55 protein-coding genes (2 of these 55 only partly in view) are annotated in these 56,926 nt (G+C 59.0%); 26 read left to right on the top strand and 29 right to left on the bottom strand.

The features are described from left to right. Both PP263_RS18345 and PP263_RS18340 read left to right on the top strand, forming a co-directional pair. A protein-coding gene (locus PP263_RS18345) for an IS66 family transposase (protein ID WP_308365341.1) crosses the window boundary here: on the top strand, positions 1 to 787 show its final stretch. Its footprint begins 827 nt before the window's first position; the window shows 787 of its 1,614 coding nt (coding positions 828–1,614); its start codon lies beyond the left edge, outside the window; its stop codon occupies positions 785 to 787. Between the two features lie 136 nt (positions 788 to 923). Then, positions 924 to 1,142, top strand: a complete 219-nt coding sequence (locus PP263_RS18340; protein WP_308365340.1) for a hypothetical protein — start codon at positions 924 to 926, stop codon at positions 1,140 to 1,142. 757 nt (positions 1,143 to 1,899) lie between these two features. Here PP263_RS18340 and PP263_RS18335 read toward each other — a convergent pair. The 8 genes from PP263_RS18335 to PP263_RS18300 all read right to left on the bottom strand — a co-directional run bounded on the left by PP263_RS18335 (position 1,900) and on the right by PP263_RS18300 (position 7,650). Beyond that, positions 1,900 to 2,400, bottom strand: a complete 501-nt coding sequence (locus PP263_RS18335; protein ID WP_308365339.1) for a hypothetical protein — start codon at positions 2,398 to 2,400, stop codon at positions 1,900 to 1,902. Between the two features lie 360 nt (positions 2,401 to 2,760). Next, entirely contained in the window at positions 2,761 to 3,387 is a 627-nt protein-coding gene (locus PP263_RS18330; RefSeq protein WP_308365337.1) for a hypothetical protein, read from the bottom strand. A gap of 108 nt (positions 3,388 to 3,495) precedes the next feature. Continuing rightward, complete coding sequence (locus PP263_RS18325; RefSeq protein ID WP_308365336.1) at positions 3,496 to 3,711, bottom strand: hypothetical protein; 216 nt, start codon at positions 3,709 to 3,711, stop codon at positions 3,496 to 3,498. Between the two features lie 360 nt (positions 3,712 to 4,071). Beyond that, positions 4,072 to 4,581 carry a hypothetical protein gene (locus tag PP263_RS18320; RefSeq protein WP_308365335.1) on the bottom strand — a complete coding sequence of 170 codons (510 nt, stop codon included), beginning with the start codon at positions 4,579 to 4,581 and terminating at the stop codon, positions 4,072 to 4,074. Positions 4,582 to 5,088: 507 nt separating this feature from the next. Beyond that, on the bottom strand, positions 5,089 to 5,430 hold the full coding sequence (locus tag PP263_RS18315; protein ID WP_308365334.1) for a phosphotyrosine protein phosphatase: 342 nt from the start codon (positions 5,428 to 5,430) through the stop codon (positions 5,089 to 5,091). Between the two features lie 118 nt (positions 5,431 to 5,548). Continuing rightward, a complete protein-coding gene (locus PP263_RS18310; RefSeq protein ID WP_308365333.1) occupies positions 5,549 to 5,833 on the bottom strand; it encodes a hypothetical protein in 285 nt (94 codons plus the stop codon). 290 nt (positions 5,834 to 6,123) lie between these two features. Beyond that, a complete protein-coding gene (locus PP263_RS18305) occupies positions 6,124 to 6,510 on the bottom strand; it encodes a hypothetical protein (RefSeq protein WP_308365332.1) in 387 nt (128 codons plus the stop codon). Between the two features lie 330 nt (positions 6,511 to 6,840). Further along, positions 6,841 to 7,650 carry a DUF1080 domain-containing protein gene (locus tag PP263_RS18300; protein WP_308365331.1) on the bottom strand — a complete coding sequence of 270 codons (810 nt, stop codon included), beginning with the start codon at positions 7,648 to 7,650 and terminating at the stop codon, positions 6,841 to 6,843. Positions 7,651 to 7,823: 173 nt separating this feature from the next. Here PP263_RS18300 and PP263_RS18295 point away from each other — a divergent pair, with 173 nt between their 5' ends. Continuing rightward, positions 7,824 to 9,428: an ABC-F family ATPase gene (locus tag PP263_RS18295; RefSeq protein WP_308365329.1), complete on the top strand. Its 1,605-nt coding sequence runs from the start codon at positions 7,824 to 7,826 to the stop codon at positions 9,426 to 9,428. Between the two features lie 561 nt (positions 9,429 to 9,989). Here the strand turns inward: PP263_RS18295 and PP263_RS18290 are convergent. After that, positions 9,990 to 11,660 carry a M28 family peptidase gene (locus PP263_RS18290; RefSeq protein ID WP_308365327.1) on the bottom strand — a complete coding sequence of 557 codons (1,671 nt, stop codon included), beginning with the start codon at positions 11,658 to 11,660 and terminating at the stop codon, positions 9,990 to 9,992. Positions 11,661 to 12,222: 562 nt separating this feature from the next. On the opposite strand from PP263_RS18290, the gene PP263_RS18285 reads away from it, so the two are divergent. From PP263_RS18285 to PP263_RS18270, 4 genes are all read left to right on the top strand, one after another. Continuing rightward, positions 12,223 to 13,065, top strand: a complete 843-nt coding sequence (locus tag PP263_RS18285; protein WP_308365326.1) for a formate/nitrite transporter family protein — start codon at positions 12,223 to 12,225, stop codon at positions 13,063 to 13,065. 5 nt (positions 13,066 to 13,070) lie between these two features. After that, positions 13,071 to 14,852: a bifunctional protein-serine/threonine kinase/phosphatase gene (locus PP263_RS18280; RefSeq protein WP_308365325.1), complete on the top strand. Its 1,782-nt coding sequence runs from the start codon at positions 13,071 to 13,073 to the stop codon at positions 14,850 to 14,852. A gap of 20 nt (positions 14,853 to 14,872) precedes the next feature. Beyond that, complete coding sequence (gene cynS / locus PP263_RS18275) at positions 14,873 to 15,322, top strand: cyanase (RefSeq protein ID WP_308365324.1); 450 nt, start codon at positions 14,873 to 14,875, stop codon at positions 15,320 to 15,322. A 138-nt stretch (positions 15,323 to 15,460) separates the two neighbouring features. Then, positions 15,461 to 15,883, top strand: a complete 423-nt coding sequence (locus PP263_RS18270; RefSeq protein ID WP_308365323.1) for a DoxX-like family protein — start codon at positions 15,461 to 15,463, stop codon at positions 15,881 to 15,883. Positions 15,884 to 16,097: 214 nt separating this feature from the next. Here the strand turns inward: PP263_RS18270 and PP263_RS18265 are convergent, their stop codons facing one another. Beyond that, positions 16,098 to 17,630 carry a hypothetical protein gene (locus tag PP263_RS18265; protein ID WP_308365322.1) on the bottom strand — a complete coding sequence of 511 codons (1,533 nt, stop codon included), beginning with the start codon at positions 17,628 to 17,630 and terminating at the stop codon, positions 16,098 to 16,100. 309 nt (positions 17,631 to 17,939) lie between these two features. On the opposite strand from PP263_RS18265, the gene PP263_RS18260 reads away from it, so the two are divergent. Together PP263_RS18260 and PP263_RS18255 are read left to right on the top strand one after the other, a co-directional pair. Further along, positions 17,940 to 19,490 (top strand): alpha/beta fold hydrolase, encoded by a 1,551-nt coding sequence (locus PP263_RS18260; RefSeq protein WP_308365320.1) that lies wholly within the window; start codon positions 17,940 to 17,942, stop codon positions 19,488 to 19,490. Between the two features lie 238 nt (positions 19,491 to 19,728). Beyond that, entirely contained in the window at positions 19,729 to 22,404 is a 2,676-nt protein-coding gene (locus tag PP263_RS18255) for a M1 family metallopeptidase (RefSeq protein ID WP_308365318.1), read from the top strand. Positions 22,405 to 22,584: 180 nt separating this feature from the next. On the opposite strand, the gene PP263_RS18250 is transcribed toward PP263_RS18255, so the two are convergent. The 3 genes from PP263_RS18250 to PP263_RS18240 all read right to left on the bottom strand — a co-directional run bounded on the left by PP263_RS18250 (position 22,585) and on the right by PP263_RS18240 (position 26,317). Then, the gene (locus PP263_RS18250; RefSeq protein WP_308365315.1) at positions 22,585 to 23,184 is read right to left on the bottom strand and encodes an HdeD family acid-resistance protein; all 600 of its coding nucleotides are present in this window, start codon (positions 23,182 to 23,184) and stop codon (positions 22,585 to 22,587) included. Between the two features lie 172 nt (positions 23,185 to 23,356). Then, positions 23,357 to 24,670: an aminotransferase class III-fold pyridoxal phosphate-dependent enzyme gene (locus tag PP263_RS18245; protein ID WP_308365313.1), complete on the bottom strand. Its 1,314-nt coding sequence runs from the start codon at positions 24,668 to 24,670 to the stop codon at positions 23,357 to 23,359. A gap of 201 nt (positions 24,671 to 24,871) precedes the next feature. Beyond that, positions 24,872 to 26,317, bottom strand: coding sequence for an NAD-dependent succinate-semialdehyde dehydrogenase (locus PP263_RS18240; protein ID WP_308365311.1), 1,446 nt, complete (start codon positions 26,315 to 26,317; stop codon positions 24,872 to 24,874). A 266-nt stretch (positions 26,318 to 26,583) separates the two neighbouring features. On the opposite strand from PP263_RS18240, the gene PP263_RS18235 reads away from it, so the two are divergent. After that, a complete protein-coding gene (locus PP263_RS18235) occupies positions 26,584 to 27,504 on the top strand; it encodes a LysR family transcriptional regulator (RefSeq protein WP_308365309.1) in 921 nt (306 codons plus the stop codon). 313 nt (positions 27,505 to 27,817) lie between these two features. Here PP263_RS18235 and PP263_RS18230 read toward each other — a convergent pair whose 3' ends face one another. Next, complete coding sequence (locus PP263_RS18230; RefSeq protein ID WP_308365307.1) at positions 27,818 to 28,768, bottom strand: IS5 family transposase; 951 nt, start codon at positions 28,766 to 28,768, stop codon at positions 27,818 to 27,820. Positions 28,769 to 28,911: 143 nt separating this feature from the next. On the opposite strand from PP263_RS18230, the gene PP263_RS18225 reads away from it, so the two are divergent. From PP263_RS18225 to PP263_RS18215, 3 genes are read left to right on the top strand one after another with little or no spacing between them, the layout of a single operon-like run. Then, the gene (locus tag PP263_RS18225; RefSeq protein ID WP_308365306.1) at positions 28,912 to 29,190 is read left to right on the top strand and encodes a hypothetical protein; all 279 of its coding nucleotides are present in this window, start codon (positions 28,912 to 28,914) and stop codon (positions 29,188 to 29,190) included. Positions 29,191 to 29,204: 14 nt separating this feature from the next. Continuing rightward, a complete protein-coding gene (locus tag PP263_RS18220) occupies positions 29,205 to 29,780 on the top strand; it encodes an NADPH-dependent FMN reductase (RefSeq protein WP_308365304.1) in 576 nt (191 codons plus the stop codon). Continuing rightward, entirely contained in the window at positions 29,762 to 30,481 is a 720-nt protein-coding gene (locus PP263_RS18215) for a glycine-rich domain-containing protein-like (RefSeq protein WP_308365302.1), read from the top strand. Before PP263_RS18220 ends, PP263_RS18215 begins: the two co-directional genes overlap by 19 nt. Positions 30,482 to 30,515: 34 nt before the next feature. Here the strand turns inward: PP263_RS18215 and PP263_RS18210 are convergent, their stop codons facing one another. After that, a complete protein-coding gene (locus tag PP263_RS18210; RefSeq protein WP_308365301.1) occupies positions 30,516 to 31,172 on the bottom strand; it encodes an RES family NAD+ phosphorylase in 657 nt (218 codons plus the stop codon). After that, the gene (locus PP263_RS18205; protein WP_308365300.1) at positions 31,172 to 31,738 is read right to left on the bottom strand and encodes a hypothetical protein; all 567 of its coding nucleotides are present in this window, start codon (positions 31,736 to 31,738) and stop codon (positions 31,172 to 31,174) included. Before PP263_RS18205 ends, PP263_RS18210 begins: the two co-directional genes overlap by 1 nt. A gap of 208 nt (positions 31,739 to 31,946) precedes the next feature. Here PP263_RS18205 and PP263_RS18200 point away from each other — a divergent pair, with 208 nt between their 5' ends. From PP263_RS18200 to PP263_RS18185, 4 genes are read left to right on the top strand one after another with little or no spacing between them, the layout of a single operon-like run. Beyond that, complete coding sequence (locus PP263_RS18200) at positions 31,947 to 32,816, top strand: putative selenate ABC transporter substrate-binding protein (RefSeq protein WP_308365299.1); 870 nt, start codon at positions 31,947 to 31,949, stop codon at positions 32,814 to 32,816. Continuing rightward, a complete protein-coding gene (locus PP263_RS18195) occupies positions 32,816 to 33,493 on the top strand; it encodes an ATP-binding cassette domain-containing protein (protein ID WP_308365298.1) in 678 nt (225 codons plus the stop codon). Before PP263_RS18200 ends, PP263_RS18195 begins: the two co-directional genes overlap by 1 nt. Then, positions 33,493 to 35,013, top strand: a complete 1,521-nt coding sequence (locus PP263_RS18190; RefSeq protein WP_308368632.1) for an ABC transporter permease — start codon at positions 33,493 to 33,495, stop codon at positions 35,011 to 35,013. Before PP263_RS18195 ends, PP263_RS18190 begins: the two co-directional genes overlap by 1 nt. After that, entirely contained in the window at positions 35,010 to 35,342 is a 333-nt protein-coding gene (locus PP263_RS18185) for a cupin domain-containing protein (protein WP_308365297.1), read from the top strand. The genes PP263_RS18190 and PP263_RS18185 overlap by 4 nt, the downstream gene beginning before the upstream one ends. A 196-nt stretch (positions 35,343 to 35,538) precedes the next feature. On the opposite strand, the gene PP263_RS18180 is transcribed toward PP263_RS18185, so the two are convergent. Beyond that, complete coding sequence (locus PP263_RS18180) at positions 35,539 to 36,315, bottom strand: NAD(P)H-dependent oxidoreductase (RefSeq protein ID WP_308365296.1); 777 nt, start codon at positions 36,313 to 36,315, stop codon at positions 35,539 to 35,541. Between the two features lie 89 nt (positions 36,316 to 36,404). Here PP263_RS18180 and PP263_RS18175 point away from each other — a divergent pair, with 89 nt between their 5' ends. The 4 genes from PP263_RS18175 (at position 36,405) to PP263_RS18160 (ending at position 41,202) form a co-directional block, all read left to right on the top strand. Further along, the gene (locus PP263_RS18175) at positions 36,405 to 37,298 is read left to right on the top strand and encodes a LysR family transcriptional regulator (protein WP_308365295.1); all 894 of its coding nucleotides are present in this window, start codon (positions 36,405 to 36,407) and stop codon (positions 37,296 to 37,298) included. A 79-nt stretch (positions 37,299 to 37,377) separates the two neighbouring features. Next, positions 37,378 to 37,773, top strand: a complete 396-nt coding sequence (locus PP263_RS18170) for a hypothetical protein (protein ID WP_308365294.1) — start codon at positions 37,378 to 37,380, stop codon at positions 37,771 to 37,773. 1 nt (position 37,774) lies between these two features. Further along, positions 37,775 to 40,396 carry a DUF4132 domain-containing protein gene (locus tag PP263_RS18165; RefSeq protein WP_308365292.1) on the top strand — a complete coding sequence of 874 codons (2,622 nt, stop codon included), beginning with the start codon at positions 37,775 to 37,777 and terminating at the stop codon, positions 40,394 to 40,396. 209 nt (positions 40,397 to 40,605) lie between these two features. Next, on the top strand, positions 40,606 to 41,202 hold the full coding sequence (locus PP263_RS18160; protein ID WP_308365289.1) for a lipase: 597 nt from the start codon (positions 40,606 to 40,608) through the stop codon (positions 41,200 to 41,202). Positions 41,203 to 41,376: 174 nt separating this feature from the next. Here the strand turns inward: PP263_RS18160 and PP263_RS18155 are convergent, their stop codons facing one another. The 9 genes from PP263_RS18155 to PP263_RS18115 all read right to left on the bottom strand — a co-directional run bounded on the left by PP263_RS18155 (position 41,377) and on the right by PP263_RS18115 (position 47,775). Further along, entirely contained in the window at positions 41,377 to 42,138 is a 762-nt protein-coding gene (locus PP263_RS18155; protein WP_308365288.1) for a TerC family protein, read from the bottom strand. Between the two features lie 110 nt (positions 42,139 to 42,248). Continuing rightward, positions 42,249 to 42,641, bottom strand: a complete 393-nt coding sequence (locus tag PP263_RS18150; protein WP_308365287.1) for an STAS/SEC14 domain-containing protein — start codon at positions 42,639 to 42,641, stop codon at positions 42,249 to 42,251. 117 nt (positions 42,642 to 42,758) lie between these two features. Then, positions 42,759 to 43,070: a hypothetical protein gene (locus tag PP263_RS18145; RefSeq protein WP_308365286.1), complete on the bottom strand. Its 312-nt coding sequence runs from the start codon at positions 43,068 to 43,070 to the stop codon at positions 42,759 to 42,761. A 124-nt stretch (positions 43,071 to 43,194) separates the two neighbouring features. Next, positions 43,195 to 43,593 (bottom strand): VOC family protein, encoded by a 399-nt coding sequence (locus PP263_RS18140; protein WP_308365285.1) that lies wholly within the window; start codon positions 43,591 to 43,593, stop codon positions 43,195 to 43,197. A gap of 11 nt (positions 43,594 to 43,604) precedes the next feature. Further along, complete coding sequence (locus PP263_RS18135) at positions 43,605 to 43,907, bottom strand: DUF2007 domain-containing protein (protein ID WP_308365284.1); 303 nt, start codon at positions 43,905 to 43,907, stop codon at positions 43,605 to 43,607. 99 nt (positions 43,908 to 44,006) lie between these two features. Continuing rightward, complete coding sequence (locus tag PP263_RS18130) at positions 44,007 to 44,369, bottom strand: hypothetical protein (protein ID WP_308365282.1); 363 nt, start codon at positions 44,367 to 44,369, stop codon at positions 44,007 to 44,009. Positions 44,370 to 44,563: 194 nt separating this feature from the next. Next, positions 44,564 to 46,069, bottom strand: coding sequence for an aldehyde dehydrogenase (locus tag PP263_RS18125; protein WP_308365281.1), 1,506 nt, complete (start codon positions 46,067 to 46,069; stop codon positions 44,564 to 44,566). Between the two features lie 292 nt (positions 46,070 to 46,361). Further along, on the bottom strand, positions 46,362 to 46,895 hold the full coding sequence (locus tag PP263_RS18120; protein ID WP_308365279.1) for an asparaginase domain-containing protein: 534 nt from the start codon (positions 46,893 to 46,895) through the stop codon (positions 46,362 to 46,364). Between the two features lie 214 nt (positions 46,896 to 47,109). Next, positions 47,110 to 47,775 (bottom strand): fumarylacetoacetate hydrolase family protein, encoded by a 666-nt coding sequence (locus PP263_RS18115; RefSeq protein ID WP_374693726.1) that lies wholly within the window; start codon positions 47,773 to 47,775, stop codon positions 47,110 to 47,112. Positions 47,776 to 48,177: 402 nt separating this feature from the next. Between PP263_RS18115 and serA the strand changes: the two genes are divergently transcribed. Both serA and rarD read left to right on the top strand, forming a co-directional pair. Next, a complete protein-coding gene (gene serA, locus PP263_RS18110; RefSeq protein WP_308365274.1) occupies positions 48,178 to 49,422 on the top strand; it encodes a phosphoglycerate dehydrogenase in 1,245 nt (414 codons plus the stop codon). Positions 49,423 to 49,601: 179 nt separating this feature from the next. Further along, positions 49,602 to 50,510: an EamA family transporter RarD gene (gene rarD / locus PP263_RS18105; protein WP_308365272.1), complete on the top strand. Its 909-nt coding sequence runs from the start codon at positions 49,602 to 49,604 to the stop codon at positions 50,508 to 50,510. Positions 50,511 to 50,590: 80 nt separating this feature from the next. Here rarD and PP263_RS18100 read toward each other — a convergent pair whose 3' ends face one another. The 3 genes from PP263_RS18100 to PP263_RS18090 all read right to left on the bottom strand — a co-directional run bounded on the left by PP263_RS18100 (position 50,591) and on the right by PP263_RS18090 (position 54,127). Beyond that, positions 50,591 to 51,574, bottom strand: a complete 984-nt coding sequence (locus PP263_RS18100; protein WP_308365271.1) for an alpha/beta hydrolase — start codon at positions 51,572 to 51,574, stop codon at positions 50,591 to 50,593. A 177-nt stretch (positions 51,575 to 51,751) separates the two neighbouring features. Further along, positions 51,752 to 52,816, bottom strand: a complete 1,065-nt coding sequence (fba, locus tag PP263_RS18095) for a class II fructose-bisphosphate aldolase (protein ID WP_308365270.1) — start codon at positions 52,814 to 52,816, stop codon at positions 51,752 to 51,754. A gap of 147 nt (positions 52,817 to 52,963) precedes the next feature. Then, positions 52,964 to 54,127, bottom strand: a complete 1,164-nt coding sequence (locus tag PP263_RS18090) for a phosphoglycerate kinase (protein ID WP_308365269.1) — start codon at positions 54,125 to 54,127, stop codon at positions 52,964 to 52,966. 188 nt (positions 54,128 to 54,315) lie between these two features. Here PP263_RS18090 and PP263_RS18085 point away from each other — a divergent pair, with 188 nt between their 5' ends. The 3 genes from PP263_RS18085 to PP263_RS18075 all read left to right on the top strand — a co-directional run. After that, the gene (locus tag PP263_RS18085) at positions 54,316 to 55,095 is read left to right on the top strand and encodes an alpha/beta hydrolase (RefSeq protein WP_308365268.1); all 780 of its coding nucleotides are present in this window, start codon (positions 54,316 to 54,318) and stop codon (positions 55,093 to 55,095) included. Next, positions 55,092 to 55,289, top strand: a complete 198-nt coding sequence (locus tag PP263_RS18080; RefSeq protein ID WP_308365266.1) for a CPXCG motif-containing cysteine-rich protein — start codon at positions 55,092 to 55,094, stop codon at positions 55,287 to 55,289. Before PP263_RS18085 ends, PP263_RS18080 begins: the two co-directional genes overlap by 4 nt. A gap of 188 nt (positions 55,290 to 55,477) precedes the next feature. Continuing rightward, positions 55,478 to 56,926, top strand: the 5' portion of a protein-coding gene (locus PP263_RS18075) for a pitrilysin family protein (RefSeq protein WP_308365264.1). The gene runs 1,383 nt beyond the window's last position; only the first 1,449 of its 2,832 coding nucleotides appear in the window; the start codon lies at positions 55,478 to 55,480; its stop codon lies off the right edge, out of view.

The following is a 56,926-nucleotide window of genomic DNA, read 5'->3' as shown; positions in this document are numbered from 1 at the left end:
CTTCTGGCCTCTGTACGGGGAACGCGACGAAGTGGCCTTTACCTTCAGCGCCAGCCGCGGGCGCGCGCATATCGAGAAAATCCTCAAAACGGACTTTACCGGCACGCTGCTGAGTGACGGCTACACCGCCTATGCGCGCTTTGTCGAAGAGAATACCGGCATCACCCACGCCCAATGCTGGGTGCACAGCCGTCGCTATTTTATCGATGCAGAACAGCAAGAACCGCAGGCAGTTCGTTACGCCCTGGACCACATTGCCCGTCTGTACAAGATTGAAGAGGAAATTGCCAAGGCAGGCTTCACTGGCGACAAGAAGCGTAGCTACCGGCTCGCCCACAGCAAACCGGTAGTGGATCAGTTCTTCCAGTGGTGTCAGGCCCAAATACAGCGCACAGACCTGATTCCCTCCGACCCGCTCACCAGAGCACTCGGCTATGTGATCCAGAGAGAGCAAAAGCTCAGAGTGTTCCAGGAGGACCCGGATTTACCCCTGGACACCAATCACCTGGAGCGCGCCCTGCGTCCGATTCCAATGGGCAGGAAGAACTGGATGTTCTGCTGGACCGAGCTAGGCGCGGAGCATGTGGGCATCATCCAGAGCCTGATTACCACCTGCAAGCTGCACGATATCAATCCGTACACGTATCTCACGGATGTGCTCCTTCGAGTTGGCCAGCATCCGGCCAGAGAAGTTGCAGATCTGACACCGCGAATGTGGAAGGAAAAGTTTGCAAGCAATCCCTTGCGATCAGACATCTACCGCTGGGGCAATGACGTCTTAGAATGAGCGGTTACGGCTGGGTGAGGTGGGCGCCCTCGTCGCGCCTCTTCTCACCCTGCAGTTGAAACCCCGACTGGGTATAGCTCCCGAGGAGCTTCGCCCCATCAGCCGCATCGGCCAATTTCACGGTCCGGTGCTGGTAATGGCTGGCACGGAAGATAAGCACACGCCCATCGAGGAAGCGGAGCGTCTCTTCGCCGCAGCCAAGGAGCCGAAGGAGTTCTGGGCGGTGCCAGGCGCGGCGCATGTTGATCTGCAGCGGTTTGAGCCTGTGGTTTATCGCCGAAAGCTGCTTGATTTTCTCGCAAAGCACTTGGGGACGCCTCAGCTTGCGAAACGCGATTTTTTGGATGAAATATAACCAGGAGGGCCGGAGTTTTTCTTCAGCCTAAACGCTGCAATCAGACCAAGTTTGTGTGCTTTTTGGGCCAAAATGGGAGTGCTTCGACTGTGCAAAAAATGTGCAAAGTTGGTCGCCCGCTGCATTACAGGTTAACGACTCAACTTTGGCTCGATACATTTTTCAAGTGCTTCTGTAGTAGATTGTTCTTTTTATTTATGTCTTTAATAAGTTCAGGGAAGACAAGCAGTCTACAGTTTATATGGCCAAGTATACCCTTGGGCAATAACTCAATTGTATGTTTGACTACACATCCCTTCTCATTTGGGCGAAAGATTACAGATTGCCGGATTTCCCTAAACGGAAAAAATCTCATTGAATCTAGCGGCAAATTATCTTTATTTGAACAGGAAGAACCATATACAACTTTACTGCCCTTAGAGAGTTCCTCAATTGGTATATAGATAGGGGCCATCAAAGGTATGGGATTGGATACCTCAATACCAGATAATTTGTTTTCAGAAAGGTGAAAGAAAAGTCCCTGCCACTCTTCTGGATCCGTCCATTTCTCGCAATCCTTATAGAACACTAAGTGCTCGAAAGCTTCATTGGTATCTACAGGTAAATGTGTTGTTATTGTCCGAGAAATCATATTGTAAATATACTCTGTTATTTATCTATGACCAGCGCTAACGCACCTAGCAGGCGCAGGTTTGTAGTTGAGCCGAAGGCGCAACGGAAAGCCTGTCGTCCTGCCTGGGCAGGCTATAATGAGCTGCTACCTCCAGAGCGCCAAATACTTCTTGCGAAGCTCTTCTCTCTCCCGCTTGGACATATTTGAAATTGCCAAGCCTTTGGAGCATCTATTTTCAATCAGATACTCTTGCCAGCTTGGAGGAGAACCAGGCAACCTTTCTTCAGGTTGTGGAAGCCTAAAGTTGATCAGCTTGACTGTAAAATAGCTGAATTTTTGCTCTCCGCGCATTATTTTAAATGACTGCCAAAAATGCATATGCCCAAATAAAACGGAAGTCATTAACAAGAGTGAAACGAGCGGAACAACGCGAACACTCTTTGCCGCTACGCCGATCACAAGCTCAATAATTGACCAGGCAGTAAGGAGTAAAAATACTGTTGTATACGCCCAAAATGGATTGAAGTGCTCCGGGCGATGATCCCATACATCTTCAAAACTCCAGCACTCAAATGGAAGGACAGTCATAAAAATATGGAATCTAAAAAGTATTAGAACTGTCGTAATAGACAGAACTAAAATCATGACTCGCCATCCGCATGATTCCAGGTATCTCACTTTATTCTGGCTTAACGAGACTGTAGAAAAACTCTGGCCTTTCGTCCTGGTTATATCTCGCACAAAAAATCGCGCTCCTACGTGAATTCTGGACCTGTTTTGTATGGCGAAAAGTAGCTCAGAGCACTCTCCGCACGAAAAATTTGCCACTTCAAAAAGTGCTCGAGTTTTTCTACAGCCTGAACGCCGCCAGCAGCGGCGGCCGTAGCGTTTTCTGCACGAAGCGCATTGCGTAGGCCGTCCGGCGGAGGCGCGCAGCGCCGGAGCATACTGACTGGCCTTGTATGGTCCAATTCCCCTAAACCTCAGTAATAGTATATATAGCTTTTATTCGGAAAATGAGAATTTCCCCCAGGTCGACTTATCGTTAGATACTGCTTTTTCGGGATAAAAGAATTCTGAATTCCTGTTGCCTTCGTGATTAATGGCGCTTACACCAAACATCATATTCCAAGTGTTACCCGGAAATTTCTTGCGTGACGCCTGGACTTGCCTGTGTGTTCCTTTAGCCCATATAGGACCCTTTCTATTTTCGGGATCTTCAAGCCCAGAAAAGGGTACCCAGAATCCGGCATAATCTTTGAGTATCCACTTGCCGGATGCACGTTCCCATCCTTTGTCTGTGAGTACACTTTCCCCCATTTGGGCGGAGAGATGAAATTTGTGGAGATGGCCTGTTTCTGCATGTTCTATGTAAAGGTCTAAGACTGTGATATCTTCTGCTTTACCTTTGGCGCATATGTAGAAGTAGTCCTTATCGTGCATTAGATAAATGGATGCCTGCGCTGGCAACTCGATCTTTGTTGCTGCTTCCCATTCATCATTGCCACAACGGCCGTCCAATAATGCTACTTTGTTGGTTGGGTTAATAGCAATGGTTTCGGAAGCATTGGCTTCAGTGGCTACGAATGATAGGTAGGCGCTCAATAACAGCAGTTTTGTCATATTTTGCATGGGATTTCTCGTGTTGTTTCGGGTTTAGGCTCTTATAACAGTACACTTCAATTTAAAACTATTTTTGATGGACGTTTCGCCTCCCATACGACAGATCCACAGTGACATTTACCATTTATTGATTTTTCCATCATTCCTCCTTGGAAGCCTAACGAGGCTGTAGAAAAACTCCGGCAGCGGCTCAATATTCTCGAGCACTTGAATATCAGCCTGCCTCACAGCGAGCTTCGTAGCTAAGACAAATATCGCTTCGAAAATCTGTGATGCGGCAACAACTGTGCCGACGAGACGAAAGAGATCTGCATCGTGATCGTAGGTAGTCACTAGTGCCACCCAATGTTACGCACACCAATTCGAGCTGCGAGCATCCGGCAGCCGAAGGCTGCGTAGTACCGCACCTTGTTAAGCAATTTCCTATCCTGAACTTTCATTTCATTTTCTAGTAAGTCGTATAACATTAGGAAATTTTTCTGAAGCCCACTCGTGGCATAGATCATCCAAGAATTGCGTTAGTTCAGCATCAGCTATTTCTGGAGGTATAAAAATGCCAGCATTTCTACGTTTACCTTCTGACCCTACATAGAAGGTTGACCAGTCTTTGCCCCTTCTTTCTATCAACACTTCTCGGCCAAAGATACTGTACTTATACGACTCCATGTATCTTCCCTTTGCTTAACAGTTTTATTAACTTCTTTCTTTTGCACAGGAGTGTCCTACGTTGAATACTTCCTGAGCAGATTCTATCCAGGGTACGGTAAATTGTGTACTAGAACTCCCATTGAGCTCAAAATATCCCGCATCAATATTATTTATGCGCAGCTTCATCCAATCTCCGTCTAAAACTGCAACTTCTGGATCTGGTATAGGTTCAACCCCGGCTATACGCGCTACTGAGCTAACTGTTGAATTCTTCAGTTTATCAATAGCGACCCTAATGCCATCACAATTATCAATATTTAATTTATAAAAGTTTGGTTTTGACTCGTCTTCATAGTGATGATCGTACAAGTACAGCGTATTCTGACTTATTGAAAATTGATGCTCAGGCTCTGCCGAAAACCATACAGCCTGCTCATAGAACATTTCACCTGCATAGAATTTTTCTCCATAGTGACGTTCAAGTGGAGAAGCCTCTCTATAAATGCTTGAGCACCCTGCCAAAACGGTAATGCAAAATAGAACCAAATGTTTCATGAAGTTAACACTGATTTCAGGGACAAATTGCTTTATACATATTTTACGCGAGAATACGAGCGTAGCGAACCGTATAAAATGTGCATAAAGTGGCTTGCCCCTGGGAGGGTTAGTTATTTGTTGTCCGGCGTACAGTAGTAAACGATTCCGCAGTATACAGCATGATTCGATGCAGCTTCTTTTGAATTACGCCTACTCTCTCTGAATAATTCTTTTGGTGCTTCAACTAAAACGTTTCCACCATACTTTGATGCTTTAAACTTAGCCTCTCTTAGAGCCTCAAACTTGTCTCGGCCTGATCCGGATATGAAACCCAACGGCTTACAGTTTGGCTCGTGGTACATAACTTTTACCTTACTGCCTGAGTTGGAACACCCCCAAACTAAAATGACAACCATCGTAAAAAGTAGAAATTTATTCATTCTCTATAAATAATGCTGCCAACACGCGCAGCTTTGTAGTGAAGGCGAAGCTGCAACGAAGAAGCGGTCGCAGCGCTTGGTCTGGTTATGCTTTTGATGTTAGTGGAACCCGCATATGTTTCATAACTCTATTTTCAAGGATACGAACAAGCATCGGGTCCATACGTTCATATTCGTCAGGAATATCTAAGCAGACAAGCTTCTTATTCTTTAAAAGGTCCTTGTACTTTTTGGATACTTTATTTCGATGGCTACTTTCCATTACAAAGATTATGTCAGCCCATTCAATCAAATCACCACCAATAGGTGTTTCCGCATCGGAATTCGTACCGCAACCGACAGCATTAACGTTTTGGTATTTTGAAAACACTTCCTCACCTGTGGGGCTGCGAAGTCTATTTTCACTGCACACAAACAACAGATTCACATGATTTCCTTATTGAGTATAACGTTGTAGTAACCGGCGGCCGGAGTGTTTTGCGCACGAAAGTACGCAGCGTAGGCCGTCCGGTGCGCATCTTTTGCGCGCGCAGTTGATTACCTTGTTAAGCATTTTCTCGCTCAATAGCCTGCTCTAATGATTTAATGCCAGCCTCTACAGACGGATGATCATAAACCCAGCGCTCGCCCAAGAACTGCTTAACCGTCCTAGAACCAAGTAGTGTTGTCATAGCTTTAGAAGTACGCGCTTGCAAGAGCTCATGAGCCAAGCCCATTACATCCTCACTCAGGTCCGCCTGTGGCTCGCCAAGTTCCTCATGCCATTCTTTCTGAACTGCAGATATTAACTTTCCCGCCGCCTTCTCTGATTCTGATTTTTCTCTCGGCATGACTCAATGCTTAACGAGGCTGTAGAAAAACTCCGGCCCCTTCTTTCTGTTTGTATTTTGCCCAGCAAATCGCATTCCTACGTGAATTCTGGACCTGTTTTGCATGTTGAAAAGCATTTCAGAGCACTCTCCACACAAAAAATTTGCCACCTCAAGAAGTGCTCGAGTTTTTCTACAGCCTGAATGTGGAGATCAGGGGCAGTTTACTATGTGCGCCTTTTTGCGCAGAATGGAAGCGTAGCGACCGCGCGAAAAGATGCTCATAGTAAACTGTCCCCTGGATCGACTGGTTATAACCGGGGCTTCTCTATACACTCCCGGAACTCCTCTTTATTATCTTTCAGAATTTCAAAGAACTCCTCTGGCGTAGAATCCACAGCACGTTGAAAGTATCCAATAATAGCTTTTTTCGTTGGCTCAATCTTAAAAAATGATGCTGCGCAGAACCCCTTAATGCTTGCTTCTTCGCTTGAAATATCTTCGTGAACTGCAAATATCATGGAAAATGTTGATGCCATACTAGCATTAGTAGCTTTGGCCATAGCTTCTAACTCTTTATCAGAAGCGTACTCCAAGCCACGCTCTAATTCTGCCAAATCTTCCTGCGTAAAATCATCTTCAACGCAATAGGAATATGAAGTCCAACAAATAGAAAATATCAATAGTAGATTTTTCATGCGTAACTTTGTGTTATAACAATTTTATTCATGAGCCACAGGCTCATTATCACCAAGCGCTTGCACACTGGCGCGCAATTCCACACAGAAAATTTTTCCTATTAGAATCAAATAGACAATCAATATTTTTTCTTCGTATTCAAAGTAAAGCGAGCCATGCGCTCTGTAATCCTTATCAGCCTTCGGCTCAAAGTCTCTGTGTTACTTCCTTTAAAGTCAACCACTTAGCGGAGGTTTGCCGGTGAACAAGAGCCGTTGGCTTCTGAATACCAGCTTGGGGGCAGCCCACCGTATGAAACGCCTCTGCGGGGAGCAGCATCCCAAACCGCATCAGGGCTCAAGCACCATCAGTTCGATCTTCTCAAACACAGTGGGGTGGCTTTCCGCCTGAATCGCGATGTAGCCTTCGTTGAGTAGAAGGTCTTCGCCGGTGATCAGCCTTTTTGCATCGGCGTCTTTGGAGTCGAGTTGCGGCTTTTCGTACTCCATCACCACTTCGCCGTCGACGATGTGGCGCATTACGTCGCCGCCGCGCACTTCCATTTCGACGGTGACCAGCTGATCGCCGTGGAAGGTTTTTTTGACGGTGGCGGGGATGCAGTGTTCGGTGACGAGTTTGCCCTCCATGACGATGTTGGTACCGGGCGTGCAGGCATTGAGTGAGGCACGTTCGTTTTCACCGTCGCCGCCGAGCAGTTGCACTTCAATGGAGACGGGGAAATTCTGGTTGATGTCCATGGTGTTGGGCGGTTGGCTGTGGAGCATCATGCCGTTGTTGCGCAGCGCCCAGGGCGGGCCGTTCTCGACCTGCTCACCAATGATGCGGTACTGCACGCGCAGGCGGTAATGGGAGAATTTGTCCTTGTAGAAGAGATGGCCGAACTCGCCGTCGAACTTGTCCCATTCGTCGTAGGAGACCACGAGCGCACCGTTTTCGACGCGGAAGGTGTTTCGGTAGTTTTCCCCCAGTTCGTGCCCACGGAACTTGGGTGTCCAGCCGTCCAGGTCCTTGCCGTTGAATAGTTGTATCCAGGTCCCGTTGGCGGCCGCCGGTTGATCGGGTTCTGCATCTGCACAAGAGGTAAGCATGGAAACGGCGAGGGTGGCGGTCGCAATGAAGAGCGTGAAAGGTTTGAGCATAGGGATGTTTCCTTGTCGGAATGCCGCTATCCGGGCTTCCGGTCTGTATGATTTTTGAACAAAATTCTCGACATGGCGCTGGCAATCCCTTATAGTGCGCGCCCGCTGTACGTCTCCGCTATGGCGAAGTTGATTCAACAACGCCCATTTTGCAAGCTCCCAGGAATACGCTCTTGATCTCCACCGCGAACATTACCATGCAGTTCGGCGCTAAGCCGCTGTTTGAAAACATCTCCGCAAAGTTCGGTAATGGCAACCGTTACGGCCTTATCGGGGCGAATGGCTGCGGCAAGTCGACGTTTATGAAGATCCTCAGCGGTGCTTTAGCCCCCTCTGCCGGCAATGTCTCGATTGCGCCCGGGTGTACCGTGGGTACATTGAGCCAGGATCAGTTTGCTTTCGAGGAGTACAGTGTTGTCGATGCTGTGATCATGGGAGACGCGGCCCTTTGGGCCGTAAAGCAGGAGCGTGACCGCATATACTCGCTTCCCGAGATGAGTGAAGACGACGGCATGCGCGTCGCTGAGCTGGAAGTCCAGTTTGCGGAAATGGACGGCTATAGCGCGGAGAGCCGTGCGGGCGAGATTCTGCTGGAAGCCGGAATAGACGAAGCGCTGCATTTTGGCCTGATGAAACAGGTTGCACCCGGTTGGAAGCTGCGGGTATTGCTGGCACAGGCGCTATTTGCCGATCCCGATATCCTGCTGCTGGACGAGCCGACCAACAACCTGGATATTCACACCATCCACTGGCTGGCGGAAATCCTGAACCAGCGCAAAAGCACCATGATCATCATTTCCCATGATCGCCACTTCCTGAACTCTGTTTGCACGCACATGGCCGATATCGATTATGGCGAGTTGCGTATCTTCCCCGGCAACTATGAAGACTTTGTCGCGGCTTCGACGCTGATTCAGGATCAGTTGCACGCGGAGAACGCCAAGAAGAGTGCGGAGCTGGAAGAGTTGCAGAGTTTTGTTAACCGCTTCTCCGCGAATGCGTCCAAGGCCAAACAGGCAAGCTCCCGCGCCAAGAAGATGGAAAAGATCAAGCTGGACGAAGTAAAGCCGTCCAGCCGGGTTTCTCCGTACATTACCTTTAAACAGTGCAAGAAATTACACCGACAGGCGCTGGTTCTGGAAGGCGTATCCCATGGCTTTGAGGAGCCTCTGTTTAAGGGCGGAGAGATGATTCTGGAAGCCGGTGCGCGACTGGCTGTAATCGGTGAAAACGGCGTCGGCAAAACCACATTCCTGCGCTGCCTGGTCAACGAGATCCAGGCCAATAGCGGTGAAATCAAGTGGTCCGAAAATGCGGCCGTGGGTTACTGCCCGCAGGACAGCAGTGCGGATTTTGACTGCGATCTCACCATATTCGAGTGGATGTCGCAGTGGCGCACCCCCAAGCACGATGACCTGGCGGTGCGGGGCATTCTGGGCCGGCTGCTGTTTACCGCGGATGATGCCAACAAGAAGGCAAAGGTTTGTTCCGGTGGTGAGAAAAACCGCCTGCTGTTCGGCAAGTTGATGATGATGGACACCAATGTGTTGATCATGGATGAACCCACCAACCATTTGGATATGGAAGCGATTGAAGCGCTGAACAATGCCCTGGCAAAATACGAAGGCACATTGATTTTCGTGAGCCACGACCGCCAGTTTGTGTCGTCATTGGCGACCAGGGTTGTTGAAATCAAGGATCAGACACTGATCGATTTTCAGGGAACCTACGACGAATATCTGGCGAGCCAGTCGCAGCCGGGTTTACGGGTTGCCTGATGTGCCCGGCCCTTTGGGCTCCATCCATGACGGCTTCGCATCTGCCGCTCCAGGCCTTGTAACTGGTAGATGCGCTTCGCTTATCACTTAAGGAACCTCAACGTCATTCCGGCGAAGGCCGGAATCCAGAAGCCCTTGATTTCTCTGGACCCCGGCCTACGCCGGGGTGACGAAATAGACTTGTTCAGAGGTTCCTTAAGGAACCTCCGATTAACGTCATTCCGGCGAAGGCCGGAATCCAGAAGCCCTTGATTTCTCTGGGCCCCGGCCTACGCCGGGGTGACGAAATGGACTTGTTCAGAGGTTCCTTAAGGAACCTCCGATTAACGTCATTCCGGCGAAGGCCGGAATCCAGAAGCCCTTGATTTCTCTGGACCCCGGCCTGCGCCGGGGTGACGAAATGGACTTATTCAGAGGTTCCTTAAGGAACCTCTGAATAACGTCATTCCGGCGAAAGCCGGAATCCAGAAACCCTTGATTTCTCTGGACCCCGGCCTACGCCGGGGTGACGAAATGGACTTGTTCAGAGGGTTCCTTAAGTAAGTGCCATTCACCGAGCGACTAGAGCTTCCTCACCCCCGCACTCCGATCCCGAATCGCCTTGAATTCCGATCCCTCCTTCCACTCCGGCCAGCGGGTCGAGCTGCCCAGGTCACTCATAATCATGCGGATTGCGGAGATATCCTGCACGGCGCCGGTGAGGTCCCAGTTCGGGTCCCAGGCGTCGCAGGTTTTGTGATAGCAGTTGCTCACATAATCGGCGATCCATTTTTCTCCGGCCTCGCGGCCGCCATCCACCAGGTCTGCGCCACCGGCGATGCCCATGATCAGCAGTACCGGTACGCCCTGCCGGGCCATGGAGAAGTGGTCCGCGCGGTAGAAGAGGCCGTTTTCGGGCAGGGATTCCGGGGTGACCGTGCGGCCCTGGCTGTGGGCGGCGCGGGCCAGGTCGTCTTCCAGTTCACTTTGCCCTTCACCGACCAGTATCACATCCCGTGCGGCGCCGGCGGTCTGGAGGATATCCAGGGTGAAGTTGGCGACCGTCTTCTCCAGGGGATAGAGCGGGTTAGCCGCATAGGCCTGGGAGCCGAGCAGGCCGCTTTCCTCGCCGGTCCACACGGCGAACAGTACGCTTCTGTCCAGCGCCGGTCCGGCTTTTAACACCCGCGCCAGTTCCAGTACGCCGGCGGTGCCCAGCGCGTCGTCGTTGGCACCGGGACGCACGGTGCGGCCTTGGGCGTCGGGTTCGCCCGTGCCATAGGCGTCCCAGTGGGAGGAGACCATCAGGATTTCATCCGGGCGCTCGCTGCCGGGAAGGATGGCCAGTACGTTGTGGCTCTCGATGTTTTCGACGGTTGTGGCGAGATCCGCGTTGAAAGTGATTCCCTCCAGATCAAAGGCTTCAAATTCGGGGGAGCGGGCTTCGACGCGCAGTTTGTCCAGATCCAGGCCGGCGCGTTCGAGCAGTCGGGCAGCGGCGTCGTTGTGTAACCAGCCCTGCAGTGAGACGGGCGGGGTACTCTCTCCGCTTTGCGCCAGCGCGTAGTTTTCCCCCGGCGATGAGGAGGCCACGCTCCAGGGGTAGCCGGCGGCATCCGTCTCGTGGATAACCAGCGCCGCGAGGGCACCGCGCCGCGCGGCTTCCTCGAACTTGTAGGCCCAGCGTCCGTAATAGGTCATGCGCCGGTCGCCAAACCGGCCCGCCGCCGGTTCGTCCGGGCCCGCGGCAAAATCGGGATCGTTGACCAGGAAGAGGGCGACCTTGCCCTTGAGGTCGATATTGCCGAAGTCGTTCCAGTCCCGTTCCGGGGCGTCCACACCAAAGCCGACGAAAGCGATGGGCGCATCGGCGATCTCGATGCGATCGAGATTGCGCAGGGTACTGACTTCGATATCCGCACCCTGTGCCAGCGGGAGATGTTCGCCACCGGTACTCAGGAACATGGTGGCGGGTGTATTGATCCGGGTGTGGACCATGGGCACGATCTGGGTCCAGCTGCCATTTTCACCGCCGGGTTCCAGACCCAGTGATTTGAATTCTTCGATCAGGTAGGCGACGGTTTTCTCTTCGCCCGGAGTTCCTGGCGCCCGCCCGCCGAACTCCTCGGAAGCGAGTACTTTCACGATGTTGGAGAGGCGCTCGGGATCGATTTGTATGGTGTTCTCTTCAGGCTTTGAGCACGCGGCCACCGCCAGGATGGACAGGAACAGGCAAACTGCTCGGTAGATCATTATGGCTCTCATTTTTTGCGGAGGGGATAGAGGTGATCGGGTAACCATATCATTAGCCGTAACGTCGCGTGAAACGGGCTGCCGTGGACTCATGGCTATCTACCCTTTGTAGGAGCGGGCCATGCCCGCGATGGGCTCAGCCAATGGCATATGCCGATCGCGGGCATGGCGGATGGCCGCCCCGCCGCTCCTACAGGAGTCATGAGGATGTCGGGACAGCGATCCCACCGGCACCACATACATGCGCCATTGAAAGCATTAATGTGCCAATGCACCACACTGGTGCGGCTCGACCCCGAGCCGGCGAATGGTAGAACCTGCAAATACGGCGCACCGTTTGTCGCGGGATGGCACAGAACTTGCCTCAATATTTGTGGGCATCGCACTTGTACTAGGCGCTGTCCAGAACAAAAAATCAGTTTCCATGGACAACGGCGTCCTCCAACCCTGCTGCACAGCCTGCGGGGCGGGAGACGCCGTTTTTTGTGCGCCGGGAAAAATACCCGGCCACCGGCGGTATCGATTGGAAACTTCCAGCTATTCGGAATTTGGGGGCAACACTATGGCTTACCTATTACCATCGGAATTCGCGACCAAAATGGTCGACGCCGGTGAAGCAAAAATCTTTATGTCCACGCGGGATACCCTGATCAGGGCTTATATGGCGGGGGCTATCCTGGCGCTGGCGGCGGTGTTCGCGATCACCATCACCGTGACCACCGGCAGCCCGCTGCTGGGCGCGGTGCTGTTTCCGGTCGGCTTCTGCATGCTGTACCTGATGGGCTTCGACCTGCTTACCGGTGTGTTCGTGCTGGTGCCGCTGGCCTGGCTGGATCGGCGGCCCGGGGTCACCATCAAGGGTATTCTCAGGAACTGGGGCCTGGTTTTCCTGGGCAACTTTGCCGGGGCGCTGACAGTAGCCTTGATGATGGCCTTCGTGTTCACCTACGGTTTCTCGGTGGAGCCCGGTGTCGTTGGGCAGAAGATCGCCGGTATCGGCGAGGCGCGTACCCTGGGTTACGCGGAGTACGGTGCCGCAGGCTGGTTCACCATTTTTATTCGCGGCATGCTGTGTAACTGGATGGTTTCCATGGGCGTTGTGGGCGCGATGATTTCCACCAACGTGAGCGGCAAGGTGCTGGCCATGTGGATGCCGATCATGCTGTTCTTCTTCATGACCTTCGAGCACTCTGTGGTGAACATGTTCCTGTTCCCCTCGGCCATGCTGATGGGCGGCGGTTTCTCAATCATGGATTATTTCCTCTGGAACGAGATCCCCACCGCGCTCGGCAACCTGGTGGGCGGCCTCGCCTTTACCGGCCTGACCCTGTACAGCACCCACGTGCGCACCGCGCCTAAGCGCAACCTGGGCGGCGACAGCGCGAAGCCGGCGCTGGCCAGCTGATCGAAATGAACGCAGCACAACCCCGGCCGGCAACCGCCGCCGGGGCAAACGTCCGCGAGTCCACTGGCCAGCTCAGGGTTTCCATCGGCCAGTGCACCAGCGAGGGGCGCAAGCCCCTCAACCAGGACTTTCACGGCGCAGTGGTGCCCGGGCAGCCGCAGCTTTCGCTGAAAGGTGTGGCCCTGGCCATGGCCGACGGCATCAGCAGCAGCGACGTCAGCCACGTCGCCAGCGAGACCGCAGTCAAGAGTTTCCTCGAGGACTACTACAGCACCTCCGATGCCTGGTCGGTGCGCACCGCCGCCACCCGGGTGATCGCGGCCACCAATGCCTGGCTCGACGCGCAGACCCGGCAGAGCCACTACCGCTTCGAGCGGGACAAAGGCTATGTCTGCACGTTCAGTGCGCTGGTATTGCGTGGCGATACGGCGCACCTGTTCCACCTGGGCGATACCCGCGTCTACCGCCTGCAGGGCGAGGCGCTGGAACAGCTGACCAACGACCACCGCCTTTGGGTCTCCGCCGAGGAGAGCTATCTCAGCCGGGCGCTGGGCGTTGACGCCCATATGGAACCGGACTACCAAAATTTCCCGCTGCGCGAGGGGCAGCTCTTTATCCTCGCCACCGATGGCGTGTACGAACATGTGCGCGCGGAATTCATCATCGAACAATTGCGCGAGTCCGCCGGCGACCTGGATGCGGCGGCCCGGACTATCGTCGATGCGGCCATTGCCAACGGCAGCGGCGACAACCTGTCGATCCAGATTGTGCGCGTGGAGGAATTACCCGGCCGGGAAACTCTGGCACTGCTGCAGCAGGCGGACACGCTGCCGCTGCCGCCGACACTGCGCCCCGGCGACGAGTTGGACGGCTACCGCATACTGCGCGAAATCCACGCCTCCAATCGCAGTCACGCCTATCTGGCCGAGGACACACAGACAAATACCCGCGTGCTGCTCAAAACCCCGGCCACCGATGTGAGCGGCGATCCCGCTTACCTGGAACGCTTCCTGATGGAAGAGTGGATAGCCCGGCGGGTCAGCAGCGTGCACCTGCTCAGGGCGGCGCCCGCGGACAGGGAGCGCCGTTATTTCTACACCGCCACCGAATACATCGAGGGCCAGACTCTCGCCCAGTGGCTGCGCGACAACCCAAAACCGGACCTGGAAAGCGTGCGCGGCATCGTCGAGCAAATCGCCCGCGGCCTGCAGGCCATGCACCGCATGGAAATGCTGCACCAGGACCTGAAGCCCGACAACATAATGATCGACCGCGGCGGCACGGTGAAAATCATCGACTACGGTGCCACGCGGATCGGCGGCCTGGGCGAACTGGCCGGCGCCAGCGGGGGCGACCAGTTGCAGGGCACCGCCCTCTACGCCGCGCCCGAATACTTTATCGGCGAGACTCCCTCGGCCCACTCGGATTTGTTTTCCCTCGGGGTGCTCACCTACCACATGCTGTCCGGGCGCTTTCCCTACGGCCCCGACGTCCCCCGCGCGCGCAGCCGCGCCGCCCAGCGGCGGCTCTCTTATCGCAGTGTGCTGGACGAAGACAGCGAGATCCCCGCCTGGGTGGATGCCACCTTAAAAAAGGCCGTGCACCCGGACCCGCTGAAACGCTACCAACATCTGTCGGAGTTTCTCTACGACCTCCGCCACCCGAACAAGGCCTTCCTCGCCAACAGTCGACCGCCGCTGATAGAGCGCAACCCGGTGGCTTTCTGGCGGGGCCTGGCACTGTTGCAGTTCCTCGCCATCCTGGCGCTCCTCTATCAACTTCAATAATTCCTTCCAAGGAGAAGAGCATGATCAACAGCCGCGAAGACGTAACCCGGATGATCCAGTCCGCCAAAATCCGCAAGGGCATCACCTGGACCCAGGTGGCCGACGCCGTCGGCCTGTCGAAGGAATGGACCACCGCCGCCTGCCTGGGCCAGATGACCTTCGACGAGCAGCAGGCCAAAATCGTGGGTGAGATTTTCGACCTGCCGGAAGAGGCCCTGGCCTGGCTCCAGGCAGTCCCCTACAAAGGCTCACTGCCCACGGCGGTTCCCACCGATCCGCTGATCTACCGCTGGTACGAGGTGGTAAATGTCTACGGCAGCACCATCAAGGAACTGATCCACGAAGAGTTCGGCGATGGGATTATGAGTGCTATCGACTTTTCAATGGATATCGAGCGGGAGGAGGACCCGAAGGGGGACAGGGTGAAGGTGGTGTTGTCTGGGAAGTTTTTGCCTTATAAGGCGTATTGAAAGCCCTAGCAGGCCCTTTATCGTAGGGTGCGCCCTGCGCACCCTTTTCGACCCGGTGCAGGCTCCAACATCTTTTGGTGCGCACGGCGCACCCTACGATCGCATATCCTGTTTTGGGTATTCAGGTACAATTGAAAAATGCACAATAGCCTGATAAAGATCAATCTTATCGCACGCCTGGGATTGGCGTTTGTCTTTTTCTACCACGGCCTGATGCCGAAGATACTCTGGTTAAGTCCAATCGAGAAGGAGCTGGTCGATCTTCACAACTTGGGTATTCCCGCCGCGATACTTTCCCCGCTTGCAGGGCTTTCGGAAATCCTTCTGGCCCTGGCAATTGTCTTCTACAGAAAGTCACTTCTTCCAGTCTACGCCGGGGCGGCGCTTTTGGTTGTGCTGTTGCTGGATGTGGCGCTGGTAAAACCGGGGCTTTTAATCGAGGCCTTCAATCCGGTATCGATAAATATCGTTACCCTGGTGCTGTGTTATCTGGTTGTGATCACTCACCGGGAAATTGAATTTGGTGGGAAAGGGGACAGTGGCCATCAGGGGTTAAGCTAAGCAGAGCTTTTTGTTCGCCTGTACGCAGGCTCCTATAGGGTAAAAGCCCCCGGGAGGCCACTGTCACCTATAAGGCACCTCTAGAAATCGTCATTCCCGCGACTCGTCAGAGCAGCGAAGCTCACGCGGGAATCCAACCGCGGTTACTGGACCCCCGCCTTCGCGGGGGTGACGAGAAACGAATTTTTAGAAGCGCCCTATAGGTGATCGACAGTTACTGCACAGCCTTTTTCGCCCCGGCTTTCGGCTTCAGCTCCGCCAGCATCATCTTCATCTGCTGGTACTCGTCCTCGTTGGTCAGTTCCAGCAGTAGCGGCTGGGCCACTTGGGCGAAGTACTCGGCATCTTTCTGCTCGTACAGTTCCATCGCCAGCCACTGGGAAATTTCCACTTGGCGCGGAGCGCGCAGGTAGGCCTGCTCAAGCATTTGGGTGTATTTCTCCCGCGGGTAGTCGAGCATTTCCATGGCCATGGCCAGGCCGTACCAGTGGGAGGCGTTGTCCGATTCGTTGTTGACCAGGAACTTGAATTTGTCACGCGCCTTTTCCAGCCGCTGGCGATCGCGCGCCGGACCGGGTTTGAACATCTCGCGGTTGACGCCCAGCCAGGCGTCGGCGCTCTGGTACCAGAATTTGTTGCGCTCGGACACGGGAATCGTAGCCAGCAGGCGCTCGGCGCGGTCGAAATTCCCCAGCCTGATTTCCGCCTCCGCCTGCACCGCGGTCAGTTCCGGGCTGGCTATGTTCTTGGCGCGGGCATATTGCACCAGCGAGTACAGCTCTCCCAGGTTGTAGCCGGAGAGCACCAGGAAGCGGCCCACTTCCGCCATTGCGCGCTGCGGCAGGAGGCGGTGTACCCTCGGGTTGACCTCGCGGAAGTCCGTCGGCACCACGCCGCTGGCCAGGTCGAACTTGCCTTCCTGGAACAACCTTTTGTACTCGCGGTCTATCTCCGCCAGCGTCATCCCGAGCGCGCGTTCCAGCGACTCCACCGGATCGGCACCATTGTTGTAGGCCTTCACATACTCCTTGAATTCCTCGGCTTTGCCACTCTCCATGATCACCCAGTGGGCCAGCATCCAACCGCTGGCGTAAACGCGGCTTTTCTCCTCGTCCGGAATATTCTGCACGGTAGCGCGCAGCAGCTGCTCCAGAGGGAGCGGCTCAGTGTAGAGCAGGGTCATGGCCCGCTCTTCCGGGATTCCACCAATCTCATAGTGGCCCTTGGCGGGGAAGTCCATGGTGGACATGAACTCGGCGAAGCCCTCGCTGTACCAGTAGGGGTAATGAATGGTGGTGCGGTTGTAGCTGAGGAAGTGGGTGTACTCGTGGAACAGGAACTCCCGCGCCGCCAGCTGGCGCTCGCCGCTGCGGCCGTCCAGGTTCACCAGGGCGTAGCTGCCCTGGGCGGTTGTGTCGTACAAGCCGTTGGTGAGTTCCCCCAGCTCCGCGCCCACCAGGCTGCCGTAGGTCTGGCGATCGGCGGCGGCGTAAATGGTGAGCTTTTGCCCCGCTTTACTTCCAGGCATCAGTGTCAGAGCCACGGCGCGGTAGCGCTCGAGGTCCGAGGCGAGGATTTTCACAGCCTCAGGGTCACCGTTGGTGATGATGCGGAAGTTGGCGCTGTCGACCTGATACCAGGTCTCTTCCCCCAGTTCCAGGTTTCGCTGGGCGCCGCAGGCGAAAAGGGCAAAACTGAAAAAAATTACCAGGAATGCGAGTGCACGGGAAAACATATTTCTGACCACCGGGTTACTTCTTGTGGACCCTCCGTGGCAAAAAGTGGAAGCACACAGTAACCGTTTTTATTGATCAAAAAAAGAACAATTTTAGACCAAAACCCAGTATCCATCGGGTTTTCTGGGACTGAAAGGTCCGTGCAAGTCAGCTTTTACCGCGACTTCTTAAGGTTCCTCCAAACGCCAATGACCGGGAACTGCTTCTCAGTTTTCATTCACGAGGGCATCGAGCGGCAGTTCCAGACCTTATAGTTGGCAGGTGACCAATGAATACCGGCCGGTCACAAATAAACATAATAATTGCGATGAGAGAAACCCATGAAAATTTCCCCGCTCCTGGCGCTGCTCGGCGGCGCCCTGCTGGCGGCGCAGAGCCTTGCCGCCCCCACCTTTATTCACGACCTGGACATCACCACCTTCGATGGCACCGAGCTGGACGCCAACCTGTTCGTGCCTGAGGGCCCAGCACCCGCCGGCGGCTATCCCACGGTGCTGTTCACCAACAGCTGGGCGCTGGAGAAGCACCAATACCTGCTGCAAGCCGCCGAGTTGGCCGATAACGGCTACCTGGTGATGAGCTATTCCACCCGCGGCTTCGGCCAGTCCGGCGGCCTGGTGGATGTGGCGGGCAGCGACAGTATTGCCGACGTGGGCGTGCTGATCGACTGGCTGGAGGACCGCTACCCGGTGGGCAAGCTGGGCCTGGCCGGCATCTCCTACGGCGCCGGCGTCTCGCTGCTGGCCGCGGCGGCACACCCACGGGTGGATGCGGTGGCCGCGCTGTCCGGCTGGTCCGACGTGGTGGAGGGGCTCTACCCCAACGAGACCGTCAACCTGGTGTGGGGCACGCTGCTCACCGCCTCGGCACTGAACCTGGACGCTCAGGTGGATCGCGTCTGGAGCGACCTGCGCAGCGGGCAGAATATCGACGGCGTACTGGAATTCGCCGCGCCCCGCTCGGCACTCAGCTTTGTGGACCAGTTGAATACCAACGGCACCGCTGTGCTGATGTCGAACAACTTCGCCGACTACCTGTTCAAGCCCAATAGCATGATCGACCTCTACACCCTGCTGGAGGGCCCGAAAAAACTGCTGCTCAATCCCGGCACCCACGCGATTACGGAAACCCTGGGCGGCAATGACGGCCACATCTGGGCCACCGGCTTCCGCTGGTTCGACCATCACCTGAAGGGCGTCGACAACGGCATCCACCGCGAGCCCAAAGTGGACATGACGGTGCGCATCAGCAATCGTCTGGAGCAGTTCGAGGATTTCCCGGTAACCCGGAATCGCAGCACCTGGTACCTGCACCCGCGGCTGACCTATTTCAACAGCGGCGGCCTGAAGAGCAGCGGCTACTCCGGCTGGAACTGGGACAACCGCTTCCACGGCGGCGCCGACACTCTGGCCGGCACCGGCATCCCGTTGATCTCCGACGCGCTGGAGGGCTTCGGCATTCCGGTGTACACCAGCATGCTGGGCATCAACGGCTATCACGCCATCGAGTACCACTCGCCGCTGCAGTGGAGCACCCTGAAAATCCGCGGCACCCCGCAGCTGGATCTGTGGATAGTGCCCAGCAAGCCGGAGGTACAACTGCAGCTGCACCTCTACGACACCGACCTGCTGGGCCTGGGCCGCCTGATCACCCACGCGCCGGTCACCCTGCACAATGCGGCGGTGGGGCAGGCGCAGAAAATCAGCGTGGATTTCTTTACCACCAGCTACGACGTGCCGGCGGGGCACCTGGTGACCCTGGCGATCGACACCGAGGGGGCGATTTACCAGAAGCCGGAAGACACCGACTACCGGATCGAGGTGCCCTATCGCAGTAATCGCCAGTCCAAACTGACGATTCCGCATCTGTAATCGCGGATCTCGTCATACCGGCGTAGGCCGGTATCCAGTCCCGTGGCACCTGGATTCCGGCCTGCGCCGGAATGACGAGAATACGTTGTAGGGACGGACCGCCGAGCCCCAGCTCGGCTTGCGGGCCGCAGGCCCGCTATCGCGGCCATGGGCCGCTCCTACAGACAATATCCAGGCCCCCCAGGCAATCCCCAAATGAATCGGTACAATGGCCGTTTTTGCCAGGCACCGATCCGCTATGAAAACACTGATTCTGCGCTACCTGCTGGCCCTCCCCCTCCTGGTGCTGGCCGGCTGCAGCCCCGCTGAAAACTCCACCGCAACTGCCGATAGCGAGGCCCCGGCGGGCAAGCTTCCGGAGGGCGTGCGCCCCCAGGCTTACCGCCTGGACCTGCTGCTGGACCCGCGCCGGGACGACTTCTCCGGCACCGTGGAGATCGATATCCAACTGGACAAAGCCGCGGAGCAAATCTGGCTGCACGGCAAAAACCTTCGGGTAAGCGAGGCCACCGCAATCCTGCCGGAGCGGGAAATCCCCGCGGAATACAAAGAGGTGCTGGACAGCGGCGTGGCCGCGGTGAAATTCACCGAGGCGCTGCCCGCGGGCAAATTCACCCTGCGTCTGAAATACAGCGCGCCCTTTGATCGCAACCTGGCGGGCCTGTTCAAGGTGGAGGAGCAGGGAAGCGCTTATGCGCTGGCCAAATCCGAATCCATCCAGGCGCGCAAGTACCTGCCCGGATTCGATGAGCCCGGGCTGAAAGCCACCTTCGATATCAGCCTGACCGTGCCCGCCGGTTACGCGGCCATCGGCAACGGCCCGGAGGTCGCGCGGGAAGCGGCCGGCGAGGGCCTGGAGAAGGTGACCTTCGCCACCACCCGGCCCATGTCCACCTACCTGCTGTCCCTGGCGGTGGGGCCTTTCGATATCGTCGAGCGCCCGGCGATCCCCGCCAACGAATTCCGCTCCGAGCCCATTCCCCTGCGCGGCTTTGCGCGCAAGGGCCGCGGCGGGGATATGAATTACATTCTCGACGTCACCCCGCGCCTGGTGGAGATTTTCGAGCGGGAACTGCGCCGCCCCTATCCCTTCGACAAGCTCGATATCATCGCCGCGCCCCAGTGGCCCAGCGGCGCAACCGAGCTTTCCGCAGCCATCACCTACCGCGAGCAGCGCATCCTGGTGAGCGACAAGCCGGCCCCCGGCGCGCGCCTGTCACTGTTGGGCGTGCACGCACACGAAATCGCCCATATGTGGTTCGGCAACCTGGTCACCCCGCCCTGGTGGGACGACCTGTGGCTGAAAGAGGGCTTCGCCACCTGGGGCACGCCGCTGGCGCTGACCCTGTTCGAACCGGAAGGCGGCCACGACCTGAACGCGGCCACCCGGGCGATCAGCGCCATGCAACTGGACTCCCTGGCCAGCACCCGCGCGATTCGCGAGCCGATCAGCGACAACAACAATATCCGCAACGCCTACGATGCCATCACCTATTCCAAGAGCCTGGGTGTAATCCATATGGTGGACCGCTACTTCGGCGCGGAGCATTTCCGCCCGGCGCTGGGCCGCTATATCGAGGCCTTCGCCGAGGGTGAGGCGGATTCGCCGGATTTTTACCAGGTGATCGGCGAGGAGACCAAGACCCCGGAACTGACCGAAACCTTCCGCAGCTTCGTGGAGCAGAAGGGCGTGCCGCAACTGGCCTTCACGCTGGACTGCGACGCCGGCAAAACCCAGCTGCAAATCCGCCAGAGCCGATACAAACCACTCGGCTCGCCCATTGAAGACGCGGGTCAGAAATGGAGCATTCCGCTGTGCCTGCGCACGGACTCCGGCTCGGAACAGTGCCTGATACTTTCCGAGCCGCAGCAGACCCTGGCCCTGGAAGGCGAACAGTGCCCGCAGTGGATACTGCCCAATGCCCAGGGCAGCGGCTACTACCGCTGGACCCTGGACGAGCCCCAGTGGCAGGCGCTGCTGGCGCAGTTCGCCGGCTTCGGCCCTACCGAGCAACTGTCCATTATCGACAGCGCCTTCGCCGCCTTCGAGGCGGGCGGGCTGCCGGAATCCACCCTGCTGCAACTGGTGCGGCAGTCCGCCGCCGCGGACAAGCGCCAGGTGGTCACCGCCCCCCTGCGCTACCTGGAGAAATACCGCCGCAACTACCTGGGCGGCGAAATCCAGCCTGCATTCCTACAGTTTGCGCAGGACCTGTATCAGCCCCTGCTGCAACAAACCGCCGGCAGCGGCGACAGTGAAAAACAGCTGCTGCACAGCGAACTGCTGGAATTTATGGCGCTCACCGCCGGGGAACCGGCCGCACGCAAACAGCTGGCGGAAAGGGCGATGGCCTTTACCGGCTTCAAACAGGAAAGGGATGAAAAGGCGCTGGACTCCGACCTCTATGAAGCCGCGCTCACCGTCGCCGTGCAGGATTCCGGCGATGATTTTCTGCAGCACCTGATCGCGGTGCGCGGCGAACTGGACGACCCGCTGTTCGAGAACGCCAGCGCCAACGCCATCGGCCGCAGCGACAACGCCGGGCAACTGGAGCGGATTCACCAGCTGGCGCTCAGCGAGCAGCTGGGCGCTCGCGAGGCCTTCGGCCTGATCGCCAACGCTCTCGCCGAACCGGCGTTACAGCAACAGCACTGGCAGTGGCTGCGACAGAATTTCCCCCAGGTGGTCGACAAGATTCCGGAACAGTGGCGCCGCCATACCCCGGCTTTCGCCCGCGCCTTCTGCGACGCGGACCAGCTCGGCGAAGTGCAGCAGCTGTTTGCGGAGCAGGGCAAACTGGCGCCCGGCTATCAGCGCAGCCTGGCGCAGACGGAGGAGCAGATTCAGTTGTGTATGGCGCTGCGGGAGAGGGGGCTTGGTTTGGGTGGGGTCTTGCAGTCCCTAGCGATGTAGAAACTCTGCTAACTCACGCCATCCCTGGCGCTCGCCCTTCGGGCGCCTTCGGCGTTCAAATCGGCTATCCTGCCGATTTGTCGCGGCCATGGGCGGATGGCCGCCCCGCCGCTCCTACAAGGTGTTATTTCACATTTTGTAGGAGCGGCCCATGGCCGCGATCCCAAGTCTGCTTGATGGCTAAACCTTCTCCGTTTTCTCCACACCCTTATGGTGCTTACGCAAACGAAGGGCCAGCCAGATCAGCAGCAGCCCGAAGGCAAAGGCGTAGGCCCCGATCAGCCACACCAACGCCAGCGCCCCGGCACCGGGAGCGGCCAATACCGCCACGCCAAAAATCACCGACAGAAAGCCGATAAAAATCAGCAGCCACTCGTTGTCGATTTCCTTGCGCAGGCGCACCGCGCCGACGATTTCGAATACCCCGCGCACCAGCGCCCAGGCGCCGATAAACAGAACCAGTACCAGTGCGGTGACCTGGGGATAGAGGAAGATGAGCACACCGATGGCGACACTGACCAGCCCGCCGACAATCAGCCACCACAGCGGCGTGGACCTGTGCCGCCCGCGAACCGCCGCCACCAGCGCCAGCACCCCGTCGACCAGCACATAGATACCGAAGAGCACCACCAGGGTGAGCAGGGTGAGCCCCGGCCAGGCGAAGGCCAGTAGGCCGAAGATCACCGCGGCGATACCGCGCAGGAGCAACAGCCACCAGTTTTCAGTGAGAACCCGCAGTATCGGGCGGGTGGCGAAGATGGAAGTTTCGTCGGTAGGCATAGGGCGCTCCCAATCAGCTACTACTTTCGGTAAGTGTAGCTGGCGCCCTACATCACGCTAGTGAGCCTTGCAATTTACTGTAGGAGCGGCCCATGGCCGCGATCGAACCAGTCGACTCTGCAAGACTGCAATCGCGGCCAGGGGCCGCTCCCACCAGTGTAGTCTGTGAATCTCAGGCCAGCGACCCGATCACCCCACGCAGCTTCTCCACGATCGTATCGATTTCGTGCGTCTCGATAATCAGCGGCGGCGACATGCAGATGGCATCGCCGATACCGCGCGCCATCACCCCGGCCTCCCAGGCCATTGCGGAGGCCTTGCCGCCCACCTTGCCCTTGAGATTTTCCGGCGCGCGCAGCTCCACGGCGCCCACCAGCCCGTAGTTGCGCACATCGATCACATTGTCCATGTCCGCCAGGCTGTGCAGGGCGTTTTCCCAGTGTTTGCCGATATCGCCACCGGCGCGGGTGAGCAGACCCTCGCGCTCGTAGATATCCAGCGTGGCCATGCCCGCGGCGCAGGCCACCGGGTGCGCGGAATAGGTATAGCCGTGGAAGAATTCCACCGTGCCCTCGGGGGCTGCGTCCATCACCGTGTTGTAGATTCCGTCCTTCACGAACACCGCGCCCAGGGGCACTGTCGCGTTGGTGATGCCCTTGGCGGAGGTGATCATATCCGGGATAACGTCGAACTCGATGGACGCGAAGGCGGAACCCATGCGGCCCCAGCCAGTGATCACTTCGTCGAAAATCAGCAGCAGGTCGTGCTTGTCGCAGATTTCGCGCAACCGCTTGAGATAGCCCTTGGGCGGCAGTATCACACCGCCGGCGCCGGCGAAGGGCTCCACCATCACCGCGGCGATGCGTTCGGCACCGTGGAAATTCACCAGGTGCTCCAGCTCGTCCGCCAGCTCCACGCCGTGTTCCGGCAGTCCGCGACTGAAGGCGTTGCGCTCGATATCCAGGGTGTGGGGCAGGTGCGCCACCTGCAGCGGCTGGCCGAAAGCCTGGAAATTCGGCGGCAGGCCGCCCACGGAAATACCGCCGAAATTCACCCCGTGATAACCCTTCTCGCGGCCGATCAGCATTTTGCGCTCGCCCTTGCCCCGTGCGCGCTGGTATTGCAGGGCGATTTTCAGCGCGGTCTCCACCGCCTCGGAACCGGAGTTGCCGAAGAAGACTTTATTCAGGCCGTCGGGCGTGTGCTTGATCAGGCGCTCGGCGTATTGGAAGCCCAGTTCGTGGCCGAAATTGAAAATGGAGCTGTAATCCAGGGTCTGCGCCTGGCGGTGAATCGCATCGGCGATCTCCGCGCGGCAGTGACCGGCGTTGCTGCACCAGAGGCCGGCGGTGGCATCGATAATCTGCCGGCCGGTGTCCGTGGTCAGGTAGATCCCCTCGGCGCGCTCAACGATGCGCGGCGCGGCCTTGTAGGTGCGGTTTGGGGTAAAAGGCATCCAGAAGGCATCTGTGTTCAGTTCGGACATGGTTTTGCTCCGCGGTTTCCCTGTGTATTCGTAAAAGTTTCTGGCTCAATCGGGCGAACACCAGATTCGCCTCTATAAATTTAATTTCTCCATCGTCACCCCGGACTTGATCCGGGGTCCAGCTCAGCAGCTCTGGCCGAAGCACAGTGGCTTCTGGATACCGGCCTGCGCCGGTATGACGACAATGTGTTTCAGCGAGACTTAAACACCAAAACAGCAGTACTTGGTTTCATAAAACTCCGCCATTCCCTCGACGCCGCCCTCGCGGCCGATGCCGGATTCCTTGCTGCCGCCGAAGGGCGCCACGGTGGTGGAAAACACACCGGCGTTGCAGGCCACCATACCGTAGTCCAGCGCTTCCACCACGCGGTTGGCGCGGCGGATATTCTCGCTCATCACATAGGCAGCGAGACCGTAGGGGGTGTCGTTGGCACGGCGGATCACCTCCGCCTCGTCGCTGAATTTCTGCACCGGCGCCAGCGGCCCGAAAATCTCTTCCTGCGCGATTCGCATTTCGTCGCGCACACCGGTAATCAGTGTAGGCGCAAAGTAGTTTTCGCCGTGCGACAGGAAATCGCCGCCCAGCTCCACTGTCGCGCCGGCGGCGACCGCGTCCCGCACCAGATCGTTGACCCGCTCCGCCGCGCGGCGGTGGATCAGCGGGCCGACGGTAACGCCCTCGTCGCAGCCGTGGCCGACTTTCAATTCAGTGATTGCCGCGCGCAGCTTTTCCACGAATACGTCGTGCACTGCCTCGTGCACATAGATACGGTTGGTGGACACGCAGGTCTGGCCGGCGTTGCGCATTTTGGTCGCCACGCAGGCGCTCACCGCGGTGTCCAGGTCCGCGTCGTCGAACACGATAAAGGGCGCGTTGCCGCCCAGTTCCATGGACATCTTCTTCACGCCGCTGGCGCACTGGGCCATTAGCAGCTTGCCCACCGCGGTGGAACCGGTAAAGGTGAACTTGGCCACCCGCGCATCCTGGGTCAAGACCTTGCCTATCCCAGGGGCGTCGGAACCCACCACCATATTGATGGTGCCGGCGGGCAGGCCCGCCTGTTCCGCCAGGGCACAGAGCGCCAGCGCGGACAGCGGCGTCTCCACCGCCGGCTTGATCACCACAGTGCAGCCGGCGGCCAGCGCCGGTGCCGCCTTGCGGGTGATCATCGCGTTGGGGAAGTTCCACGGGGTGATGCAGGTGACCACGCCTACCGGCTGGCGGATGGTGGACAGGCGCATGGCCGGGTTGTGGGTGGGGATGATCTGGCCGTAGGCGCGGCGGCATTCCTCCGCGTACCACTCGATATAGGAGGCGCCGTAGGCAATCTCGCCCTTCGCCTCCACCAGCGGCTTGCCCTGCTCCAGGGTGAGAATACGAGCCAGGTCGTCGGCGTTCTCCAGGATCAGTTGGTGCCAGCGCTTCAGCACCGCGGCGCGCTCGGCGGCGGTTTTGCTTTTCCAGGCCGGGAAGGCCGCGCTGGCCGCGGCCACCGCAGCCTTTGCATCCGCGGCACTGCCATCGGCCACCCGGGCCAGCAGCTCGCCATTGGCAGGATCCCACACCTCGATGGTGGACGCCCCGTCGCGCCACTCGCCACCGATATAGTTCTGAAGCCTCAACAAGTCCCGATTGGCCAGTTGCACCGCAAATCTCCTTGCAATTATGGGTCTAAACAGCTGTTGCGGCGATTCTGGCCTCCGTCGACGACGGTGAATAGTAGTATCTCTCCAACTAAAATTTACCTCTATCAAACTTTCCCCTAACCTTGGGCGAATCCCTTTGTAGGAGCGGCGGGGCGGCCATCCGCCCATGGCCGCGACCCCGGGACCGCGGAGCTCCAGCTCCGCCAGCGGCCACAGGCCCGCCTTTACGGCCACCGGCCAACCCAAATCAACGGGCTCCGAACTCCATGAGCAAACCAAAATCCGCCCTAACCGGCCGCCTGACCGACATGGACCTCCGCCTCCTGCGCGTCTTCCGCGAAGTGGTCCGCGCCGGCGGCCTGGCCCCGGCGGAAGTGGCCCTGAATATCAGCCGCTCCACCATCAGCGTGCACCTCTCCGACCTGGAGGTCCGCCTGGGCATGCAACTGTGCCTCCGTTCCCGCGGCCGCGCCGACTTCAAGCTCACTCAAGAAGGCGAGGCACTCTTCCAGGCCATCAACGAACTGGACGGCCACCTGGATAACTTCAAGAGCCAGGTCAACGCCATTCAGTCCCAGCTTACCGGCAGCCTGCGCATCGTACTGCCGGACGACGTACTGGAAATCCCCCAACTGGACCTCCCCGCCACCATCGCCCGCATCCGCGACCAGGCGCCGCAATTGCAACTGGACCTCCAACTCGCAGCCCCCCAGGAACTGGAACTGGAAATCCTCGCCGGCCGCGCCGACGTAGGCATCAACCCCCTCCACTCCCACCGCCCCGGCCTCGACTACCAGCCCCTGTTCCACCACCAGTCCCTGCTCTATTGCGGCGGCCAGCACCCACTGGCAGGGGCGAAGGGCGTAAGTGAAGAACTACTAACCCAACAGGAACTCGCCGCCCCCAGCCACGCGGTCCTCTCCGGAGCGGCACACCTGTACCGATTATTCCCCCACAAATCCACCGCCAACCATATGGCCTCGCGGCTGGCGATGATATTGTCTGGAAAGTTTGTGGGCTTTCTGCCGGAGTATCTGGCGGAGCGGTATGTGCAAACGGGCGAGTTGGTGGCGTTGCACCCGGAGCGGTTCCGATATCAGATTCAGAATGCGGCGACGTTTAAGCGGAGTGCGGCGGAGCATCCGGCTGTGCGATTGTTTTTAAAGGCCATAGTGATCAGAGAATAAATCAGGACAACCTAATCCGACCTTAGGAAAAGATTAAACGGAATCAGGTCTTGGAGATAGATATGGAATTTGAATTGCCAAAATTAACTGAAAAAGAAGTTTCCATTGGCCTCAACGGGATTATCACTTACTCAAACTCTCAATCAAAAGATGAACAATTAGGGAGCCTCTGATTAACTCGCCATTTTTCGAGGAAGAGATTTGACGCTTCAAAAATTGATCGCTTTGCGATCAAACTCCCGAAATTTTCACGCACTCCCCTCCATTTCTCTTGCCTAAAACCCGCTATCCGCGGATTTCAGGCGCACTGCCCCTAGGCAGGCAGGTATTTCTTTCCAATTAACAGGTTGGTGAAGCCTGCCAGCAGGCACAGGCGTTCGGTATTCTTCGCCAGTCCCCGGTAGCGCACCTTGTCGTAACCAAACACGCGCTTTATATAGCGGAAGGGATGCTCCACTTTCGCCCGGATCTGAGCCTTGATCTTTTCTACTTGCCGAGCGGCATCTTGCCCGGGAAGCGTTTTCTGCTTACTGGGCTTCATCGCTATATTCCATTCCACTTCCCGGCCTTTGAACTCTTCCCGACTCCCCACACCAGTGTAGCCCGCATCACCCCAAACCCTCTTTTCGTCTCCATGGAGAACCCGCTCAGTCGCGGTGATGTCATGTGCATTGGCGGCGGTCGTGTCCACACTGTGAATGATCCCCAGTACCTCATCGACACCAATATGCATCTTCATGCCAAAATGCCACTGGTTGCCTTTCTTGGTCTGGTGCATCTCTGGATCACGGGCCTTCTCTCGATTCTTGGTGGAACTCGGCGCGGAGATAATGGTGGCATCCACGATACTGCCTTCTCTCAGCAACATACCGTGATCATTGAGGTGGCCTTTGATCTCCTCAAACAGTTGGCGACCGAGCTGGTGCTCTTCAAGCAGGTGGCGAAAGTTGAGGATTGTGGTTTCATCGGGAATCCGGTCTGTCAGTGTCAAGCCAGCAAAATGGCGCATGGATTCAATCTCATAGAGCGAGTCCTCCATCGCCGGATCACTGAGGTTGTAGAACAGCTGCATGCAATGGATTCGAAGCATGATCCGCAGTCGGTACGGTTGGCGACCGCGCCCGGCCTTCGGATAGGAGGGTTCGATCTTCGCTTCCAGGCGTTCCCACGGAACCAAGGATTCCATCTGTTCGAGGAATTTCTCGCGGCGGGTCTTGCGGCGCTTGTTGCGGTATTCGGCTTCGGCAAAGCTGACTTGATGCATGGTTTGTGCTACTTTCGTTGGCTCAATGCTATTTTACCCGATCTCGATGGAACTTATTCAGAGGTTCCTTAGGATATTCCATATCTATAGATGGAGAACTCTTATTCGGATTCGAAGAAGGTGACTGGCAGGAGAGCTGGTATGTGATTGGACGCGATACATTATGTGGAGATCCTATCTTTGTAGACCTCAATGATAGAGACATTCCCGTTTTCACCGCCATGCATGGCATGGGCGAATGGCAGGAAACATGCATTTCAGACACTTATGAGGGATTCCTGAAATCCCTGTCAAAACTGGAGGATGAATCTGACAGAAACCTGTCAGACAATGATATGATGATCGTGCTAAAAGAAATAAAAAACTATATCGGAGATGCTCATCTGGAATTTTGGGAAAGCATAATAAGGATAAAAATCTAGATAGACTTCCTTATATGAAAGTGAAAAATCAAATGAAAGAATTGAGCTTTCTGGCTTTGTCGGGAAGTCTGCGCAGAGAATCCTACAACACCGCAGCCCTTCAAGCACTGCAGGTACTGGCACCGCAACAGATAGAAGTTAAATTGGGAAGTATAGATGGACTTCCCTTATACAACCCGGACCTGGAGGACGAGAACATAGCAGCAGTAAACGAGCTGAAGTCCAATCTCAGGAAATCCGATGGTTTGATCATCGCCAGCCCGGAATACGCGCACGGAATCAGTGGCCCTCTGAAGAATGCACTTGACTGGCTTGTGAGCGGGTCGGAATTTCCGTTCAAACCGATTATGCTTATAAATACATCGCCGCGGGCACACCACGCCCTGGCTGCTTTGAGAGAAGTTCTCTCAACCATGTCTGGCATCCTAGTGGATAGGTCATTTGTATCCATTCCACTTTTGGGCAGTGACCTGGATACGAAGGGAATCCTTGCAGAACCGAACATATCTGAAGCCCTGTACAAGGGATTGAATGCATTCTCCTCGGAAATCTGGTCACAAAAATTTAACTGTTGCATGAATGGCACTTAATTATGGATAGAAAAACAAAAATTTTGAATTTTAAGTTTTCAACCAATGCCGAGCGGCAGCTTTTTTTCAAAAAAATGTCGGACTTGTACGGCTGGTCAGAAACCTTTTGCGAAAGGGCACTGATCGAATATAAGCGCTTTATCTGTCTGGCTGCCACTTCCGGTAAACGGGTGGTGCCCTCCAGAATCGTCGATAACGTCTGGCATATGCACCTCACCTTCACCAAATCCTACTGGCACGACTTGTGCCGGGACACAATCGGCAAGGATATTCACCACAATCCATCCCAGGCAGATGCTGAATCCAAGTCCCGCGATCTCAGCGGTTATTTGAACACGCTGGACCTCTACCGCACCACCTTCGGCGCGGAGCCCGCCCATGACTTCTGGCCTGAGCCGGGCGTGTACGCGCAGAAAACCAGAAACAGGAAACTCTGGCTCCCGGTGATCGGCGCCACCACGCTGCTCGCGGCCTGTTCGACCCTCTCCGATTTCGACGGGCCGGCGATCTTCTCGTTCTTCGTCGCCCTAATCGTTCTGTTTGTGTTCATCAGCGGCATGCGCTCCAGTACAGGCAAGCGGAAGGGAAGAGCCAAAAAGCGGCGGGGCGGTTCCGGCGCCGCGAGCGGAGGCGGATACGGGGACTACAGTGATTGCAGCAGTTGTAGCAGCTGTAGCAGTTGCGGAGGCGGTGGGGACTGACGAAAGCGGGCGCGGCTGCCGCGATGAGACCGACTCAAACACCGGGGCCGGAGAGCCCATAGCCAATATCGGATGCGATATTGACCAGCGCATCTTCCAGGGCCGGGTCCGCCAGCATTCGGTGGAAGCTCGGTTTGGCGGGCGCGCAGTTCTCGGCGCGTTCGAAAAACGCCACTGCGGGACTGTTGGCGTACATGCTCGATGGATAGAGGATACCGTCGAGCCGGGAATAGGCTTGGTAGAACTGCTGCGCCCAGCGCCGCGCCCTCGCCCGCGGGCCGCTGTTGATTGCCATGGAACAGCCCGCACGGGTAGGCCAGGGGCCAGTGAGGTCCAGCAGTTCCAGCTCTCGCGTTAGAGCAAAGGCGGAAAGGCAGGGGCGCTTATTGGTTCTGTCTATAAAGCGGGTATTCTGGAATATCTCGGCGAGGCAGGTGGGAACAGCGCCGGCACCGATTGCGCCGTAGAGAATCTTGCGGTTCTGCGCTTGAGGAAGCCCTTTCACATCAGGGAGCTGGTGGTCGAAGCGGCTGCTCGTCGGCCCGAAATCGCGCCACTGACGCCAGCTACAGGGGTGCTCCCCACCGAGAAAATGCACCCGCCACACGAGCTCACCCGCCGGCAGGTGCCGAAGGGCCGGAGAAATTGCCTCCAGGCGGTCGGCGCCGGGGGGCTCGGGAAATTTCGGCATCAGGCATCCTCGGCCAGCTTCAACACCGGCTCCAGGCTGCCGCCGCTAATCAGCCAGTCCCGCACGGACATGGGATTGCCATCCGCGTCCTGCAAGTCCGCGTTGGGCATACCGAAAAAGCGAAATACCCGCAACGGGTGCGCCTCCGCGCCCAGGGTGCGCAGTATCGGTGCCAGATGCGGCAGTGACTGGCCACCCTCGAACTGAAAGCGCGGCAGAAGCCTCTCCCCCAGATGCTGGATCGCAAACAGGCTGCCCTCAAGCAACCGCTGCCGCACCCGGCTCTGGGAAACACCGAGGTAATCCGCCGCCTGTTGCTGGCTCAGGGCGTCCGCGCAAATGACACCGTATTCGGCGCTCATGCGCAAAACCAGCCGTCGCCTGGCCGCGGGATCTGCCACCACCCTGGCGCCGTGGCGGCTCAGCAGCTCTACCTCATCAGCGGACAACTCCGCCAACTGGGCAGACTGGTCCCAGTGCTGGGCGTGGATGAACTCAGCGGCGCACTCCAGCAGATCTTCCGGGTTTATCCCCGCATCTCGCAGGGGAGCTGTGTTTGAAGCCATGCCTAACAACCTCTCTCCGGGATAGGGCTTGTTAGATATTAGGGTGCTGTGGCAGCATCGTCAATCTGAATCGCCGCGGATGGCATACCGACCATTTTCGGGATGAAGAAGGGCCCCTGCCCCAAAGCAGTCCTATATGTTTGTAAAATACGGGCACTTGCGCTAAAAAGTCCCGCTCACTCTACCTCCCACCATAAGGCCCCTACCGATGCGCTATTTAACCGCATTACTGGCCCTGTTGGTGTCCATAAGCGGCTATGCCGCGGATACCCAGCGCCCGCAATTTACCCTTACCGCCATCCCCGACCAGAACGAAGCCGAGCTGGTGCGGCGCTTTGCGCAGGTTGCCGACTACCTCTCCGAACAACTGGAAGTGGACGTTGAGTACATTCCGGTCAAGAGCTACCCCGCGGCCATCACCGCATTCAGGAACAATCAGGTTCAGCTGGCCTGGTTTGGCGGGCTGTCCGGAGTTCAGGCGCGCAGGGCCGTTCCGGGTTCCGAGGCCATTGCCCAGGGTTATGAGGACCAGTTCTTCAAGAGCTATTTTATCGCCCACAAGAGCACCGGTATCGAAGCCGGCGACGAGCTGCCGCAGGCCATTGCCGGCAGGACCTTTACCTTTGGTTCCAAGGGCTCCACGTCCGGGCGGCTGATGCCGGAGTTCTATATCCGGGAGGCCTTTGGCGAGGCGCCAGAAGAGGTGTTCTCCCGTGTGGGCTTCAGTGGCGATCACAGTCGCACTATTGCCCTGGTGCAGTCGGGGGCCTTTGAAGTAGGTGCGGTGAATTACGCCGTCTGGGAGAAGGCCGTAGCCAATGGCGATGTGGACGCGGATCAGGTATCGGTTATCTGGACCACGCCGGAATACGCCGATTACCAGTGGACGGTGCGCGGTGATATCGACGAGCAGTTCGGGGCTGGCTTCAAAGAAAAGTTGACCCGGGCACTGCTGGCCATTGACGACAAGGCGATTCTGGACAGCTTCCCCAGATCCAGATTCGTTTCGGCGGACAACGATGTCTATCGGGCCATAGAACAAACCGCCCAGGCGATCGGCCTGCTCGATAATTTTTGATGGGCGTTCTGCTCGAGCTGAAAGACTGCCGGCTGACTTATCCGAGTAACGCCAGGAACGAAGCGGATAAACTGGCCCTGGCTGTAGATCACCTGACTATCCGGGAAGGGGATCGTATCGCGTTGCTCGGAAAAAGCGGAGCAGGGAAGAGCACTCTGCTGCGCCATATCCGTCACCAGTTGGCCGATCGGGCCAGCTGGTGCCCCCAAGACGCGTCCCTGGTGCCGCAGCTCAAGGTCTTCCACAATATCTATTCCGGCGCGCTGGATCGCCATTCGGGTTTTGTGAACCTGACAAACCTGCTGCTGCCGTCCTTCCATTTCAAGGCTAATATCACCGCTCTGGCGGAACCGCTCGGCATTTCCGAATTGCTCTGGACCAAGGCCGATGAACTCTCCGGCGGCCAGCAGCAGCGGGTCGCCATCGCCCGCGCGCTCTATCAACAAAAGCCCATCCTGCTGGCCGACGAGCCGGTATCGGCGCTGGACAAGCTACAAGGCAGGGAAATCCTCGAACTTCTGGTGAGCCGCCACGACACGTCGGTAATCGCCATGCATAACGCGCAGCTGGCTTTGACGGTGTGCAACCGGGTGATCGGACTGAAGGATCAGAAGCTATTCCTCGACTGCCCTGTCGATCAGCTCAGTGCCGACTCCATCGGGCAGCTGTATCAGTGATGCACTTTCTCCAGCAAAGACGCAGCCTGAGAAGACTCACCTTTTATTTTGCGGCGATCGCGATCGTCTGCCTGGCATTTGCGGATATCGACATCAGCACCCGGAGCCCGGGCCACGAGTTGTGGCTGATGGCGAAGGGGCTGGTAACGCCCCGGATTGAAGATTGGCATCAGTGGCTGGATGCCGTCATCTACACCCTGACCTTCTCGCTGCAGGGCGTGATCCTGGCCGCCGGCCTCGGTTTTGTTTTTTCCATTTTCTACCATCTGGCCTGGGTGCGGGTGCTCGCCGCCTGCCTGCGCTCGGTGCACGAGGTTTTCTGGGCGCTGATATTTATACAAATCTTTGGCATTTCCACCCTTGCGGGGGTGCTCGCTATTCTGCTGCCCTTTGGCGGGACTATAGCGAAGGTCTATGGCGAGCAGCTGGAGGAGAGTGACCCGTCTCCCGCCAGGGCGGTGCGGCCGGGCGGGGGCACGAGTATCAGCCACTTCTTCTACACCAGGCTGCCCCTGGCGTTCCACGCCATGCGCAATTACACCGCCTATCGCATGGAATGCGCCATTCGCTCGTCCGTGGTGCTGGGTTTTATCGGCCTACCCACCCTGGGATTCCACCTGGAAACAGCGCTGCGCACCGGCGACTACTCCTCGGCAAGCGCCCTGTTGCTGACCCTGCTGGCACTGGTCTACTCATTGAGATTCTGGTTCAAGGCCAAATGGCTCTGGATTCTGGTGCCGGCAGCCTTTATCGCCAGGCCGCTATCCGCGCAGTGGAGCGCCGCCAACCTGGGCCAGTTTCTATGGGACTGTGTGCCGGCACCGATCCGGCAGGACTGGCCCCTGGAGAAAACCCTGCGTTGGCTGCTGTGGCTCGGTGAACAGATCGCCTCCGGCGTCTGGAATACCGCCCTATTGGCGCAGATCGTACTGGTGTTGACCGGTATTTTCGCCCTGCTGGGGTCCACCCTGAACTCTTCGCATTTTGTCGCCGGTATGGCGAGAAGGACCGGCGACGGGTTCCTGCTGATCCTGAGATCTTTGCCCGAATACCTGTTGAACTTTATCGGCCTGATTGTACTGGGGCCATCCATGCTGCCGGCGATTATCGCGATGACGCTGCACAACGGCGCCATTATCGGGCACCTGCTGGGCGGACACAGCGACGAAATCGAGCCCGCCGTTATCCCTTCCGGCCCGCTCAGCCGTTTCGCCTACTATTATGTTCCCACCCTGTACCAGCGCTTCCTGGCCTATTGTTTTTACCGCTGGGAGATTATTATCCGGGAGACCGCCATGCTTGGAATACTGGGGATTCCGACACTGGGTTTTTATATCGACTCGGCATTTGAGTTTCTGCGTTTTGATGTCGCTTTGATATTGATTGCCGTCAGCGCCGGATTGACGCTTTCGGCGGACTATATATCGAGAAAGCTCAGGCACCAGTTCCTGAAGACCGAGCTGCGGCCGGCGCATGGATCACAGATACAAATGGCGCCATTAACATTCAGGAATCCATGAAAAATATATTTTCATCACTGCCCGAAGACCTCAGCGCGGAAGTTTTCGAGGATATCGTCAGCAGTGAAAACGTAAGAATCGAGCGCATCGTCTCGAAAGGTCACACTTCCCCCGAAAGCGGCTGGTACGATCAGGAGGAGAGCGAGTGGGTTATAGTCCTGCAGGGCGCGGCGAGGCTGTTGTTTGACGATGGACGAGAAGAGAGCCTCGACACTGGCGACTTTATTAATATCCCTGTCCATATCAAGCACAGGGTCAGCTGGACGGACCCGGATAGAACCACCATTTGGCTGGCGGTATTTTATAAAAAATCGCCCAAGCAAGCGTAGGTGAACCAGATGGGCAGGCAATAAACCTGCCCGTTAATTACCAATAAGGCGGAAGGGAAGGATACCCCTCTCCCGGGACCGTATGAGGCAGGGATGCCGATTACGAGCGTACAGGGATGTATTTAAGGGGGGCGCCCAGCCCGTGCCCCGGGAGAGGGGTATCCTTTCCTTCCAACCCGATAGTAAGGCGCGATTTTTACGCGACGTGTATAGAGAGACCGGAATTTTCCGGTGCGATATCATCCCGCAAGGTGCATTCCGGTATTTTGTAGGCGCCGGCATTTTGCGGGCGAAAGGGTATCGGCGCAGTCTGCCAGAGATGGTCGAGGCGCTGCCCGAGTTCGCCGCAAACCTGCGCAAACCTCGCTTCGTCGACCCGGCCGGTCCGGTAGACCAGGTACGGCGGCAACACGTCGAATCCCGGGTAGTACAGAATGCCGTGCTGGATGGGGAATAAAATATCCTCGATGGGGCCATTGATACCCCGCGGGCTGTAATGGGACTCCCATCCCCCGGTGGTGACGATCAGCATCGCCCGCTTTCCTTTCAGTCTCCCTTCTCCATAGCGATCGCCCCAGTGCGTATCGGAATGCTCCCCCACACCATAAGCGAGGCCATACGCATAGACCCGTTCCACCCAGCCTTTCAGGATCGCCGGCATCGAGAACCACCACATGGGAAACTGCAGAATCAGGGCATCCGCCCACATCAATTTCTCCTGTTCCAGCTCGATGTCTTTGCTCTGCCAGCCGTTCTCCAGCGCGATCTTGGAGTCGAGGGCCGGGTCGAAGCGCGCATCGGCCTGCCTGTTGGTGTTGTCGTCTGCGTCGAGGGTTGCCTTCCATTGCATGGCGTACAGGTCCGATACCTGGACCTCATGTCCGGCCTCTTCGAGGCGTTTGACCGCAAAGTTCTTGAGAGAGCCATTCAATGACCTGGGTTCGGGGTGGGCATAGACGAGAAGAATATTCATGGCTGGATCTCCAATAATTGCCAGGAGAAGGCAGAATAGGATTATCTCAGGTATAGTTATAATGAATTTCTAGTATTCCAGGTATTATCATGAGTAATCTCAGGCGGCTGGACCTCAACCTGCTGCTAACGCTCGATGTGTTGCTCTCGGAATACAACGTGACCCGCGCGGCACAGCGCCTGAACCTCTCCCAGCCCTCGGTGAGCGTTCATCTCGCCAAGCTCAGGGATATCTTCGGGGACCCGCTGTTGCTGCCCGGGCCGCGGGGTATGCGCCCCACCAAGCGGGCCGAGGCGTTGCGCGAGCCCTTGCGGCAGGCACTCGAGTCTCTCGAGCGTGCGGTGTCCCCTTCCACGCCCTTCGATCCGGCCGGGGCCAGCGATACCTGGCACGTGGCCGCCTCCGACTACAGCGAATCCACGATCCTGCAGCCCGCTCTGTCCGGGCTGCGCTCGGCAGCACCCGGCACCCGGCTGGCATCGGTTCAAGTCGTTCCCTCACGCATCGCCAGGCAGACGGAACAGGGGGAGATCGACCTCGCGTTTCATACCAGCGAGGAGTCTCCGGCCGGCCTGCGTCGACGGATTCTGTTTGCGGAGCGCTATGTTCTGGTGGGCCGCGCTGGCCATCCGCGGCTGAAACGGCGGCCAACACTTGCTCAATTCTGCAAGCTCGACCACGTGATCGTATCGCCGGATGGCGGGGGGTTTAGTGGTGTCACAGATAAGATGCTCTCGGAGATGGGGCTGACGCGCCGGGTTGTGCTGTCGGTTCCGCACTTTCTGTTTGTGCTATCGGCTGTGGCGAACACCGACCTGGTGGCGATGCTGCCTTCGCGCCTGGTCCGCAACAGCGATTCACTGCGGGTTGTCGAGCCGCCAATTGAAGTACCGGGCTTCGAGATGGCGATGCTCTGGCACGAGCGCTGCCATCGCGATCCCGCGCATCAGTGGCTGCGGGAGCATATCGTGAGTTCGTTGTAACCAAGCAGGCTCCTACAGGATGATGCCTTTATCCGGTATATTGGTTCCCGGGTTCCATTCTGAACGGGGAGAAACAAACATGGCTGTAGCCCTGAAAATTTCCGACGAATCCGCCGGCGGCGAGAAGATGTTCGAAAGCCTGCTGCACTTTCCCGCCGAGACCATTTCGGTGCGGGAGTTGATCGAGGTGCGGGTTCAGACCGAAGTGGAGCACTATAACGCCTCGGCCAGGCAAAAGTTTATGGGACTGATTCAGCCCAGCGATTCCGAGCGGGATTTGAATGGCTACAGGGTGCGCAGGAACCGCAGGGTGGATGTGGACGCCCAGCAGGAAGTCGCCATTAACGCGTTCCAGAGCAACGGCTTTTTCCTGCTGGTGAACGACAGACAGGTCACCGGGCTGGACGAGCAGATCATTATTACTCCCAATACCTCGGTGGTGTTCCTGAAGCTGACGCCGCTGGTCGGTGGCTGACATGGGCATCTTGGATATTTTCAGGCGCGCCAAACCGAAATCAGGCAATCCCGAGAGCACGGCTACAGAATCACCCCGGTCTGAGTACGACGCGCTGATCGAGCGTTATATCACGCACGAGGTGCAGAACAATCGCTTCCTTTTCGACCTGAAGCTCGGTCGCTCCGAAGCGGGCAAGGCGATACTGGCACTGGATGCTGAACAAAGCGTGGCGATGCTGATGCTGTGCATGCCTCGCTTTATTGACGCCTTCCGCAAGCAATATAAACAGCGCGTCCAGGTTTTTTCCTCCACCCCGGATTCCGCCTCCAGAACCCCGAGCCTGAGCGACCGCTGCGCCTGCTATGAGACCATTGTGCGCGCGCTAATGCGTCGCAAGCTGCCGCTGAGCGGGGCGCAGTTGCACCAGTTGCTCGATAGCCTGCTGAAAGTCGGCGGCTCCAGCCTCCAGCGGCTGCCGCTGACGGGCGTGGTGGCGGCGGCCGAGCATTACGCCAGCTCCCATCCCCTCGACGACCGCTTTACCGGCAAGCTCGAGCAGCTGCGGAAGCAAATCGAAGAGCAGTACTCGACCCAGGAGCTACGCAATATCGCCGGCCGTATCCGCGCTCTCACCGGTGCCCGGCAGACGCTGCCACTGGCACCGGGGGAGGCGTGGAGCGATGTGGCCATCGCCGACTGCCAGTCCCTTCCCGAACATGGGGACACACTGCTGGAACTGTTCAGCCTCTGCCAGCAGGCCGGGAGCAGCAAGCCTTCGAAAAAATGGCTGAACAGCGTCTCCCCGCTGATCGACGCCTTCGGCCGGGAAGAGTTTTCCACGCGGCTGATATCGTGGCTGACGCTGGTGGACAAACCGCGAACCATTCCCGCCAACCGCAGCTACGACTGGCAACCGGACCCGAACCAGCTTCTCGATGAACGCAATGCCGACGTTCTCAAAGGTTTGATCTGGTGCGGCAGCCTGGAGGAGAACGCGGAGCTGGCGCGGGCGCTGGTGAAGGCGGCGCTGAGCTTTTTCCGCAAGGTGCCCGGGCTGGGCCCGCGAGCGGTGCGGGTGGGCAACGCCTGTATCTATACCCTGGCGAACATGCCGGGGCGCTCCGGGCTCTATCAGCTGGCGGTGCTGAAGGTGAAGATCAAGTACCGCAGCGCGCTCAATATAATCAACAAGGCACTCACCGCGGCCGCGGAGCGGGAGGGCATCACCGTCGACGAACTGGAGGAGATGGGCGTACCCAGCTACGGGCTGGACCGGGTGGGTTACGGCGAGGAACCGGTGGGTGACTTTACCGCGGTCATCACCGCACCTTCCAGCCGGCAGGTGGAACTCAGCTGGCGCAATGCCGAGGGCAAGAGCCAGAAATCCGTGCCGGCGCGGGTCAAGGAGCAGCATGCGGGGGAACTGAAAGAACTGCGCGGCGCCCTCAAGGATATCAAGGCCATGCTGGGGGTCCAGAAAGAACGACTGGAGCAGCTGTTCCTCAAGGAAAAGGTCTGGCCCTTCGAGGTGTGGGTCGAGCGCTATCGCGACCACCCCATTGTCGGCACCATCGCCCGCAAGTTGATCTGGCGCTTTGCCTGGGGGGATTCCGCGGTGCTGGGTATTTACCGCGACGGCCATCTGGTGGATAACGCGGGCAATGCGCTCGCGCTTCCCGATGCGCTGGTCGAGGTCAGCCTGTGGCACCCGATCACCAGCGGGGCGGCCGAAATCAAGGCCTGGCGGGAGTGCATCGAGCATCTGGAGATAGTGCAGCCGTTCAAGCAGGCTCACCGTGAGGTGTACCTGCTGACCGACGCGGAAGTGAACACCGGCGTCTACAGCAACCGCTTCGCCTCGCACATTATCAAGCAGCACCAGTTCAATGCGCTGGCGGCGGCGCGCGGCTGGCGCTACAGCCTGCAGGGCGCCTGGGACGGCGGTGACCAGATCGCCCAGTTGGGCCTGCCGCAGTTCAACCTGTGGGCGGAGTTCTGGGTGCACGGCATCGGCGAGTACGGCAACGACACCACCGAGGCCGGCGTCTTCACTTATGTCAGCACCGACCAGGTGCGCTTTTATCACATTCGCACCAGCGCCGAGAATCTCGGCGAGGACAATATCCACGAAGATATGCCGGCGGACCTGCGCGCGGTGCCGGCGCTGGTGCTTTCGGAGGTGTTCCGGGATGTGGACCTGTTCGTCGGCGTCTGTTCCGTGGGCAACGATCCGGAGTGGTCCGACGGCGGGCCGGAGGGCCGCTTCCGCGACTACTGGCACAGCTTCAGCTTCGGCGAACTCAATGCCAGCGCCCACACCCGCAAGGCGATCCTGGAGAAGCTGGTACCCAAACTGAAGATCGGGCCCCAGTGCAAATTTATCGACCGCTTCCTGGTGGTCGAGGGCCAGCGGCGCACCTACAAGATCCACCTGGGTTCGGGCAATATCCTGATGGAGCCGAATAACCAATACCTGTGTATCGTTCCCGACAGCCGCAAAAAGACGGCTGCAGACAAGGTGTTTCTGCCGTTCGAGGGGGACAATATGCTCTCGATGATTCTTTCCAAGGCGGTATTGCTGGCGGAGGACAGGAAAATCAAGGACTCGACGATCAATTCGCAAATAGATCACTATCAGTGACCGTAAAATCAGAAAAAGTCAGGATGAACTCTGAATTTATCGGAACCTACTCGATGCTATTTCATCTGAATATAAAGGCAGGGAGCAGAAATTACAGGCTTATTTGGAGGCCATAAAACCCGACGCTATAAAGCCGGGAGTCCCAGGAGCCGAGGGAATCGGCTTCCAAAGTATCCGGTACATGGCACGAAACTTCCGCAGTATGACCGATGACCAACAAGTCCAGAACAGCAATCCTGATTCCCGGTATTTTTGACCGCGGAAAGTCCATGCTCAGGATGAGGCAGGCCCTGGAATCGGAGGGATTCTCCGCCCATTGCATCAATCTGCAGTACAACTCCGGCTGGCATGGCATGGAGCACCTTTCCCGACAGCTCAAAGATCAGGTGGACGCACTCGCAGAGGGGGACAGCAGCTGTTCGCTGGTGGGTTTCAGCATGGGCGGCATAGTGGCGAGACACTATCTGCAGAGGCTGGATGGGCTCGAGCGGGTGCACAAGTTCGTCTCCATATCGAGCCCTCATTACGGCAGTTTCTGGGCCAAATTCCTGCCCTACAAGGGTGGCCGGCAGTTGAGTATCGGCAGTGATTTCCTGAATACGCTCAATGAGGATGTGCAGAGCCTCGCGGACATCTCGCCGGTATCCATCTGGACGCCGTACGACATAACGATAGTGCCCCACACCAGCTCCCGGCTGCCGATCGGCAAGACCTACGAATTCCCGGTCAAGTTGCACCGCTGGATGCCGCTCGACCAGGCGGTAATTTCCGCGGTAGCGGCCGAGCTCGGCGAGGCGCTCGCATAATCAGAAACCGCTCTTACGAACTCAAGTTTCGGAGTCTGCTGTGGGAGTCTGCCCTGCAGGCGAAAAGACGGTGCTAAATGGCAACGCCATTATTCGCCAGCAGGGCTGGCTCCCACAGGGTGCGGTACAGTACTAAGGCTGATTCCGCGAACTCCGAAACTTGAGTTACGAAAATCAGCCCACTTCTGTCCCGTCCTCGCGCAACGGCTTGTGCAAATGTACCGGCTCCGCCTGTTTTTTCCGCAAACGCAGGTTGAGCATTTCCACCCCCACCGAAAACACCATGGCGAAATAGATATAGCCCTTGGGCACATGCACGTCGAAGCCCTCCACGATCAGCGTCAGGCCCACCATGATCAGGAAGGAGAGGGCGAGCATTTTTACCGTAGGGTGGCGATCGACGAAATTACCGATGGGCTTGGCCGCCACCATCATCACCACCACCGCCAGCACTATGGCAACCGCCATAATGGAAATTTCCTGCACCAGCCCCACCGCGGTGATCACCGAGTCCAGGGAGAAGACGATATCCAGGATTGCAATCTGTACCAGCACCATGCCGAAACTGGCCGCGGCCACCGCGGTACCCTTGCCCTCCACACCCTCCAGGCTGTTGTGAATCTCGTGGGTGGCCTTGCCGAGCAGGAAGAGGCCGCCGCCGATCAGGATGATATCCCGCCCGGAGATTTCCTCGCCCAGAAGGCTGAACAGGGGTTCGGTAAGCCCCATCACCCAGACGATGGAGAACAGCAGTGCCAGGCGGGTTAGCATGGCCAGCGCCAGGCCGACAAAGCGCGCCGTCTCCCGCTGCTTTGGCGGCAGGCGGCCGACGAGGATGGAAATAAAGATGATATTGTCGATGCCCAGGACAATTTCCAGCGCGGCCAGTGTCGCCAGCGCAACCCAGGCTTCGGGACTGGTTAGCCATTCGAACATGAAAAGTTCCTTTTTGGATAAGCGGATTGATTGAACTGGGCGTTATTCTATGTCGCCTTGTCCAGCAGGTGTAGGGTGGATAAGCGGTGACGATTCGGGTCGGCTCTATTCTATGCCGCCTTTTTTATGTTCAGCCAGGCCATGGCTGACTCTTCGTTTTCGAAGTAGCGCGCCTCGCCTCCGATCATCAGGCTGCCCGCCCTGGTCATCAGTTCCAGCCAGCGCTTGCTGCCCACCACCGCCACGCGGTTGAAGTGGCGGCCGTGCTTGAGGCCCAGCTTGAGGTCGTCCCAAGCGGCGCGGGGCTCCCAGCCCTCCATTTCAACGGCATTCATAAAGACATCGATCTTGGGATTCTCTTCCCCGGCGATGGCGGACTCCAGCATGGGCACTATCGCCTCGTAGTCTTCGTGGGTCAGCTTGCCGCGGACATGCAGGGAAAGCAAGACTCCGCCGTTGCTGCGCTCCAGGCCTACGGAAACGCCGTGATGCTCGGCACTCATAGGTACACCCCCGATGGTGGCTATGGTTCCGGTTATAGTGTGCCGGCGGGGTTTTACCAATCCGGCCGATAGCGGGGGAGAGATTCCCTGCAGAGCAAGAACTCTGCAGGGACGCGGTCAGTGAGAGAGAATATCCACGATCTCGTGGGTGGCGTGAACCAGGCGCACTAACTCGCCTTCGATTCTGATGGTCACAAAGCCGAATTCGTCCACCGGCCTGACGATAACCCCGTGCCGGTAGATTTCCGGTTCCAGGATAACGCCCTTTTGCAGTTTCTTTTTCCAGCCTGGCGGCAGTTCACCGCCCCGCTGTGCTTTTTTCTCCAGCCCCGGCGGCAAGCTGCCCCCCTTGCCAGGGTTTGCCGCAGCGCTGGTCGCAGCCAGGGCGATGATCACAGACAGGCCCGCTGCCGCAGTCAACTTATTCATACTTCTTTCCTCAATCAGACAAACGGTGTCCAGTGCCGGTAGCCAGGTTCCGGCTTGCGCCGAAACGACGACAGCGCACTTTAGCGCAAATCCTGCGCCCTCCGCGCTGAATACCGACTGAATATTACGAGCAGATCTCGTCGTAGCCGCGCCCGCGGAACTCCAGCAGGCAGAAGCCGTGGCCGAAGGGGTCGGACAGGCCGGCAATGGCACCCCAGCTATCAACCCGGATTTCTCCCTCCAGTTTCGCGCCGGCGGCGATCGCGCGTTCCACCGCGGCCTCCACATCGTCCACGACCATATCCAGGTGCACCGGCGTCCAGTGGCGCCGGTAGTCCCGCTGACGGTCTCCGGCGGCTGTGGAACCGGCCTCCTTGGCCAGCAGGTAGAGAGGGGCATCGCCGCCCAGCATTTCCATTCCGGCATCGCCGAAACTCCGCCCCGGGCGCAGGCCAAAGGCATCCCGGTAAAAGGCGACGGCGCGCTCCAGGTTGTCGACGTCGATATTGATCAGGAATTGCATATGGTCAAACCTCAGGCGGGTCGCGACCGCTGGCAGTTCCAGCAGTAATCGAAGGCCGCGCCGTTTTCCTCACCGCAGTCGCGGCAGCGCCAGGACCGCTGCTCCGCCTCGGCGTCCGCCAGCAATTGCCGCGCGCGCTCGTAGTCCCGCTCCCGTTCGAGCCAGAGTTCCGGCCAAGTCTGGTGCGGCGCCAGGTCTCCGGAACCACCCTGGGCGAATTCGTTTTTCAGGAATACCGGGATGCCGGCGACTTCGAGCCTGCTTTTTGCCAGCTCTACCAGCAGGCGGTTTTCGTGGGTGTAGATCAGCTTCATCGGGTGGCTGCCAATTAAAAAGGGCCGCAATCGCGACCCGAGGGTATCAGCCCCGACCGGCAAATCAAATTGGTAGCTTCACGAAATGGGCTGGGGAAATCAGTCGTTGCCCGCTGGCCTGCAGTCACCATCACCGCAGGTGTCGCTGGCGCTCAGGGTACCGATTTCCAGAATGGTGTCGGAGCTGCCGGGCGCGATGCGCCCGGTGATGGTCACTTCGCCGCCCGCTCCGGAGATGTATTCCTGCACCACGGTGCCCCGGGCGTCCCGCTGTACCGCCAGCTTCTGTCCGGCCGTTACTTTTTCACCGGGGCATACGAGCAGCTGTATCCACTCTTGGGGCCGCGCCCGTTCGGGCGTTACCAGGCTCTCGATTTTGCCGAATGGTTGAGGCGATGCCGCCCCGGCCGGAGCGGCGCCTGCGAACAGCAGTACAACCAGAAACAACGGAGCAGATCTCAATTGTTTCCTCCTGTGCAGTTGCAGAAACAGGGCGACGGAGATATCGCGCCCATCGACAGGGGATGGTTTAGGTATAGACGAGAACGGAAACAGGCGCCATCTGCCAACTGCAATCCGCAACGGACCACCCCGCCAACAATAAAGAGGGGCCACAATTGCGGCCCCTCCGGTGGGGTCAGAATATTGAAAAACGCCTAACTCAGATCGATCCAGGTCGACTTCAGCTCGCAGTATTTATCCAGCGCGTGCAGCGACTTGTCGCGGCCGTTGCCGGACTGTTTGAAGCCGCCGAAGGGCACGGTGATGTCTCCGCCGAAGTAGTTGTTGATCCACACGGAGCCGGCGCGCAGGTCGCGGGCCAGGCGGTGGGCGCGGCCGATATCCCGGGTCCAGACGCCGGCGGCGAGGCCGTAGATGGAATCGTTGGCGATGCGCAGGGCTTCGGCTTCGCTGTCGAATTCGATCACCGACAGCACCGGACCGAAGATCTCCTCGCGGGCGATGGTCATATCGCCGGTGACGCCGCGGAAAACCGTGGCCTCGTAGTAGTGGCCGCCGGCCACCGCCTCCGCCGGCGCGCCGCCGCACACCAGTTGCGCGCCCTGTTCCAGGCCCTTGGCCACATAGGATTCCACCGTGTCGAACTGGCTGCGATCGATCAGTGCGCCCATTACCGTGTTGGGATCCTGCGGGTGGCCCGGCTTGAAGCGCTCGCTGGCTTTGCGCACCTTTTCGATAAATTCGTCGGCGATGGATTTTTCCACCAGCAGGCGCGAGCCGGCGGTGCAGGTCTCGCCCTGGTTGTAGAAGATCGCCAGTGCGGCGGCGCCGGCGGCCTTGTCCAGGTCCGCGTCGGCGAAAACGATATTGGGGCTCTTGCCGCCCAGTTCGAGAAAAGTGCGCTTGAGGTTGGACTGGCCGGCGTATTCGGTCAGGGTCTTGCCCACCTCGGTGGAGCCGGTAAAGGTGAGGCAGTCGATATCCATGTGCAGGCCCAGGGCCTTGCCCAGGCTGCTGCCGGGGCCGGGCAGCACGTTGAGCACGCCGTCCGGCAATCCGGCCTCTTTTGCCAGTCCGGCGAGGCGGATGGCGGTGAGCGGAGTGTTGGAGGCGGGTTTGAGGATCACGCTGTTGCCGGTGGCCAGCGCCGGGCCCAGCTTCCAGGCGGTGGTGGAGAGCGGGAAGTTCCAGGGCACGATGGCGGCCACCACCCCCAGGGGCATGCGGGTGACCAGGCCCAGTTCGTCGGGGCCGGTGGGGGCCACTTCATCGTAGATCTTGTCGATGGCCTCGCCGCTCCAGCGGATGGTGGTGACCGCGCCGGGGACGTCCACGTTCATGGTATCGCCGATGGGCTTGCCCGCGTCCAGGCTCTCCAGCAGGGCGATTTCCTCGCGGTTCCGCTCGATCAGTTCGGCGAAACGCACCAGGATCTTCTTGCGCTGCATCGGCGGCATTTTCGACCAGACGCCGGATTCGAAAGTCTCGCGGGCCACTTTCACCGCCCGCTCGGCGTCTTCCGGACCGCAGCTGGCTACCTGGGCCAACTCCTTTCCGTCCGCCGGACTGACCGTGGGGCGGGTGGCGCCGGAGAGGGCGTCCACATAATCGCCGTTGATAAAGGCGCGGCCCTCGATGGCCAGGCCGGCGGCCATGGCCTGCCACTCTTGCAAGGTCTGCGGGGTCTGCTGTTCCGACATGGCTCACCTCCCTAAATTGAACATCCGAAAATGTGATCACAAATCAAAGGATACCAGAATTCCCCGGGCCGGTGCCACGTCGGGCCTGGGCGAACACAGGGTTCGCCCCTACAACGCACTTTCGTCGTTCCGGCGGAGGCCGGAACCCAGGTGCCACTATCCTGGATACCGGCCTGCGCCGGTATGACGAGTCAATGCGGGTTTGATTGAAGACAGACCATCTGCAGATGACACACAGATGACACTCAGAACCCATTGTAGGAGTGAACCTTGTGTTCGCCCGCCAAGCCGGCTATTCGCCGGCAACCGCCTCGAAGGTGCCCGTCTCGCGGTTCTTGCGCACTCCCGGTACTTCGAACACCCGGTTGTGGAATGCGATATAGAAGCCCGGCGGCAAAAGGCGTGCGGCCAGCAGGGCCTCGGTGACATTCTGGCGCGCGTCCGAATCGATAAAGCCCATAGGCTTCATGGCGCCGGTGAACACCACCGCCACCGGGGGCCTGCCCAGCGCACGGTGGCAGTATTCGGCGGTGTTAGACATGGTGTCGGTGCCGTGGAGCACCACGATGGGTTCCCCCTGGCTGGCGGTACGGGCAACGGCATCGGCAATCTGCTGGCGATCGCCGTCGTCCATTTCCAGCGAATCCTTGTTCAGCACACTCTCCAGCTCCAGATGAGTGTAGGGCAGCCGCAGACTGGCGATCAGGCCGTCGCGGATAATGGAGGCGCGGTTCTTCAGTGTGCCGTCGGCTTCGGAGTAACTCTTTTCGATGGTGCCGCCGGTGGTGAGGATGCGGATGGTGGTGGTGGGGTTGAGGTCGGTCATCGCGTCTCCGGGTCAGTGCCATTGCCATTGCCGGCGGCATCATAGTGGCGCCAACAGGTCTCCACAAGGCGGGGCTAGACCCAATACTGGTGAGTTAAGTCCGGCACCCTGTAGGAGCGGGCCATGCCCGCGATCGGCGGCGGGGATTCGACAAGCGCCAATCGCGGGCATGGCCCGCTCCTACAAAAAGTGATCTGACTCAACTGTATTGCCTCTAGGCGACCTGCGTTTCCACCCGCAACCAGTCGTCCTCCAACTGCAATACCAGCCTGTCTCCGCTGAGCAATTCCCCAACCCCTGCGGGGGTACCGGTGAGCACCACGTCCCCGGGCAACAGGGTGAAATGGCTGCTGATATAGGCCACCAGGTCGAGGATTGGGGTGAGCATATGTCCGGTCTTGCCCCGCTGACGCAGTTCGCCGTTCAGCCACAGGGAATAGGTGAGGTTGTCCCAGTCCGGCAGCCAGTCCAGTTTGACGAAGGGGGACAGCGGGCAGGCGCCGTCGAAACCCTTGGCCTTTTCCCAGGGGTGCCCCTGCTTCTTCAGCTGTCCCTGCAGTTCGCGCAGGGTGAGGTCCAGCGCCAGGCCCAGACCGGCGATGGCGCCGGGAACATCCGCCGGGTTGGCACCGCTCAGGGGTTCGCCGATCAGCAGCGCCAGTTCCCCCTCGAAATGGCAGCCACCGCGGCCGCGGGGCAGGTGGATCGGCTCGGCCATGGCCACCGCCGCGGTGGCGGGTTTGATAAACAGCAGCGGCTCCTCCGGAACCGGGTTGTCCAACTCGGCGGCGTGGGCGGCATAGTTGCGCCCCACGCAGACGATTTTCCCCGGGAGCTGGTCGCAGGGGCTCGCACAGCTAAACTGGTGTCGGTACATAATCAAATTCGATAGGGAGGGCCTGTTAACACTAAATTCGATGGCCGCGACGGAGGCCGTTTTTCCGCAAGACAAGGCGCAGTGAGCGCCGTGTGGTCATTCCACATAAGCGAACTGCAACGCAGGATTGCGGGAAAACGGCCCCGTCCCTCCGGGTTGCGCCCCAAAACGGGCCATGCAGCGTTGCTCGTCGCTCATTTAGCATGCTAAACCACGCTCCTCGCGCCTTGCCTGGCCCGTTTTGGGGCGGCAACGCGGCTATCGAATTTAGTGTTAACAGGCCCTAGGATAGGGATTTCAAATAAAGCGCCTCAGGGCGCTTGTGGTATGATCGCGCCCTCGCCGGGCTCCCGGCTTCCCGGATTTTACCGCCAAATCCTGTCGCCCACAGTCAAGAGAGTGTATATGGCTCCGCCCACCCACCAAAAAGAGTCCCTGAAAAAAGACAAGATCCACATCCTGCTGCTGGAGGGGGTCCACCAGTCCTCGGTGGATCTGCTGGCTTCCCGCGGTTATACCAATGTGGAGTACGTCAAGACTTCGCTGCCGGAAGAGCAGTTGATCGAGAAGATTGCCGACGCCCACTTTATCGGCATCCGCTCGCGCACCCAGCTGACCCGCAAGGTGCTGGAGAACGCCCCCAAGCTGATCGCCATCGGCTGCTTCTGTATCGGCACCAACCAGGTGGACCTGCAGGCGGCTACTGAACTGGGCATCGCGGTGTTCAACGCACCCTACTCGAATACCCGCAGCGTGGCTGAGCTGATTATCGCGGAGAGCATCCTGTTGCTGCGCGGCATCCCGCAGAAGAACGCCGTCTGCCACCGCGGCGGCTGGCTCAAGTCCGCCGCCGGCTCCTTCGAGGCGCGGGGCAAGACCCTGGGACTCGTCGGCTACGGCGCCATCGGTTCCCAGGTGTCGGTGATGGCGGAGGCCTTGGGTATGCGGGTGATCTTCTACGACGTGATCACCAAGCTGCCGCTGGGCAACGCCAGTCAGATAAACTCCCTCGACGAACTGCTGGCGCAGGCGGACGTGGTCTCCCTGCACGTGCCGGAACTGCCGTCCACCAAGATGATGATCGGCGCAAAACAGATAGCACACATGAAACCCGGCGCCATCCTGCTCAACGCCTCCCGCGGTACTGTGGTGGATATCGACGCGCTGGCCGAGGCGCTGAAAAGCGGGCATCTGGCCGGCGCCGCCATCGATGTTTTCCCGGTGGAGCCCCGGGGCAACGACGACGAGTTCCAGTCCCCCCTGCGCGATATCGACAGCGCGCTGCTCACCCCGCATATCGGCGGCTCCACTATGGAGGCGCAGGAGAATATCGGCACCGAGGTGGCGGAGAAGCTCGCCCACTATTCCGATAACGGCACCACCACCAGTTCGGTGAATTTCCCCGAGGTGGCCCTGCCCAGCCATGTGGGCGCGCACCGGCTGCTGCACATTCACAAGAACGTGCCCGGCGTGCTCGGCGCCATCAACCAGGTGTTCTCGGAAAACAAAATCAACATTTCCGCGCAGTTCCTGCAAACCAACGAGACTTTGGGCTACGTGGTGATCGATGTGGAGGCGGAGTACTCGGACTTGGCGCTGGAAAAATTGAAGAATATTCCCGGCACGCTGCGCTGCCGGGTGCTTTTCTGAATATTTTCGCCCCGTAGGAGCGACCGTTGGCCGATTGTGTGCTCCATGCACAATCGGCATTCCCGCTGGGCGGCACCCCGCCATCCATGGCGGTCGCCGCGACAGGGATTGATCGCGGCCAACGGCCGCTCCTACAATTGCCGGGCTTCCTCACTTCCTTGCATCCAAGGTGTACCTCCTTGCGCAACAACGACTCCGCCGCGGCCGGTCTGTTCGCCGGTATCAGCGCATTCCTGCTCTGGGGATTCGCGCCCTTGTACTTCAAGCTGCTCGACGGTATTTCCTCGCCGGAAATCCTCGCGCACCGCAGTATCTGGGCGCTGGTGCTGGCAGTGGCGATCCTCGCGCTGATCGGCAAGCTGCCGGATTTCCTCGCCACCCTGCGCTCGCGGGAAAAAATGGTCACCCTTGCCCTGTCCACCCTGCTGATCGGCGGCAACTGGCTGGTGTTTATCTGGGCCATTACCAGCAACCACCTGATGGATGCCAGCCTCGGCTACTACATCAACCCGCTGATCAGTGTGCTGTTGGGCGTACTGATTCTGGGGGAGCGGCTGCGTCGCCTGCAGTGGCTGGCGGTGGGACTGGCGGCGGCGGGCATCGCCTACGACCTCTGGCAGTTCGGCCGGCTGCCGGTGGCGGCCCTGATCCTGGCATTCTCCTTCGGCTTCTACGGCCTGGTGCGCAAGCGGGCGCCGGTGGACAGCCTCACCGGGCTTGCCGTGGAAACCCTGTACATGTTCCCGCTGGCCGCACTCTATCTTCTGTGGAGCGACAGCCCCAGCAGCGACCTGCTCAACAATAGCTGGCAACTGAACGGCCTGTTGTTGCTGGCCGGCCCGATAACCCTGACCCCGCTGCTGCTGTTCAATATCGCCACGCGCCGGCTCAACCTCTCCACGGTGGGGTTCCTGCAGTACCTGGCACCCACCCTGCATCTGCTGCTCGCCACGCTGGCGTTTGGCGAGCCCTTCAGCGAGGGCAAGATGGTGACTTTCGGCCTGGTGTGGCTGGGGCTGGGTGTCTATTCGCTGGATGCATTGGCACAGCGGCACAGGTTGCAGCAGCAGAGCAAAGCCGTCGCCTGACCCGGATATTTTTGTATGGCCGCGACCAACGGTGGTTTATTTCACAGACCTATCGCGGCCATGGGCCGCTCCTACAAAAACTAGGAATTCAGCCACTCGTCCATTGCCTGCAGTATCCGGTGCCGGTAGGGCTGGGTCTCGTTGATCATCTGGTGGCGCGCGCCGCGCACTATCACCCGCTTGCTGTTGGGAAAGCGGTCGCGGATAAGGCGCATGTTGTAGCGCCAGGAGACGGTCTCGTCGCCAGTGCCCTGCAGCACCAGAATCGGTTTGGGATTTTTCGCGGTTTTGGGGAAGGTGTTGAGCCAGTCCACCATGGCGGTGAGCCAGCGCATGGACATCACCGGAGACTGAAGCGGGTCCCGGTGCGCCTGGCGGCGGGCGAACTCGGCGTCGTGGGTGTTGATATTGAAACCGCGGTCGGGGTTCGCCATAAAGAAGCGGCCCAGGTAATACCGCCACTTGCGCAGATGCCAGCGCGCCGGGCGCACCAGCGGCGCCAGCAGGAAGATTTTGTCGAACGGCTGCCAGCAGCTGTATTGTAGGTAGGCCAGCAGCGCCGCGCCGCCGGTGCTTTGTCCAAGGGCGTGCCAGGGACCCGGCAGCTTGTCGCGGGCGATGTGCAGCAGCGCCTCCAAGGCCTGGCGGTACTGCAAAAAGGTATCGATGGCCACCGGCTCGCCGCTGGAGAGGCCGTGGCCCGGGAAATCGAAGATCACTACGTTGAGGTTGCGCTCCAGGCCGAAGCGAACGGCCGAACCGTAGATACCGGTATGGTCGAAATAGCCATGGCAGATAAACAGGGTACCGCGGGGCTTTTCCACCAGCCAGTACTGGGCAACCAGCTCAAAACCCGTCGCCTCGAACGTGCCCACCCCGGTCCTGTGGGCCAGGGGAAACTGCAGGTCGTAGTAATTGCGATACTCCTGCAGGGCCGGCAGCAGCGGGCCCTCATCATTTCTGCTGAAATCCAGCTCGGGCAGTTGCTCGCGCAGGGCCGAATAGTCCGGGCGCTTGATGACCGGGCTGTGTTCGACGGTAGTGATATCTTGCAGTAGAGCCATTGGGCAATGGTACTGCATTTTGACGCGGGAAATTCGACCCGCTTTTGTGCCGGATACGAAAAGGGCGAACACTGGATCCGCCCGTCTATAACTTGTCGTCATGCCGGCGCAGGCCGGCATCCAGTTTTGGTGGCATCTGGGTTCCGGCCTACGCCGGAACGACGAGTTGGCTCCAACTTACCTGATCTTCGGCTCCAGCTCGCCGGTCTCGTAGCGCTTGGACATATCCTCCAGGCCAACGGGGCGTATCTTGCTGGCATTGCCGGCGGTGCCGAAAGCCTCGTAGCGGGCCATGCAGATGTCCCTCATGGCCTCTACCGTGGCTTTGAGGAATTTGCGCGGGTCGAATTCGGAGGGGTTCTGGGCCAGGAAGCGGCGGGTCGCGCCGGTGGAGGCCAGACGCAGGTCGGTGTCCACATTCACCTTGCGCACGCCGTGCTTGATGCCCTCGCAGATCTGCTCCACCGGCACGCCGTAGGTCTCGGGGATCTCGCCGCCGAATTCGTTGATGATGGCCAGCCACTCCTGGGGCACCGAGGAGGAGCCATGCATCACCAGGTGGGTGTCGGGTATACGCGCGTGGATTTCCTTGATGCGGTCGATCGCCAGAATATCACCGGTGGGCGGGCGGCTGAACTTGTAGGCGCCGTGGCTGGTGCCGCAGGCGATGGCCAGCGCATCCACCCGGGTTTTGTGCACGAAATCCGCCGCTTCTTCCGGGTCGGTCAGCAGCTGGTCGTGGGACAATTTGCCCTCGGCCCCCACGCCGTCCTCCTCGCCGGCCATACCGGTTTCCAGCGAACCCAGGCAGCCCAGCTCGCCTTCCACGGACACGCCGCAGGCGTGGGCCATTTCCACCGCGCGCCGGGTGACGTCCACATTGTATTCGTAGGAGGCCGGGGTCTTGCCGTCCTCCTGCAGGGAGCCGTCCATCATTACTGAACTGAAACCCAGCTGGATGGAGCGCTGGCACACCGCCGGGCTGGTGCCGTGGTCCTGGTGCATCACCACCGGGATTTCCGGGAACTCCTCGATGGCGGCGAGGATCAGGTGGCGCAGGAAGGGCGCGCCGGCGTATTTGCGCGCGCCGGCGGAGGCCTGCACGATCACCGGCGAATCGGTCTGCTTCGCCGCCTCCATGATCGCGCGCATCTGTTCCAGGTTGTTGACGTTGAACGCGGGCACGCCGTAGCCGTATTCGGCAGCGTGGTCCAGCAGTTGGCGCAAGCTGATTAGGGCCATAAAAAATTCCTGTCTCGTCTCGGTGCGAAATGCTAATAATTGTTTTTAGAGCTTTTGTAGGAGCGGGCCATGCCCGCGATCAGTGCTGGCAGAACCTTCGATCGCGGGCATGGCGGATGGCCGCCCCGCCGCTCCTACAGAAATCGGTCAGTCTTGGGCGCGGGATTCGAGAATCGCCACTGCGGGCAGTGTCTTGCCCTCCACATATTCCAGGAAGGCGCCGCCGCCGGTGGAGATATAGGAGACCTTGTCGGTGATACCGTACTTGTCCACCGCCGCCAGGGTGTCGCCGCCGCCGGCGATGGAAAAGGCATCGCTCTCGGCGATGGCTTTCGACAGGCGCTCGGTGCCGCCGCCGAACTGGTCGAATTCGAACACTCCCACCGGGCCGTTCCAGATAATGGTTTTCGCCCCGCGCAGGATTTCCTCGAGCTTTTCCGAGGATTGCGGGCCGATATCGAAAATCATATCGTCCGCGGCCACCTCGTCGGCGGGTTTGGTTTCCGCTTCGGCGGATTCGCTGAACTCCTTGCCGGTCACCACGTCCACCGGCAGCGGGATATCGCATTTCTGCATCAGGCTGCTCGCGGTATCCACCAGGTCGTGCTCGCACAGGGACTTGCCCACCGGCTTGCCGGCCGCGGCGAGGAAGGTGTTGGCGATGCCGCCGCCCACAATCAGTTGGTCCACCTTATCCGCGAGGGTCTCCAGCACGCTGAGCTTGGTGGAGACCTTGGAGCCGCCGACGATCGCCACCATCGGCCGCGCGGGATTGGCCAGGGCCTTCTCCAGCGCATCCAGTTCCTCCGCCAGCAGCGGGCCGGCACAGGCCACCGGGGCATATTTGGCCACCCCGTGGGTGGACGCCTGGGCGCGGTGGGCGGTGCCGAAGGCGTCCATCACGAAGATATCGCACAGGCTGGCGTAGGCGCGGGCCAGTTGCTCGTCGTCCTTCTTCTCGCCGGAGTTGAAACGCACATTTTCCAGCAGCGCCACTTCGCCGTCGGCCAGCTCTACACCTTCGCGCCACTCCTTGATCAGCGGCACCTCGCACCCCAATAGTTTCCCCAGATGAGCGGCCACCGGGGCCAGGGAGAACTCTTCCTCGTATTCGCCCTCGGTGGGGCGGCCCAGATGGGACATCAGCAGCACCCTGGCGCCGGCGTCTACAGCGGCCTGAATAGTGGGCAGGGCGGCTCGAATACGGGCGTCGGAGGTGACCGCGCCGTCTTTTATCGGCACGTTCAAGTCTTCGCGAATCAGCAGGCGTTTGCCTTTCAGGTCCAGATCCTTCATCAGTTTGACCGCCATTGCCAGTCCCCTCTGTATCTGTGGAAAAGTGGGCGCGGAGTATAACAATTGCGTCGGCCCGCCGCCGCCCCGGCGGCACCTGATATCGTTACCACGCGGCGTGGCCGCAAAAGACCGGCCGAATGGCCAATTGCCCCGCCGGCCACCGCTCCCTACCATTGCCCGGAAACGGACAGGGAGATACTTCCATGGGCAGGCGGCACAAGGTGACCTTTCCCGGCGGCAGCGGCGCGCGACTGGCCGGTATACTGGAGGTTCCGGCGAAAGGGCCGCCGCGCGCCACGGTTCTCTTCGCCCACTGCTTTACCTGCGGCAAGGACGTGCTGGCCGCCTCGCGCATCGCCCGCCGGCTGGCGGAGCTGGGCTACGCGGTGTTGCGCTTCGACTTCACCGGACTGGGGGACAGCGAAGGGGACTTCGCCGACACCAACTTCTCCTCCAATGTGGCGGATCTGCTCGCCGCCGCCGAATTTCTGCGCCGCGAGCAGCGGCCGCCGGAACTGCTGCTGGGCCACAGCCTGGGCGGCGCCGCGGTACTCGCCGCGGCCGGCGCGATTCCCGAGGCCCGCGCCATCGCCACCATCGCCGCCCCCGCCGATGCCGAACACGTCACCCGCCAGTTCGCGGACTCCGTGGATACCATCCTGCGCGAGGGGCAGGCGGAAGTGCAGCTGGGCGGGCGGCCCTTCGTGATCCGCAAGCAGTTTCTCGACGACCTGCAGCGGCGCAGGTCCGGCCATATCCGCAACCTGGACCGGCCGCTGCTGATCTACCACTCGCCGCTGGACAATATGGTCTCTGTGGGCGAGGCGGCGGAAATCTATAACCGCGCCATGCACCCGAAGAGCTTTATCAGCCTGGACGACGCCGACCATCTGCTCACCCGCCAGAAGGACGCGGATTACATCGCCGACACCCTGGCCGCCTGGGCTGGGCGCTACCTGCCACAGCGAGGAACCACAGAATGATCCCTGGACTGGAAGAGCATCGCGCCAGTTGCCCCTATTGCGGCGAGCCCATCACTCTGGTGGTGGACCGCTCCGTAGACATGCAGACCTATACCGAAGACTGTTCGGTGTGCTGCCGCCCGGTAGTGGTGATCGCCAGCGAAGACAGCGATGGCAACCTGCAGCTGGCCGTGCAGAGCGAGGACGATGCTTAGCCACAATGCTGTGTTAGGAAAAATCTCGCTGTAGGAGCGGCGGGGCGGCCATCCGCCATGCCCGCGATCGGAGTTTGATCGCGGGCATGGCCCGCTCCTACAAACGTGATAGTTCCCCCTCGGTTTGCCAGCAACGGTGTCGGCCGGTATAAAGGTCCGGGCAAATAACCAGGAAAAAGGAATTCGCCATGAAAAGTTTTTCCCGCTGCTGCCTGGCCGTCGCGCTGCCACTGTTGCTGAGCGCCTGCGAAGAGCCCCGGCAGTCCGCTGCCCCCGCCAGTACTGAGGAAACCCCGGCCTCGCCCACCGTCGAAACCAAGGCCCCGGAACCCCTCTCCATTCCCTACGACAAATTCACCCTGGACAACGGCCTGCGCGTCATCGTGCACGAGGACTCCAAAGCGCCGATCGTCTCCGTGGGGGTCTGGTACCACGTGGGCTCCAAGGATGAGAAGCCCGGGCGCACTGGCTTCGCGCACCTGTTCGAGCACCTGATGTTCAACGGCTCGGAAAACTACGACGACGAATTCTTCAAGCCCTTTGAGCAGGCCGGCGCCACCGGCATGAACGGCACCACCTGGCTCGACCGCACCAACTACTTCGAAACGGTGCCCAAGAACGCGCTGGATATGGCCCTGTGGATGGAGTCCGACCGCATGGGCCACCTGCTCGGCGCCATCACCCAGGAGAAGCTCGACGAGCAGCGCGGCGTAGTGCAGAACGAGAAGCGCCAGGGACAGAACCAGCCCTACGGGAAAGTCTGGGAGCAGATGCAGAAGGCCATCTTCCCCGAGGGTCACCCCTACTCCTGGACCACCATCGGCTCCATGGAGGACCTGAACGCGGCATCGCTGGACGACGTTCACCAGTGGTTCAAGACCTACTACGGCGCCGCCAACACCGTGCTGGTGCTGGCCGGCGATATCGATGTGGAGACCGCGAAGGAAAAAGTGGGCAACTACTTCGCCGATATTCCCGCCGGCCCACCCCTGGTGAAGAAGAAAGCCTGGATCGCCAAACGCGACCAGTCCTCCCGCGAACAGATGTTCGACCGCGTGGCCCAATCGCGCCTGTACAAGGTGTGGAACACCCCCAACCTGAGCCACGCGGACGCCAACGCGGTGGCTCTGGCCGCGGCGGTGCTGGGCGAGGGCAAGAATTCGCGCCTGTACAAGCGCCTGGTCTACAAAGATCAGCTGGCCACCAACGCTTCGGTCAACCTGTATGAATTCGAGCTGGCCTCGATCTTCCAGGTGGTGGCCGATGCCAAGCCCGGAGTGGAGCTGGCCGAGGTGGAGAAGGCCATCGATGAGGAGGTGGCGCGCTTCCTGGAAGAGGGCCCCACCGCCGAGGAACTGCAGCGGGTCAATATGAGCGCCTACGCCAGCGCCGCCCGCAGCCTGGAACAGATCGGCGGCTGGAGCGGCAAGGGAGTCACCCTGGCCCGCGGCGAACTCTACCTGGGCGATCCCAACGCCGCCCTCAAGGCCCTGGCCGAGAAGCAGCAACTGACCCCGCAGCAGGTGCGGGCAGCGGCGCAAGAGTGGCTGTCCAGCGGCGACTACAACCTGGAAGTGCACCCCTTTCCCGAGTACAAGACCGCCGCCGCCGGCGCCGATCGTTCACAACTGCCGCAG

The sequence above is a fragment of the Microbulbifer sp. TB1203 genome, from assembly GCF_030997045.1.
Lineage (GTDB): Bacteria > Pseudomonadota > Gammaproteobacteria > Pseudomonadales > Cellvibrionaceae > Microbulbifer.
This window is presented reverse-complemented; position numbering and strand designations above follow the sequence as displayed.

Excerpts from the sequence above, each read along its gene's own strand:
- PP263_RS18340 (WP_308365340.1), top strand. The coding sequence starts at position 924 with ATGGCTGGCACGGAAGATAAGCACACGCCCATCGAGGAAGCGGAGCGT.
- PP263_RS18335 (WP_308365339.1), bottom strand. The coding sequence starts at position 2,400 with ATGATTTTAGTTCTGTCTATTACGACAGTTCTAATACTTTTTAGATTC.
- PP263_RS18330 (WP_308365337.1), bottom strand. The coding sequence starts at position 3,387 with ATGCAAAATATGACAAAACTGCTGTTATTGAGCGCCTACCTATCATTC.
- PP263_RS18320 (WP_308365335.1), bottom strand. The coding sequence starts at position 4,581 with ATGAAACATTTGGTTCTATTTTGCATTACCGTTTTGGCAGGGTGCTCA.
- PP263_RS18310 (WP_308365333.1), bottom strand. The coding sequence starts at position 5,833 with ATGCCGAGAGAAAAATCAGAATCAGAGAAGGCGGCGGGAAAGTTAATA.
- PP263_RS18305 (WP_308365332.1), bottom strand. The coding sequence starts at position 6,510 with ATGAAAAATCTACTATTGATATTTTCTATTTGTTGGACTTCATATTCC.
- PP263_RS18300 (WP_308365331.1), bottom strand. The coding sequence starts at position 7,650 with ATGCTCAAACCTTTCACGCTCTTCATTGCGACCGCCACCCTCGCCGTT.
- PP263_RS18290 (WP_308365327.1), bottom strand. The coding sequence starts at position 11,660 with ATGATCTACCGAGCAGTTTGCCTGTTCCTGTCCATCCTGGCGGTGGCC.
- PP263_RS18285 (WP_308365326.1), top strand. The coding sequence starts at position 12,223 with ATGGCTTACCTATTACCATCGGAATTCGCGACCAAAATGGTCGACGCC.
- PP263_RS18280 (WP_308365325.1), top strand. The coding sequence starts at position 13,071 with ATGAACGCAGCACAACCCCGGCCGGCAACCGCCGCCGGGGCAAACGTC.
- cynS (WP_308365324.1), top strand. The coding sequence starts at position 14,873 with ATGATCAACAGCCGCGAAGACGTAACCCGGATGATCCAGTCCGCCAAA.
- PP263_RS18270 (WP_308365323.1), top strand. The coding sequence starts at position 15,461 with ATGCACAATAGCCTGATAAAGATCAATCTTATCGCACGCCTGGGATTG.
- PP263_RS18260 (WP_308365320.1), top strand. The coding sequence starts at position 17,940 with ATGAAAATTTCCCCGCTCCTGGCGCTGCTCGGCGGCGCCCTGCTGGCG.
- PP263_RS18255 (WP_308365318.1), top strand. The coding sequence starts at position 19,729 with ATGAAAACACTGATTCTGCGCTACCTGCTGGCCCTCCCCCTCCTGGTG.
- PP263_RS18250 (WP_308365315.1), bottom strand. The coding sequence starts at position 23,184 with ATGCCTACCGACGAAACTTCCATCTTCGCCACCCGCCCGATACTGCGG.
- PP263_RS18245 (WP_308365313.1), bottom strand. The coding sequence starts at position 24,670 with ATGTCCGAACTGAACACAGATGCCTTCTGGATGCCTTTTACCCCAAAC.
- PP263_RS18235 (WP_308365309.1), top strand. The coding sequence starts at position 26,584 with ATGAGCAAACCAAAATCCGCCCTAACCGGCCGCCTGACCGACATGGAC.
- PP263_RS18230 (WP_308365307.1), bottom strand. The coding sequence starts at position 28,768 with ATGCATCAAGTCAGCTTTGCCGAAGCCGAATACCGCAACAAGCGCCGC.
- PP263_RS18220 (WP_308365304.1), top strand. The coding sequence starts at position 29,205 with ATGAAAGTGAAAAATCAAATGAAAGAATTGAGCTTTCTGGCTTTGTCG.
- PP263_RS18210 (WP_308365301.1), bottom strand. The coding sequence starts at position 31,172 with ATGCCGAAATTTCCCGAGCCCCCCGGCGCCGACCGCCTGGAGGCAATT.
- PP263_RS18205 (WP_308365300.1), bottom strand. The coding sequence starts at position 31,738 with ATGGCTTCAAACACAGCTCCCCTGCGAGATGCGGGGATAAACCCGGAA.
- PP263_RS18200 (WP_308365299.1), top strand. The coding sequence starts at position 31,947 with ATGCGCTATTTAACCGCATTACTGGCCCTGTTGGTGTCCATAAGCGGC.
- PP263_RS18195 (WP_308365298.1), top strand. The coding sequence starts at position 32,816 with ATGGGCGTTCTGCTCGAGCTGAAAGACTGCCGGCTGACTTATCCGAGT.
- PP263_RS18190 (WP_308368632.1), top strand. The coding sequence starts at position 33,493 with ATGCACTTTCTCCAGCAAAGACGCAGCCTGAGAAGACTCACCTTTTAT.
- PP263_RS18185 (WP_308365297.1), top strand. The coding sequence starts at position 35,010 with ATGAAAAATATATTTTCATCACTGCCCGAAGACCTCAGCGCGGAAGTT.
- PP263_RS18180 (WP_308365296.1), bottom strand. The coding sequence starts at position 36,315 with ATGAATATTCTTCTCGTCTATGCCCACCCCGAACCCAGGTCATTGAAT.
- PP263_RS18175 (WP_308365295.1), top strand. The coding sequence starts at position 36,405 with ATGAGTAATCTCAGGCGGCTGGACCTCAACCTGCTGCTAACGCTCGAT.
- PP263_RS18170 (WP_308365294.1), top strand. The coding sequence starts at position 37,378 with ATGGCTGTAGCCCTGAAAATTTCCGACGAATCCGCCGGCGGCGAGAAG.
- PP263_RS18165 (WP_308365292.1), top strand. The coding sequence starts at position 37,775 with ATGGGCATCTTGGATATTTTCAGGCGCGCCAAACCGAAATCAGGCAAT.
- PP263_RS18160 (WP_308365289.1), top strand. The coding sequence starts at position 40,606 with ATGACCAACAAGTCCAGAACAGCAATCCTGATTCCCGGTATTTTTGAC.
- PP263_RS18155 (WP_308365288.1), bottom strand. The coding sequence starts at position 42,138 with ATGTTCGAATGGCTAACCAGTCCCGAAGCCTGGGTTGCGCTGGCGACA.
- PP263_RS18150 (WP_308365287.1), bottom strand. The coding sequence starts at position 42,641 with ATGAGTGCCGAGCATCACGGCGTTTCCGTAGGCCTGGAGCGCAGCAAC.
- PP263_RS18145 (WP_308365286.1), bottom strand. The coding sequence starts at position 43,070 with ATGAATAAGTTGACTGCGGCAGCGGGCCTGTCTGTGATCATCGCCCTG.
- PP263_RS18140 (WP_308365285.1), bottom strand. The coding sequence starts at position 43,593 with ATGCAATTCCTGATCAATATCGACGTCGACAACCTGGAGCGCGCCGTC.
- PP263_RS18135 (WP_308365284.1), bottom strand. The coding sequence starts at position 43,907 with ATGAAGCTGATCTACACCCACGAAAACCGCCTGCTGGTAGAGCTGGCA.
- PP263_RS18125 (WP_308365281.1), bottom strand. The coding sequence starts at position 46,069 with ATGTCGGAACAGCAGACCCCGCAGACCTTGCAAGAGTGGCAGGCCATG.
- PP263_RS18120 (WP_308365279.1), bottom strand. The coding sequence starts at position 46,895 with ATGACCGACCTCAACCCCACCACCACCATCCGCATCCTCACCACCGGC.
- serA (WP_308365274.1), top strand. The coding sequence starts at position 48,178 with ATGGCTCCGCCCACCCACCAAAAAGAGTCCCTGAAAAAAGACAAGATC.
- PP263_RS18100 (WP_308365271.1), bottom strand. The coding sequence starts at position 51,574 with ATGGCTCTACTGCAAGATATCACTACCGTCGAACACAGCCCGGTCATC.
- fba (WP_308365270.1), bottom strand. The coding sequence starts at position 52,816 with ATGGCCCTAATCAGCTTGCGCCAACTGCTGGACCACGCTGCCGAATAC.
- PP263_RS18090 (WP_308365269.1), bottom strand. The coding sequence starts at position 54,127 with ATGGCGGTCAAACTGATGAAGGATCTGGACCTGAAAGGCAAACGCCTG.
- PP263_RS18085 (WP_308365268.1), top strand. The coding sequence starts at position 54,316 with ATGGGCAGGCGGCACAAGGTGACCTTTCCCGGCGGCAGCGGCGCGCGA.
- PP263_RS18080 (WP_308365266.1), top strand. The coding sequence starts at position 55,092 with ATGATCCCTGGACTGGAAGAGCATCGCGCCAGTTGCCCCTATTGCGGC.